At 36.7% G+C, this 57,671-nt stretch carries 35 protein-coding genes and 1 pseudogene (2 of these 36 cut by a window edge); 20 read left to right on the forward strand and 16 right to left on the reverse strand.

Annotated features, from left to right (window positions below; all coding sequences use genetic code 11):
* Both H344_RS0101435 and H344_RS0101440 read left to right on the forward strand, forming a co-directional pair.
* Nucleotides 1–2,321, forward strand: the 3' portion of a protein-coding gene (locus H344_RS0101435) for a TonB-dependent receptor (RefSeq protein ID WP_026808657.1). It extends 421 nt beyond the left edge of the window; 2,321 of the gene's 2,742 nt are visible here — the last part of the coding sequence; its start codon lies beyond the left edge, outside the window; it ends in the stop codon at nt 2,319–2,321.
* A 50-nt stretch (nt 2,322–2,371) separates the two neighbouring features.
* On the forward strand, nt 2,372–3,775 hold the full coding sequence (locus H344_RS0101440) for a DUF5689 domain-containing protein (protein WP_051254008.1): 1,404 nt from the start codon (nt 2,372–2,374) through the stop codon (nt 3,773–3,775).
* A 4-nt stretch (nt 3,776–3,779) separates the two neighbouring features.
* Here H344_RS0101440 and H344_RS0101445 read toward each other — a convergent pair whose 3' ends face one another.
* Together H344_RS0101445 and H344_RS20940 are read right to left on the reverse strand one after the other, a co-directional pair.
* A complete protein-coding gene (locus H344_RS0101445) occupies nt 3,780–4,187 on the reverse strand; it encodes a response regulator (protein WP_026808659.1) in 408 nt (135 codons plus the stop codon).
* Between the two features lie 22 nt (nt 4,188–4,209).
* Nucleotides 4,210–6,393 (reverse strand): PAS domain-containing sensor histidine kinase, encoded by a 2,184-nt coding sequence (locus tag H344_RS20940; protein ID WP_051254010.1) that lies wholly within the window; start codon nt 6,391–6,393, stop codon nt 4,210–4,212.
* 540 nt (nt 6,394–6,933) lie between these two features.
* On the opposite strand from H344_RS20940, the gene H344_RS0101455 reads away from it, so the two are divergent.
* Nucleotides 6,934–7,710: an amidohydrolase gene (locus tag H344_RS0101455; protein ID WP_026808661.1), complete on the forward strand. Its 777-nt coding sequence runs from the start codon at nt 6,934–6,936 to the stop codon at nt 7,708–7,710.
* On the opposite strand, the gene H344_RS0101460 is transcribed toward H344_RS0101455, so the two are convergent.
* Complete coding sequence (locus H344_RS0101460; protein ID WP_026808662.1) at nt 7,694–9,307, reverse strand: Ig-like domain-containing protein; 1,614 nt, start codon at nt 9,305–9,307, stop codon at nt 7,694–7,696. The genes H344_RS0101455 and H344_RS0101460 overlap by 17 nt on opposite strands.
* A gap of 51 nt (nt 9,308–9,358) precedes the next feature.
* Nucleotides 9,359–10,060: a ComF family protein gene (locus H344_RS0101465; protein WP_034255980.1), complete on the reverse strand. Its 702-nt coding sequence runs from the start codon at nt 10,058–10,060 to the stop codon at nt 9,359–9,361.
* A gap of 43 nt (nt 10,061–10,103) precedes the next feature.
* Between H344_RS0101465 and H344_RS0101470 the strand changes: the two genes are divergently transcribed.
* Nucleotides 10,104–11,000 (forward strand): hypothetical protein, encoded by an 897-nt coding sequence (locus H344_RS0101470; RefSeq protein ID WP_026808664.1) that lies wholly within the window; start codon nt 10,104–10,106, stop codon nt 10,998–11,000.
* 37 nt (nt 11,001–11,037) lie between these two features.
* Nucleotides 11,038–12,582 carry a glycine--tRNA ligase gene (locus tag H344_RS0101475; RefSeq protein ID WP_026808665.1) on the forward strand — a complete coding sequence of 515 codons (1,545 nt, stop codon included), beginning with the start codon at nt 11,038–11,040 and terminating at the stop codon, nt 12,580–12,582.
* Between the two features lie 186 nt (nt 12,583–12,768).
* On the opposite strand, the gene H344_RS0101480 is transcribed toward H344_RS0101475, so the two are convergent.
* On the reverse strand, nt 12,769–14,850 hold the full coding sequence (locus H344_RS0101480; RefSeq protein WP_026808666.1) for a TonB-dependent receptor family protein: 2,082 nt from the start codon (nt 14,848–14,850) through the stop codon (nt 12,769–12,771).
* Nucleotides 14,851–15,098: 248 nt separating this feature from the next.
* Between H344_RS0101480 and H344_RS0101490 the strand changes: the two genes are divergently transcribed.
* Together H344_RS0101490 and H344_RS0101495 are read left to right on the forward strand one after the other, a co-directional pair.
* Nucleotides 15,099–15,863 carry an exodeoxyribonuclease III gene (locus H344_RS0101490; protein WP_026808667.1) on the forward strand — a complete coding sequence of 255 codons (765 nt, stop codon included), beginning with the start codon at nt 15,099–15,101 and terminating at the stop codon, nt 15,861–15,863.
* 57 nt (nt 15,864–15,920) lie between these two features.
* Nucleotides 15,921–16,961: an aldo/keto reductase gene (locus tag H344_RS0101495; protein ID WP_026808668.1), complete on the forward strand. Its 1,041-nt coding sequence runs from the start codon at nt 15,921–15,923 to the stop codon at nt 16,959–16,961.
* A 106-nt stretch (nt 16,962–17,067) separates the two neighbouring features.
* On the opposite strand, the gene radA is transcribed toward H344_RS0101495, so the two are convergent.
* The 5 genes from radA to panC form a co-directional block, all read right to left on the reverse strand.
* Nucleotides 17,068–18,429, reverse strand: coding sequence for a DNA repair protein RadA (gene radA / locus H344_RS0101500; protein ID WP_026808669.1), 1,362 nt, complete (start codon nt 18,427–18,429; stop codon nt 17,068–17,070).
* A 261-nt stretch (nt 18,430–18,690) separates the two neighbouring features.
* Entirely contained in the window at nt 18,691–19,833 is a 1,143-nt protein-coding gene (locus H344_RS0101510) for an alpha/beta hydrolase (protein WP_026808670.1), read from the reverse strand.
* A gap of 21 nt (nt 19,834–19,854) precedes the next feature.
* Complete coding sequence (locus tag H344_RS0101515) at nt 19,855–20,820, reverse strand: lysylphosphatidylglycerol synthase transmembrane domain-containing protein (RefSeq protein ID WP_026808671.1); 966 nt, start codon at nt 20,818–20,820, stop codon at nt 19,855–19,857.
* Between the two features lie 2 nt (nt 20,821–20,822).
* Entirely contained in the window at nt 20,823–21,173 is a 351-nt protein-coding gene (gene panD / locus H344_RS0101520) for an aspartate 1-decarboxylase (protein ID WP_026808672.1), read from the reverse strand.
* A gap of 83 nt (nt 21,174–21,256) precedes the next feature.
* Nucleotides 21,257–22,099, reverse strand: a complete 843-nt coding sequence (panC, locus tag H344_RS0101525; protein WP_026808673.1) for a pantoate--beta-alanine ligase — start codon at nt 22,097–22,099, stop codon at nt 21,257–21,259.
* A gap of 103 nt (nt 22,100–22,202) precedes the next feature.
* On the opposite strand from panC, the gene H344_RS0101530 reads away from it, so the two are divergent.
* The 7 genes from H344_RS0101530 (at nt 22,203) to H344_RS0101560 (ending at nt 33,371) form a co-directional block, all read left to right on the forward strand.
* Nucleotides 22,203–23,012 (forward strand): glycogen/starch synthase, encoded by an 810-nt coding sequence (locus H344_RS0101530; protein WP_026808674.1) that lies wholly within the window; start codon nt 22,203–22,205, stop codon nt 23,010–23,012.
* Nucleotides 23,013–23,017: 5 nt separating this feature from the next.
* The gene (locus H344_RS0101535) at nt 23,018–24,718 is read left to right on the forward strand and encodes a DUF4270 domain-containing protein (RefSeq protein ID WP_026808675.1); all 1,701 of its coding nucleotides are present in this window, start codon (nt 23,018–23,020) and stop codon (nt 24,716–24,718) included.
* A 126-nt stretch (nt 24,719–24,844) separates the two neighbouring features.
* Complete coding sequence (glmS, locus tag H344_RS0101540; RefSeq protein ID WP_026808676.1) at nt 24,845–26,692, forward strand: glutamine--fructose-6-phosphate transaminase (isomerizing); 1,848 nt, start codon at nt 24,845–24,847, stop codon at nt 26,690–26,692.
* Between the two features lie 243 nt (nt 26,693–26,935).
* Nucleotides 26,936–29,683, forward strand: coding sequence for a TonB-dependent receptor (locus H344_RS0101545; protein ID WP_026808677.1), 2,748 nt, complete (start codon nt 26,936–26,938; stop codon nt 29,681–29,683).
* Nucleotides 29,684–29,700: 17 nt separating this feature from the next.
* Nucleotides 29,701–31,326: an SGNH/GDSL hydrolase family protein gene (locus H344_RS0101550; RefSeq protein WP_034256001.1), complete on the forward strand. Its 1,626-nt coding sequence runs from the start codon at nt 29,701–29,703 to the stop codon at nt 31,324–31,326.
* A gap of 190 nt (nt 31,327–31,516) precedes the next feature.
* Nucleotides 31,517–33,025, forward strand: coding sequence for a F0F1 ATP synthase subunit beta (gene atpD / locus H344_RS0101555; protein ID WP_026808679.1), 1,509 nt, complete (start codon nt 31,517–31,519; stop codon nt 33,023–33,025).
* Nucleotides 33,026–33,092: 67 nt separating this feature from the next.
* The gene (locus tag H344_RS0101560) at nt 33,093–33,371 is read left to right on the forward strand and encodes a FoF1 ATP synthase subunit delta/epsilon (protein ID WP_026808680.1); all 279 of its coding nucleotides are present in this window, start codon (nt 33,093–33,095) and stop codon (nt 33,369–33,371) included.
* 162 nt (nt 33,372–33,533) lie between these two features.
* Here H344_RS0101560 and H344_RS0101565 read toward each other — a convergent pair whose 3' ends face one another.
* The 3 genes from H344_RS0101565 to H344_RS19530 form a co-directional block, all read right to left on the reverse strand.
* A complete protein-coding gene (locus H344_RS0101565) occupies nt 33,534–34,514 on the reverse strand; it encodes a glycosyltransferase family 2 protein (protein ID WP_026808681.1) in 981 nt (326 codons plus the stop codon).
* A 365-nt stretch (nt 34,515–34,879) separates the two neighbouring features.
* Nucleotides 34,880–35,827 carry a hypothetical protein gene (locus tag H344_RS0101570; protein ID WP_026808682.1) on the reverse strand — a complete coding sequence of 316 codons (948 nt, stop codon included), beginning with the start codon at nt 35,825–35,827 and terminating at the stop codon, nt 34,880–34,882.
* Between the two features lie 186 nt (nt 35,828–36,013).
* Nucleotides 36,014–37,321 (reverse strand): erythromycin esterase family protein, encoded by a 1,308-nt coding sequence (locus H344_RS19530; protein ID WP_084148716.1) that lies wholly within the window; start codon nt 37,319–37,321, stop codon nt 36,014–36,016.
* Nucleotides 37,322–37,935: 614 nt separating this feature from the next.
* On the opposite strand from H344_RS19530, the gene H344_RS0101585 reads away from it, so the two are divergent.
* The 3 genes from H344_RS0101585 (at nt 37,936) to H344_RS19535 (ending at nt 46,567) form a co-directional block, all read left to right on the forward strand.
* On the forward strand, nt 37,936–41,133 hold the full coding sequence (locus H344_RS0101585) for a SusC/RagA family TonB-linked outer membrane protein (RefSeq protein ID WP_026808683.1): 3,198 nt from the start codon (nt 37,936–37,938) through the stop codon (nt 41,131–41,133).
* 20 nt (nt 41,134–41,153) lie between these two features.
* Nucleotides 41,154–43,010, forward strand: coding sequence for a RagB/SusD family nutrient uptake outer membrane protein (locus tag H344_RS0101590; RefSeq protein ID WP_026808684.1), 1,857 nt, complete (start codon nt 41,154–41,156; stop codon nt 43,008–43,010).
* A gap of 176 nt (nt 43,011–43,186) precedes the next feature.
* Nucleotides 43,187–46,567 (forward strand): VCBS repeat-containing protein, encoded by a 3,381-nt coding sequence (locus tag H344_RS19535; RefSeq protein WP_034255982.1) that lies wholly within the window; start codon nt 43,187–43,189, stop codon nt 46,565–46,567.
* A 317-nt stretch (nt 46,568–46,884) separates the two neighbouring features.
* On the opposite strand, the pseudogene H344_RS19540 reads toward H344_RS19535, so the two are convergent.
* From H344_RS19540 to H344_RS21625, 3 genes and pseudogenes are all read right to left on the reverse strand, one after another.
* Nucleotides 46,885–47,910, reverse strand: a pseudogene (locus H344_RS19540) (IS481 family transposase); the annotation flags it as partial.
* 97 nt (nt 47,911–48,007) lie between these two features.
* Nucleotides 48,008–50,422, reverse strand: coding sequence for an SIR2 family protein (locus H344_RS0101605; RefSeq protein ID WP_026808685.1), 2,415 nt, complete (start codon nt 50,420–50,422; stop codon nt 48,008–48,010).
* A gap of 720 nt (nt 50,423–51,142) precedes the next feature.
* A complete protein-coding gene (locus tag H344_RS21625; RefSeq protein WP_157378102.1) occupies nt 51,143–51,307 on the reverse strand; it encodes a hypothetical protein in 165 nt (54 codons plus the stop codon).
* 416 nt (nt 51,308–51,723) lie between these two features.
* On the opposite strand from H344_RS21625, the gene H344_RS0101620 reads away from it, so the two are divergent.
* The 3 genes from H344_RS0101620 to H344_RS20945 all read left to right on the forward strand — a co-directional run.
* Complete coding sequence (locus tag H344_RS0101620; protein WP_026808686.1) at nt 51,724–52,230, forward strand: hypothetical protein; 507 nt, start codon at nt 51,724–51,726, stop codon at nt 52,228–52,230.
* 514 nt (nt 52,231–52,744) lie between these two features.
* Entirely contained in the window at nt 52,745–55,291 is a 2,547-nt protein-coding gene (locus tag H344_RS0101630) for a phosphoenolpyruvate carboxylase (protein WP_026808688.1), read from the forward strand.
* A 350-nt stretch (nt 55,292–55,641) separates the two neighbouring features.
* On the forward strand, nt 55,642–57,671 hold the 5' portion of the coding sequence (locus tag H344_RS20945) for a PAS domain-containing protein (RefSeq protein WP_051254012.1). Its footprint extends 997 nt past the window's final position; only the first 2,030 of its 3,027 coding nucleotides appear in the window; it begins with the start codon at nt 55,642–55,644; the stop codon falls past the right edge of the window.

Here is a 57,671-nt window from a genome sequence, read left to right on the forward strand (position 1 = left end):
TTAACCGCGCTGCATTCGATTTTGGACAGGCGTTTTTTAGGGTCAGGGGATATGGGTCAGAAAATGGACAGGTGTTACTCAATGGTATCCCTATGAATAAAATGATAAACGGTAGGCCGCAATGGAATAATTGGGGTGGCTTAAATGATGTAACCCGGAATCAGGAATATACTCATGGACTTCAGCTGTCTGACCATACTTTTGGTGGTATTTTGGGAAGTACTAATATAAACACAAGGCCCTCTGGTTTTAGAAAGGGAACCCGTATTTCTAGCTCCGCCTCCAACAGAACCTATGCTGGGCGACTAATGGCCACCTATTCTTCTGGTAGGGGGCAAAATGGATTAAGTTATAGTGTATCTGCATCTAGACGTTGGGCCAAGGAAGGATATATAGACGGCACTCTTTATGATGCTTATTCCTTATTTGGAGCTGTAGAATATACGGTGGACCAAAATAATAGCTTGTTGTTTACAGGAATGATGACGCCAAACCGGAGAGGGAGATCTTCTGCAATTACAGAGGAGGTTTTTAATTTAAAGGGAGCAAAATATAATCCTTATTGGGGGATTCAAGACGATGAGATACGGAATGCTAGAGAGAGAAAGGTGGCAGAACCCATACTTATGCTAAATCATTTCTATAGCGCTGGTAAATGGGATGTTAATACCGGAATCTCTTATCAATTTGGTACTGATGCCAGAAGTAGGTTGGGGTATTACAATGCTCCCAATCCAGATCCGACTTATTATCGTTATTTACCAAGTTTTTATATAAATAGCCCTATAGGTGCCAATTTTGTGAGTGCTAATATGGCAAAAGATGGATTTTTAAAAAATCCACAGTTAAATTGGAATCGGTTGTATAAAGCAAATACGACCCCTACTATGGAGGGGAAATCTTCCTATTTACTATATGATGATACGTTAAAGGAAGTTCAGTTGAGTATTAATAGTGTTGCTAATTTCCGGATAAGTCCTTCTATGAAAATGGATTTTGGTGGTACTTTCCGCGATGTGGAATCTGATAATTATGCTCAAATAAAGGATTTATTAGGAGGTGATTTCCATGAAGATGTAAATCGTTTTTCCAATACATTAAACGATGTAGAGGGTAATGTATTGAAAGCTGAAGGCGATAAATTTAATTACTGGTATAAGATAAATTCCCAAGTTTTAAGTCTTTTCTCTCAGTTCAGTATAACAAGAAATAAATGGGAGGGATTTTTAGCAGGAAATTATTCTACTACCTCCTACCAAAGGGAGGGATTATATAGAAACGAACGTTATAATGAGAATTCTATGGGCAAAGGGGAGAAGGCAGAATTCTCCAATTTTGGTGCTAAGGGAGGGTATACTTATAAATTTAACGGTAGGCATTGGATATCCCTTTCTGGAGCTTACATAATGAAGGCACCTGTTTATCAGAATGTATTTATAAATCCTAGAGAGAACAATGATATAGTTCCTAACCTACAGTCCGAAAAGATAAATACTGTAGATATTAATTATTATCTGCGAATGCTAAAGTTAACTGGAAGGGTTACCGGATTTTATTCGCGTTTTCAAAACACCACAGACATTAATTTTTTCTATGTAGATGCAGGGGTGGGGAGCGATTTTGTACAAGAGGTAGTTAGTGACTTGGACAAATTGCATATGGGTGCGGAATTGGGGTTGGAATATCAAGTATCGTCCTCGGTAAACTTAACGGCTGTTGCTGCGGTAGGTAAATATCTTTATGCTAGCGATCCCATGGTTACCATAAACTTTGATACATCTGGAGCAGAGGATGAGATTATTGACCCATTAGGAATAAGTAATTTGGGAGTTTCCAAAATAAAGGGGCTTAAACTATCACAGGGACCACAACTGGCGTATGCCCTAGGAGTAGAATATAGAGACCCAAAATATTGGTGGATAGGCGCTACAACAAATTATTTAGGGAATAAATATGCAGGAATTTCGACCATCACAAGAACGGCAAGTTTTTATATCGATCCTGATACCGGGAGTCAATTTCCGAATGCTACAGAAGATAATGTGCAGAAATTGTTAAGGCAACAAGAATTGGACGATATCTATTTGTTAAATATTGTAGGAGGTAAATCTTGGTTGAAGGGAGGTAAGTATATCGGTGTTTTTGTAAGTGTGAATAATATTTTTGATTTGTCTTATCGGACCGGTGGGTATGAGCAAAGCAGAAATGGAAATTTTGGTCAGTTGCTCCAAGATAGTCTAAGTGGAAGTCCGTCGTTTGCCCCAAAATACTGGTATGGGTATGGGCGAACCTATTTTATCAATCTAGCCGTTAGCTTTTAGTGCTTATTGACGAAAAGTACACCTTATAATTATAAATCGAACTAAAGCAAATGTCCAACCAATCAATGAGCAATATGAACTCTTTAAAACATAAGGCACAGATTATAGTTTTTAGGAGTGCTGTGTTTGGGCTACTTATAATTATTGGATGCGTAAAAGATGTTGATTATAAGACTCCAGAAACTATCTGTTCTACTAATTTACTTGCAAATGCTAGTTATAAAGAAGTAAAGGATCTTTATATAGATCGTACCATACAGATACAACAAGATCTAGTTATTGAGGGGTATGTAATTTCATCCGATAAGAGCGGAAATTTTTTTGGAGTACTTTATTTTCAGGATAGCCCAACAGATCCATCACATGGTTTTCAAATAGAATTAGATGTTCGCGATACTCACTTGTTTTATCCTGTAGGCAGTAAAATTTTGATCGCCTTAAAAGGACTTTATTTGGGTAAAAGTAAAGGGGTGTATAAACTGGGAGGTCAGTTCACCTCTTTTGGCAATGTTTCTGTGGGAAGATTGCCTGCTTCGGTGGTAGATCAACATCTTTTTCTTAGCTGTGAGGAAGCTGTAACCATAGTGCCTCAAACTATTGATGTAGGAGACTTAAAAGAAAGCTATACCAGTACTTTAGTGCGTCTAGAAGGTCTAGAAATAAGAGAGGATCAAGTGGGACTGCCTTTCGCAAATGCCAAGGAAGCCACCAAAAGAAGTTTGGTAGATTGCTTAGATCAAGAATTGATATTGTTAAATAGCGGGTACGCAGATTTCCAGGCAGATAAATTACCTAATTTAAATGGGAGTATCAGTGGGGTATTAGTGAAAGAGAATAACACTTATTTATTAGCAGTACGAGAATTAGAGGATATTAACTTCACCGAGGAACGTTGTGCTGATGTGGTAAATGAATTTACGTCGACCAGAATATTTATTTCTGAGCTTGCCGATCCAAACAATAATCCGGAGGGACGTTTTGTAGAACTTTATAATGCCGATAGCCAACCGTTAATTTTAAATGGGTGGCGTTTGCTCCGATATACCAATGCTAATTTGGAAGTAAGCTCTACCATAGATCTCTCAGAATTTACGGTAGGAGGAGAAAGTACTTTAGTTATATCCCCTAATGCTGCCTCTTTTGAAGCTATTTATGGCTTTCCTCCAGATTTAGGGGTTGGTAAAAACAGTCCGGCAGATTCCAATGGAGATGATAATTTTCAATTAGTAGATCCCTTTGGAACAGTAATAGATAGTTTTGGAGTGATAGGGGAAGATGGTTCGGGTACCAATCATGAGTTTGAGGATGGAAAAGCAATTCGAAATCCTAATATTGTGCAAGCAAATCCTGAGTTTACTTTTGGTGAGTGGACTATTTATAACGATAGTGGAGAGAATGGAACTATAAATTTGCCACAGGATGCGCCTGAGGATTTTAGTCCTGGTATACGTTAGGAGTTTAGCTAGATTTGTAATCGGTCAAAAGTTGTATTAAATCATTAGATTCAACTGGTTTTACTATATAATTATTGACGATTTCATAGCTTTTTGCTCTTATTATATCTTCTGGATTCACCGAAGAACTGATGACAAAAATTGTAACATTGTCAGTATTGGCATTAGGTATTTTCATAAAATCCTCTAGGAATTCCCAACCATCCATTACGGGCATATTAAGGTCAAGAAAAATTACCGAAGGAATTTTTTCTCCAGCCTCAACCATGGCCTTCACCCCGTTAATAGCATCTTGCCCATTATTATATACAACAACCGTTTTAGAGAAATCTACCTTTTTCATAGTTCTCTTAATGCCATATACGGAAATTGGGTCGTCATCTATAATGCAGCTATTTTCAATCTTGCTCATACCGTCCATTCATTATATCTATTTAGTAGGTTTGTGGGGACCGTAAGGTAATTTTAAATGAAGTGCCTTCGCCTACTGTGCTTTCTGCAGTGATCGTTCCGCCCATGGCCTCTATTTGGTTTTTAGAGATAAACAGGCCAATGCCTTTAGAATCGTTATGCTTATGGAAAGTTTTGTACATGCCAAAGAGCTTTTTTCCATGTCTTTTTAAATCGATGCCCAATCCATTATCGGAAAATTCTATGATTATATGGTCATCATTCTGTAAGGTAGTTATATTAATCTTAGGTTGGCGATCAGGACTACTATATTTTATGCTATTGGTAAATAAATTTAATAATACACTGTCTATATATGCAGGAATAGCCAGTACCTCAATATCTTCTTTTACGTTAATCTCACAAAGCACATTCTTTTCCTTTAAAAGAACATTTATGTTGTTTCTTACGCTGGTTATGGCTTTTAATAAATTTATTTTATGAAGATTTTTCTTGGCGCCCAGGCTTATTTGTACCACTTCATTTAAATGACTCACAGTTTCATTTAGCCCTTCTGTAGCGGCTATTAACATATTTTCAATATTCTTCCTTTCCGCTTCATCCTCCTCCTCTGTAATGTATTGGGTTAGCATGGTTAAGTTAGAGGAATGGGAGCGTAGGTTGTGGGATACTATATGAGCAAAATTTGTTAAGCTATTGTTTTGATTTTTAGTGATGTTAAGTAGTTCGGTAGTTTTTTTGTCTGCTTCAATTCTTTCCGTAATATCTAATATTTGTGATATAAAATGGGATATGTCATTAGAAGGGGTTCTTACTGCGGTTACAGTTAGAATAACATGTACTATTTTACCGTTCTTGTGTATGTACCGTTTTTCTATCTGATAACTATTTTTTTTACCAGCTATAACTTCTTCCATATGTGCTAAGTCTTCATCTAAATCCTCGGGTAAGGTTATATCTTGAAAACTTAGTTTTAGTAATTCTTCTGGAGTATAACCAAGACTGTTAGATAGACTCTGATTTACTTCTAGCCAGGAGCCATCAGTTGATACTAAGGCCATTCCTACAGCAGAAGATTCAAAAGAGCCCCTGAAAGATTGTTGATTACTATCTAGTTTTAGTTGAGTGTTTATTAATTCTGTAATATCCCAATTGGTACCGACTAATTTTAAATTGTTTCCAGCGTCATCTTTATAAAGGGCGGCAAAGGCTTTAATATATCTTATGTTGCCATTTGGGTGAACCACTCTAAATTGTGTCTTATATGGATAGGACTCCTCTAGTGTTAATTTAAGTTCTTGTTGACATCTGCTAAGATCATCAGGGTGAATAAAATTTTCCCAAGTCTCATAGTGATTGTTAAAATCACTTTTTTTTATTCCATAAAGGGAAAACATCTGATCATTCCAATCTAAGGTGTTTTGTTGACAATTTAATTCCCAAATACCAACATTTGCAGCTGTAGTAGCTATGCGTAGTTTTTCTGTATTTTTTTCATCCTTCAGGGTTAATTTTTTAGTCTCGTCTATATCCTGAAAGAGACCATAAAGTCTTACACATTTGCCATTGATAAATTCTGGTGTTCCTTGGGCTCTAACCCAAATCTCCTTCCCTTTTGCGGTAATTATCTTCAACTCTGTGTCCCAAGGCTCTTCTTTATTAATGGCTAAATCTACAAGAGAGGTTATTTTATCTCGACTTTCTCCTTCTTTATAAAAATTGATACTTGTTTCTAGAGATGGGGAATAATCTTCTGGAACTTCATGGATTTCTTTAGTAATTCTAGACCAGTAAACGGATCCGGTGATTAAATCTAGTTCCCAGCCTCCCAATCTTGTAATGTTTTCTGCTGCTTTTAAGAGCTTACTTGTTTGTTTAAGTTTGGTAATGTTGCTAACCGTTATTATTAGGCCATTAGGATTACCCTCTTCATTGGTGTTCTGATTTATGCGCCATTGGTACCAATAACCCTTTCCAGAGGCATCTATGTGTTGTAGTTCTACTATAGATAGTTCTGGTTTTTCAAGGCAGCTTTCTAGGGTCTCAAGAAATATTTTTGGAGAATTAGGAACAACATCAAAAAATGATTTCCCAGTGATGTCTTTTTGTTTAATTCGTAACTCATCGAACCATAAGTCAGAAAATTTTGTGAAGACTAAATTTTCATCTAGTATAGCAATAGCAACTGGGGTCGCTTTAATTGACATGCTGTGGATGGGTTTTTTCAACAACCATATTTTTGCTAGGGTTAACTCTTAAAAGATACTAATTTTATTGCTATGGGGTATTGATTTTTACTAAATATTGTATGAAAAATGTAGAGTTAACTGATGTGATTTTAACAGAAAGTAATAGATAAATGGGTGGTAGGAGTGCTAACTTATTAAAATAGAGGTTAAAGCAAATATCAGTATTTTATACACTAAGTGAACTTTGTATGGGTTGACACTTAGGTTAATACGCATTCAATGTTTTTACTCATGGGTTTAAAAATCCATAGATGATATAAATTGAATTACCTTTATAACCGTTCCTGCTCTCTTATATTTTGTGACTATGTTATAAATATAGGTGGTTACATCTGGCTATCAAAACATTTTATTTAACTGAAAGAGGTAGCGGTAAGAACAAAACTTAAAAACAATGCACTTTTGTTTGAAAATGGAACTTTTAATAAACGCCGAGAGTTTTGAGGTATTTTGTCTGGGAATAATGCTAAATGTTGGCCTATAGTAAAAAAGTAATATATGAATAGTGAGCTAAAAGTTGCCTTGATTCAGTGTAACCTGGTTTGGGAAAATCCTCAGGCTAATAGGGATGAATTAGAAAGGAGAATCCATTCCATTTCTTCAGAGGTAGATATAATAATTCTTCCAGAGATGTTTACTACAGGTTTTACTATGACCCCAGGAAATATAGCAAAGGAAGAGGGGGAGAAAACCGTAGAATGGATGTATGCTATGGCAGAAAAGAAAAATGCTGCTTTGGTAGGTAGTATTGTCTTTGAAGAAGAGGGGTGTTACTATAACCGACTTTGGTTTGTAGCCCCTAATAATAAAATTTCTAGCTACAATAAGCGTCATACCTTTACCCTAGCAGGGGAAGATAAAGTTTATACCGCTGGTAAAAATAGAGTGTTGGTTAACTTTAGAGGGTTTACAATCTGCCCTTTAATTTGTTATGATCTTCGATTTCCGGTTTTTGCAAGGAACACTGTGGACTACGATGTACTAATCTATATAGCCAATTGGCCCGAAAAAAGAATTGTTGCATGGGATGCACTACTAAAGGCAAGGGCTATAGAGAACATGGCTTATGTAATAGGAGTTAATAGAACGGGAACCGATAATCTAGGAAATAATTATACGGGTCATTCTGCAGTGTATGATGTGTTGGGTGGTTCTCTAGCTTTTTCCAAAGCAAATACAGTTTTATATGCTACTTTAAATAAGGAGCATATAAAAACTGAGAGGGAAAAATTAAGATTTTTGGGTGATAGAGATCAATTTACTTTAGAAGAGTAAAAGTTTGTTCTAACTCCCAGTTAGCACGCACTTCTAATACCGTTGGGTAATAACTTACTTTCTCTGGTTGTCTGCCTTCAAGATAATTTCCAGTGTCCCATTTTTTGTTTCCATTACTATCGTGGATTACCCGGATAAGATATTTTGCAGGTGGAATATGTTTAAAATTGAATATCCTTGGTTCCTCTGCAAATTGCTCCATTTTTGTAACTCCCTTTTCATCGGTTAATTGTACAATTAATGGGAAGGATGTGTGGCCATCCAAAGTAAGGCTTAGATTGCCGAAATCTGCATAACTTTTAGTGGATAGTTTATAAGATAACGTATCGTTTTGCTTACCAAAAAAATCGGTTATCATTCCTGGCAGGAGGTCCAAAGTATAGTTTTCGTTTGGCTCTACTTCAAAATCAAAATCAATCTTATTGTTTAAAGTGTCTAAAGCAACCGAATGTTTAACAGCAGTAGAATCACTTCGCCATAAAGAGATTTTAGTACTGTCTAAGGTAGATATTGGCGTGTTGGCTCCTATAAAAAACGGATTACCAAACTCTAAGGAGCCTCGTTGGTTTGGTTGTAATACCAAAGTATCTGCAGCAAGTTTTCTTGTTTTAACTGTGAAGGTGTCCCTTATTTTTTCTACATCGTTGCTAACGGTAAATATTAGGGAATCTGCAGTGAAGGGAGTAATCCAATAATTAAGGCTGTCCTTATTGCGCTCTTTAATAATTTTTGTTTTAACGCTATCTGGTAGTTTTGTTAAGGTCTCTATTTTAATATTCTCTCCAGTTCCTTGGTAGCCAAAAATAATTTTATTTCTGGCAGCGAAATTAGGAACAGATACACTATAATCCGGAATCTCCTTAAACAGTGTTAAGAGATAAATAGAGTCTGTAGGTAGGGAAATAGTGTCCTTTAAGAAAGCTATTTTATCTGTTTTCTGATTAAATAGATTGTTCTTAGCCTCGTCTTTTAGAGCGAACATGGCATATTTTCCTTCTTTTAGGTTTTTTAGATGGAATATGGTAGTGCTGTCTAAGGTGTTGGTGATATAGTTTGGCGGTTGTTTGTAAATGGTAGAGTCGGTATAAGTGCTATCCAATTCGTATAGCATAACACTGATAAAATTATCTGCTTTTTTATTAAAGCCATCTACAACAACGCCAGATACGGTTAAAGAGTCTATATAATCTCCAGTGGAAAATACATAGGTTAAATAGCTGTTTGGGTTGCCTTCATTATTATCAACAATACTTTGACCAAAATTAAAAGTATAAGTGGTGTTCTCTTTAAGAGTATCCTTTAAAATAATTTCCACATATTTTCTAGGTGAGCCTAATGGCGTTATTAAAGGAGTGTACTTTAAGGGAGGCGAAACTATTAATTGTTTGTCTAGTTCGTTTAGCTTGATGTATTCGTCAAAATAGAGGCGTATTTTATCTCCTTTAAAATTAGTGGTCATATTAGCTGGCTCTGCCTTTATCAGCTTAGGTGGGGTAATGTCTTTATCTCCTCCGCTAGGTGCGCCACGACGTGCGCATTGGAGAAATGCAGATACCGATAAAGCTAGAAATAAAAAACCTAATATGCGTTGAATCATATGATATGTAAAAGTGCCACAAAGAAACAACTAATTTGTAGAAATGTAAAATTAAGGTACAATGGCCATCGATGCAATATATAATTTAATGCCAGGAGTATTAGAAAGGGCGGTTGCACAAGCTTCCATAGTAGCACCAGTGGTTATTACATCGTCTAATAGCAATACATTTTTATCTTTTAAAAGCTCATTGTTGGTTAACATATAAAGCGCTTTTTTGTTTTGCCATCGGAGCAACCTCGTTTTTTTAGTCTGCGTCCTTGTATTCGCTGTCTTTGTAAGAATATCTTCCGAAAATTTTGCATTAAGATGTGTTGCTACAGATTTGGCGAATAAAGTTACTTGATTATACCCCCTTCTTCTTCGTTTTTTGGGATGTATAGGAACTGGAATTACATAGTCTATATTTTTTAGATAGTTGTTGTTCTTTAAAATATGACCATACCACTGGCCTAAGAAGTATCCAATTTGTTCCTGGTTTTTGTATTTAAGATAATGGATTAAATTTTTTACTATCCCTTTATCCGTGTAAAATAGGAGCGCGCTAGCTTTTACAATTAAAATTCTGCCATAAAATATACGGTCAACAGGGTTTTCTACGTTAAAGTTATACTCGGTAAGTGGAAGCTGATTCCGACAAACAGTGCAAACATGCTCTTCTCCTCTAATTAACAAGGTGTTGCATCCAAAACATAACCTTGGTAGTAAGACGGAGGTAATATCATGGAGTATATTTGAAAGCTTATGAAACATACACCCAAATTACTATTAACCTACTTAATACGCATTACTTTAGATGGATAATCATGATAAAAAATTAAACTATAAGATAATTGTTGCAGTTTTGGTGGCTGGTATTATAGGGCTGCTTATAGCTTTTTATTATAGTTATGCTCAGAACAAAAGTGATATAAGTTATCTGCGTCAAGAAAGGGAATTGTTGGTTAGAGATATCACCCTGGTAAAAGCAGATGTAGACCGACTCTCTGCTCTTAATGAGGTGAACGAGATAGAGTTGGAAGATTCTAAGTATCGTGTGCAGCAGTTGTTAGACTCTGTGGGTAAGTTAAATTTTTCTATAGAAAAACTAAGGGAGTATGGAACGGAGCTAAAAGGATTAGAAGCTAAAAACGATAGTCTTAGGCTTAGGAATAATTTTCTTAAGTACAATGTAATGGTGATGGAGACTAAGTACGAAGAATCTATAAAGTTAGTAGAAAAATTAAAGGGGAGGAGTAGTTCCTTGGCAGAAAAAGAGGCGCTTTTAAAGAAAAAGAACCAAGAGCTTAGTCTAGAGTTAAAAACAAAGAACTACCTTAAATTAGTGAATTCTGAAGGTAGTGGGTTTCGCCTACGTGGAGGAAAGTATGTTAGAACAAACAAAGCTAATACTGTTTCTAGACTAAGAGGATGTGTTACTATAATTGGAAATCCCAATGCCAAAAGTGAGGAGCGAGTAATATACTATCAATTCCTTGGGCCAAATATGGAAGTTATAGGGGATAATGCTAATACTATTGTGGTAAACGGAAATGTTTATAGTAAGAGGGTGCAGCTTGTTTTTATGGGGGAGAAATTTAACGTTTGTGATGCTGTTGCTATTCCAGAAGGCTCGTTGCAATCTGGTACCTATACGCTAAATGTGTTTGAAGATGAGAAATTACTAGCGTCTTCGGAATTTCATTTGAAATAAATTACCCAATTATAGGGTAATATCCTATTTTTGTCTCATGGCAAAACAAGAAGACGATTTTAGAAAGGTTATTTCACATGCTAAGGAATACGGGTATGTATTTCAGTCTAGTGAAATCTACGATGGGCTTAGTGCAGTCTATGACTATGCCCAGAACGGAGCAGAGTTAAAAAAGAATATTAAGGAGTATTGGTGGAAAGCCATGGTCCAGATGAATGATAATATTGTGGGACTAGATTCTGCAATCTTTATGCACCCAACAGTGTGGAAAGCTTCTGGACACGTAGATGCTTTTAACGACCCCTTAATAGATAATAAAGATTCCAAAAAAAGATACCGCGCAGACGTTCTAGTAGAAGAGCATGCGGCGAAAATAGAGGCGAAAATTGAAAAAGAAGTGGCCAAGGCGCAAAAGCGTTTTGGAGATGCATTTGATAAGGATCAATTTTTGGCAACTAGTCCTAGGGTTGTAAAATATCAAGAAGAAATTGATACTATTTTAAAAAGACTAGGGTCTTCTTTGGAAAAAGAAGATTTGGCAGATGTGAAATCACTTATTGAAGAATTAGGAATTGCTTGCCCATTATCCGGATCTAAGAACTGGACAGATGTAAAGCAATTTAACCTAATGTTTGCAACCAAATTAGGTGCTTCTGCAGAAAGTGCAACGGATCTATACCTTAGGCCCGAAACAGCGCAGGGAATTTTCACTAACTTTTTAAATGTTCAGAAAACTAGTAGGATGAAAATTCCTTTTGGGATTGCTCAAATAGGAAAGGCATTTAGGAATGAGATTGTAGCAAGACAGTTTATTTTCCGTCAGCGCGAATTTGAGCAGATGGAATTACAGTTTTTTATTAAGCCTGGAACACAGCTAGATTGGTATGAAACTTGGAAAGAGAAAAGAATGAAATGGCATTTGTCTCTAGGGATGGGTCAGGACAACTACAGATTCCATGACCATGAGCAATTGTCGCATTATGCAGATGCTGCTACTGATATTCAGTTTAAGTTTCCTTTTGGATTTAAAGAATTGGAAGGGATACACTCTCGTACCGATTTTGACTTGTCTAATCATGAGAAGTTTTCGGGAAAGAAATTGCAGTATTTTGATCCAGAATTAAATAAGAGTTATGTGCCTTACGTGTTGGAAACTTCTATTGGTGTAGATAGGATGTTTTTAGCCGTATTCGCCAATTCCTTAGTAGAGGAGGAATTAGAAAATGGATCAACTAGAACTGTATTAAAATTACCGGCGGTATTAGCTCCTAATAAGGCGGCAGTTTTCCCATTGGTGAGAAAAGATGGCCTTCCAGAATTAGCTAAGGAGATATTAGAAGACCTTAAATGGGATTTTAATGTGATTTATGACGATAAGGATGCCGTGGGGCGTCGTTATAGAAGGCAAGATGCTAATGGTACTCCTTTCTGTATAACTGTGGATCATCAGTCTTTAGAAGATCAAACAGTTACCATACGCCATAGAGATACTATGGAGCAGCAACGCGTTGCTATTGCCGACGTTAAAAGAATTATCCACGAAGAAGTGGATATGAAAAGCTGGTTGAAGAGGATAGAATAAGGGAAAACAACACCCTGCATTTTAATAAATAAAAAAGCCCCCATTGGAATTTAATTCTAATGGGGGTTTTTGTTTTTATCTGTGGTTAAAGAACTTTGAAGGCTCCTCTTTGTATCAATGTATTATACACATTAATCCATATATAGCTGTTTGTGGATCGTTATTAAAGGCCGAATCAAATTTTCCCTATAAGGAATATCTTATCTGTAAGCTTCCGTAAAAATTTCTGCCATCTCCAGGATAGTAATATCGTGGCTCCGAGCCACCAAATCCTGTGGTGTTTATGAGTACAGATCTTGCGTAATTGGTATCGAAGATATTGTTTAGGCCTAATGAAACATCCATATATACTCTTTTAGCTAATTGGTTTCTATAGCCAATTTTACTATTGAATATATTGAAGGATTCACTGGAGAGTGAGTTTGCATCCGTCAGTGGAATTTCACCAACATATTGGTGGGTAGTATTCCAATAAAGTCGCTGAGATAAATTGGCTTGTATCCCAGAATTAAGTCGGTGTGCTGGAACTCCCGTTAAAGGATTTCCAGAATAATCATTGCCTTCGTCAATAAAGGATACAAATTGGTGTTTGCTATAGGTATAGCTTATAAATGGAGATAATGTTAAGTCCGTGCCTATTTTCCAATTATACTCCATTTCTAATTCAACGCCTTGGTGTTTTGTTTTTCCTGCATTTTTCCCAACATATTGGTCTTCTCCTACTCGCTGTGCTACCAATAGGTTTTTAACATCCATTCTATAAAGCGCTAAATTAACCTTCATTTTTTCATCTAGTAGATGCCATTGGGTTCCAACTTCGTAATTTATGCCTGTTTCCTGAGAAATATCGGGATTAATCACTCCGTCTGGGGTTAAGGTTTCCTCTAAGCTAGGATTAGAAAATCCTCTACTTATATTAGCATACACCTTGGTATCGTCTGAAATAACATAGTTTAAGTTTAAACTAGGCAGTAAAATAGGTTTAAAATCCCTTTTTGCGCTCATGTTTTCACTCCCCTCATTAAACTGATCCCTAAAATCGTAATGGGTTTTATTAATGCTCATGCCTATTTGTGCCGAAAACGCCTCTGTTAAAGGGAATAGAAGGTTGCCAAAGGCATTAAACTGTCGTCTAAACTCCTTGTTATTAGCAAAGAGATCTCCCTTTTTACTTCCTTGACCATTATTGTCTTTATACAGGTTTTCAAACTCACTCCAATTATATTCATCCTTGTATAGTTCAGCGCCAAAACTATAAGCGACCTTGGTTTGGCTTAAGTCAAATTTTCCAGTGAATTTTGTCCTAAACCCAAATCCGTGAGTGTATTCGTCCAATATACCAAAAGGTCTTGGCTCGTAATGATCTAGGTAGTTGTAAAAAATACTAGTCGAATTTTTTAACTTTTCAGAAAAAGAATGATTTAAAGTAAGTCCTACTAAACTATAGTTATTAGCTTCGTGCCCTTTAGCTGCTTTCCAGGTAAAGGCAGCTTGTTTTGGGTTTTCTTTAAAGTCGGTTAAACCTAAGGAGCTAGGAATCTGAGCAGTATAATCTACATGATTTACAAGTAGTCCAATAACTGTTTTAGGGCTTAATTGGTAGTTTAAATCCAAGAGAACTCCATCTTGTTCAAAGTGATTGTTTTCCCTATAGCCGTCTCTTTCCATATGTCCATAATGCAAGCTAAGGGAAAGTTTGTCTTCCTGCAATGTAAATAATAGGTTGTTCTTTAGTAGGTTATAAGATCCTACTGTTAGATTATTTCTAAAATAGGAAGACCCTATGGCGGGTTGTTTGGAGTTTAGTAAGATGGCTCCGCCCAAATTGGCACCAAAGTTAGTTCCTTTAGGGCCTTTAATAATATCTATATGGCTAAGGTTTTCTAAATCGAAGGATTCTATTGTTGAAAATCCCGACCCATTGGTAATAGGGATGTTGTTGTAATACAATCGTAATTTATCTGTGCCATATAACGTTCTAGCGCCTATTCCCCTTACGGTGATTCTGTTGGTATTTAGAGCGCCCGACAATATATATACTCCTGAAACTTGATTAATAGAAGTCACTAAATCAATGGGGCTGTAATTTTTAAATACTTTACTACCAATTATTTGTGTTGGAACAATTCCGTTATCGGCAGATGATTTTAGTGCTTCTAGTAGAATTACTTCATCTAATTCCGTTATACTATCCTTCGAGACGGGGTCTTGGGCTACAGAAAAGTTGAAAGTTAAAAGCGAAATAAGAAATATGAGAGGGGATTTCATGGGTTCAATTTTTAAAAAAGCAAACTTAAGGAATATTCTACGATTTCAATTTAAATGCAGTGATTAGGACAATGTTTATAGGCTATTGAAATTTGTGTATAGAATCTATCTCTTTTGCTTTTTTCTGTTAGGGAAACATTGTCTATTTTTAGCCCTATTTTTTAGGGTTTTTTCTAGAAAAGAGAAAGGAATTACGCACTTAACTTTTGGAGGTTTAATAAATGTTGAGTGAAAACTAAATTTTAGAGATGAAAATTGTTTCATATAATGTAAATGGAATTCGGGCGGCCCTTAAAAAGGGCTTTTTGGAGTGGTTGCTAAGTGTAAATCCAGATGTTATCTGTTTACAGGAGATTAAGGCCAATAAAGAGCAATTAGATCTATCCATATTTGAAGCTGCAGGATACCCTTACCACTTTTGGTATAGTGCACAGAAAAAAGGATATAGTGGTGTGGCTATCCTCTCTAAAAGAAAGCCCAATCATGTGGAGTTTGGTACTGGAATTGAGTACATGGATTTTGAAGGTCGAAATATTAGGGCTGATTTTGATGGTGTTTCCGTAATGAGCCTATATCTGCCCTCTGGAACCAATATTGCTAGATTAGATCATAAATTGCAGTATATGGCAGATTTCCAAGAGTATGTAGATGAGTTGAAGCAATCTAAGCCCAATCTAATTATCTGTGGAGATTACAATATATGTCATAAGGCTATTGATATCCATGATCCGGTTAGAAATAAAAATGTTTCTGGTTTTTTACCTGTAGAAAGGGAATGGCTAGAACAATTTTTAAATAGGGGATTTATAGATAGCTTTAGGCACTTTAATAAAGAGCCAGATAACTACACTTGGTGGAGTTATAGGGCCAATTCTAGAGCCAATAATAAAGGGTGGAGATTAGATTACGGTCTGGTAAGTGCACCTTTGGAAGACCGCTTAAAGCGATCTGTAATTTTATCTCAAGCGGTGCATAGTGATCACTGTCCTATTTTGGTGGAATTGGAGCAATAAACGCTTTTTCTGATTTTTTATTTAATTTTTTAAACTACAACATTTCAAATCAATAAAATGATCTATACTAATCTTCCTCACACGGATATTGAAGTCAGTAAAATATGTCTTGGGACAATGACTTGGGGAAATCAGAATACGGAAGCAGAAGGCCATGAGCAAATGGACTATGCTTTAGAACAAGGAGTAAATTTCTTTGATACGGCTGAATTATATCCAATTCCGGCTGCTGCAGAACGTTATGCGCATACCGAAAAAATTATAGGGACTTGGTTTAAAAAGAACCGAAATAGGGATAAGGTGATTTTAGCCTCTAAAATTGCAGGAAGGTCTCCAGCTACTAGTTTTATAAGAACTACCGGTTTTAATAGAGATTCTATCACCGAGGCTGTTGAAGGAAGTCTTAAGCGTTTGCAAACAGATTATATAGATTTGTATCAATTGCATTGGCCAGACCGAGCTACTAATTACTTTGGGAAGAGAGGGTATGTGCCAGAGGCTACAGATTTTTGGGAGGATAATTTCCATCAAATTTTGGAAACCCTACGCGATTTAATCAGGGAAGGAAAGATTAGACATTTTGGAGTGTCTAATGAGACTCCATGGGGTGCAATGCGTTATCTAGAAGAGAGTAAGGTGCATGTTACCTTGCCTAGAATAAGCACTATCCAAAATCCATATAGTCTTCTAAATAGAACCTATGAAGTAGGAATGGCAGAAATATCTCATCGGGAAAACTTGGGGCTGTTGGCCTATTCGCCTTTAGGTTTTGGAGTGTTGAGTGGAAAATATCTAGGAGGTAAAAAGCCAGAAAATGGTAGGGTTACAATTTTTCCTAATTATAATAGATATAGTGGGGAAACCGCAGTGAAAGCTACTGAGTTATACCATAAATTGGCAGAAGAAACTAACCTGTCCCTAGCGCAAATGTCGCTAGCCTATGTAAATTCTAGGCCTTTTGTAACCAGTAATATTATTGGAGCTACTAATTTGGAGCAATTAAAAGAAAATATAGAAAGTATAGATGTGGTTCTAAGTGATGAGGTGTTTAGTGGTATAGAAGCCATTCACAATGCTATTCCTAACCCTGCTCCGTAAATTATAAAAGCATGTATTTTTTAAAAATCGGATTTTGGCAGTTGACACTTATTCTATTGGTTGTTCTAATAATTCTAGTGCTAACACGGATATTTAATTCAAAAAACTAAGAAAATACTTGATTGGCAAGGTCTTCGATTTTGCCAATCAATACCACTCGTATTTTTGTTTTTTGAAGAGTTATTTTGTTGTTTTTAGAAGCGTAAATTGTGGTGAAGCCTAATTTTTCTGCCTCTAAAATTCGTTGATCTATTCGTTGTACAGGGCGTATTTCTCCAGCTAACCCTACTTCTGCAGCAAAACAAATTCCCTTTTCTATGGAGATGTCTTCATTGCTAGAAAGGATTGCTGCAACAACAGCTAGGTCTATAGCGGGATCATCAACAGATATCCCTCCGGTAATGTTTAAGAACACGTCTTTTGCACCCAATTTAAAGCCAGCTCGTTTTTCTAATACGGCTAAGAGCATATTTAAGCGCTTAGCATTGTAACCAGTAGTAGAACGTTGTGGGGTTCCGTAGACCGCTGTACTGACCAAAGCTTGTATTTCTATCATTAAAGGACGCATGCCTTCTATGGTAGATGCAATTGCCGTGCCACTTAATCCTTCATCGTTTTTGGAAATTAAAATTTCAGATGGATTGTTCACTTCACGGAGTCCGCTTCCATGCATTTCATAAATACCCAGCTCTGCTGTAGAGCCAAATCTATTTTTAAGGGAACGTAGTATCCGATAAACATAATTCCTATCTCCTTCAAATTGGAGTACAGTATCTACCATATGCTCCAAAATCTTAGGTCCCGCAATGGTGCCATCCTTGGTGATGTGGCCAATTAAAATTACGGGGGTATTGGTCTCTTTAGCAAACTTAATAAGTTCTGCCGTACACTCCCGGATTTGTGAGATGCTTCCGGCGGCAGATTCTATATAATCGGTATGCAGGGTCTGTATAGAATCTATAACCACAATATCTGGTTCCGTGGCTTCTATCTGCTTAAAAATATTTTGAGTTTTGGTCTCAGTCAATATAAAGCAGGTTTCATTATCGGAATTAATCCGATCTGCACGCATTTTAATTTGTTTCTGGCTTTCTTCTCCCGATACGTAGAGTGTTTTGTAGGGGAGTCTAAGTGCAATCTGTAGTATTAGGGTGCTTTTACCAACTCCCGGTTCCCCGCCTAAAAGAATAAGGGACCCAGGGACTATTCCGCCACCTAATACACGGTTAAACTCTTGGTTAAACGAATCTAATCGGAGTTCTTTCTCTGTGTTTATTTCGTTTATCCGTAATGGTTTTGCTACTCTTTTAGAACTAGGAGAGTCGCTCTTCCATGCCACTTTCACCTCCTTTTGAACAACTTCCTCTACAAGGGTGTTCCATTCTTTGCAGGCGCTACATTGACCCGCCCATTTGGCAAACTGTGTTCCGCAATTTTGACAAAAAAATGTTGTTTTGGTCTTAGCCATTTTCCTCTTTATGGTTTGCGCTAAGGTACTAAAAGGATTCAGAAAAAATGTTTGGGTTTTATAAAGAGATGACCCGCTTAAGTAATTATAAAGTGCTTTTGTTTATGGGTATGAGCATTCTTATCCTTCTTTCTAGGATAATAAAAAAAACGGATTTTTCAAATAAAGGATAAAAATGCTCTTTGCTTCGACTTTATAATCAGTCTAATGTATTTATTCTGACAGGTATAGGTTAGGCTCTAACTGAATCAATGAAAATGATTAATACCCGAAATCTGCTTTTAGCGCTCTAATTTTCTCTAGTGCCATATCTTTGGTGAGAAAATCAATCTCAGACATAGCAAAAGACTTTTCAAAAGTCCGAAGTGCTTTTTTGGGTTCTCCTAATTGCTCGTAATACTCGGCTTCAAAATAAAATCCTAACATGGTTTCTGGATACTCCTTTTTACAAAGGGCAGATAAAGGTTTTAACGACTCAAAGTCTCCTTTTTTTCTAGAGGCGGCATAGATGGCCATAATATCGTTTAAGCTAGTGGTATTGTTAAATCCAAATAGCTCTGAGATATAGTTCTGTTTGTCTTCTAAATATTTAAACACAGGCTCGTTTGAGGTAAGTATCTTTTCTCTGTATTCTTTTGGGCTGATGGGTTTAAACATTCCGAATATATTATCGAATGCTTTCCCAATACCATAGGTAGCAACTGAAATATGATCTGCATTAGGATATTCATCAAAGAAATAATATAGATTTTCGGAGTCTATTTCTTGTAAGGACTTATTAAGAGCTAGGATGTCGCTGGCATTTTCTTCCTGCTCTCCCTCTAGTATCAATTGGTAGAAAATCTTTTTGTTCATTGCTGCTAGTCGGTCTGGAATCCTAGTGGTCATTTCTGGAGCCAATGTGGGCGATATGCTTACGTAGGCATTGAAGAGGGATTCTTCTTTATAGAGATAGAAGTTTCCAAAGTTGGCCGTAATATCATACCCAACAAACATTTTAAAAGGTGTTGTGTTGTATTTACTTTCTATATAGGGGATAAGTTCCATTCCTAAGAATTCGAAAAAGAGTTTTCCTCTTTCTGAAGGTAATCCGTCGTAAGGTTCAAAAGCGCAGTCTTGATAGCGTAAATTGTAGTTAGATTGGTTAACTCCTATAACAATGGCTTCTGGCATGCCGTGGAACTTGCTATAAAATTTAGCGTTAGCTACTACTTGATCAAAAAGATATTCGGCATCTAATACCAGGATTAAAGTATATTTTTCCTTCTTGTCATAAGTTTCTGGTATATAGTACGATACGTCCCTTTTTTCTTGAAGTTTAATAGATTCGAATACCTCTAGAGTAGCTTGTGCGTTGGTTCCCATGCCAAGCAAGAGCGCAATCAAGGTTAAAATGCGTAACATAGTTTGTTTTTGGTTTGGTGGTTATCTATTTCTATTCCATAACGGTAAAATTAGAAAAGATATTGCCCCGAAAACAACAATCATTAAAGTTTGTGAGATCCACATAATCCATCCAAACGCGTCGCCAGAAACGGAACTAATTCCAAAAATTGCCAATGCACTACTTACGGCAATAGGGTAGATTCCAATTCCGCCATTGGTGGCAGACATAGCAAAAGCACCTGCGACAAAGGCAACTAACAGTTGACTTAAAGTGAGGTCTACTGTTTCTACAACGGTAAATTTTATTACCCAAAACATTGCAACATATGCCGTCCATATAAAAAGGGTGTGGAAAACAAATGCCCATTTTTTTTGCATCTTAAATATGCTTAAGATGCCTCCTAGGAGCCCTCTAAGGATTCTTTTTATTTTTAAGACCCAAGGGTGCTTAGATTTTTTAATAAATAAGTATAATAAGGGGAAAGCGATAGCTCCACAGATGAGTATGGTTATAAGTAAAGTGATGTTTAGGCCTCTTTCTTTTAAAAAGGCCCAGATAATATCGGTTTGTAAAAAAAACGCAAGTCCAACCACCAAAAGAAGCATTATTAAATCTATCACTCTTTCGGTTACTATAGTTCCAAATCCTTTTTCAAAAGGAACGTTCTCATAGGTAGTTAATGCAGTAGCTCTTAACAGTTCCCCGGATCTCGGGATTCCTAGATTGGTGAAATAGGCGGTGAGAATAATTAGAATGTTGTTAATCAAACTTGGTTTGTAGCCTAGAGGCTGTAAGAGGTAATTCCACCTAATTGCCCTGGAGATATGGGTCATTATTCCTAATAAAATGGAAACGCCCACCCAAAAAAGGTCGGCGTTTTTAATGTAGTATAGAATTTGCCTCCGCTCCTCCACTGTGGTGGAGAAATAAGAGTACCAAATTAAGAATATTCCCAAGGCAATTGGGAGTATTGATTTTAAGGCTTTCTTAGTGGAGGGTTTCAATGTTAGGTTAAAAGATTGGTCTCTTCGTTAGGGAAAACCAAAGAAGGGTTAAAGGTTTTTGCAACTTCATATTCCATTTGTGCGTAGGTGATTAGTATTAAAACGTCTCCTACAGCCACTTTTCTAGCTGCTGCTCCATTAAGGGTTATTTCACCACTACCTCTTGTTCCTGGAATGGCGTATGTTTCTAGACGCTCTCCATTATTGTTGTTAACAATTTGCACCTTTTCTCCTCTAATGATATTAGCGGCATCCATTAGGTCTTCATCAATGGTAATGCTACCTATATAATTTAGGTCGGCTCCAGTTACTTTTACCCGGTGTATTTTAGATTTTACTACTTCTATTAGCATAGGACAAAGTTAATCAAATTAGGTTTTATATTAAGATTTTCAGGATAATCGTCTCAAAAGCATTGGTTTACCCATTCTGTCTTTTATAGGGCTATGTTGTCTATAAGTCTTACATCTCCTGCGTATACTGCTACAAATGCTCGGTATTTAGTGCTTTTGTCTATTGTGTCTACAGCTTGCAACTTAGCTTCGTCAACAATTTTAATGTATTCTAAATCTAAGCTAGGGTGTTTACTAAATTCTTCTTTAGCCCAATGTATTACATACCCTACACTTTTTGTGCCAATTTTTTCTTTTGCAGATTTTAGAGTTTTATAGATGAAGGCAGCTTCTTTTCTGAGGCTCTCAGACAGTCTTTCGTTTCTAGAGCTCATGGCGAGTCCGCTTGGTTCCCTAACAATTGGGCAACCAATTATGGTTACGGGTAAATTTTTAATTTCTACTAACTTTCTAATGATTTGAAGTTGCTGAAAGTCCTTTTCCCCAAAATAAGCCCGCGTAGGGTTGGTAAGGGTAAGCAATTTTTCAACGATTGTGCCTACTCCATTAAAGTGCCCTTCTCTAAACTCCCCTTCCATTACATTTTCTAAACCTTCAAAATCATAAGATTGGGAGCTTATATTTCCTGAATAAATTTCATTTGCATTCGGGGCAAAAATAATAAGATTGTCTGAAACCGATTTTAAAAGTGAAATATCCTCATTTAAGGTATTTGGATATTTGGCAAGGTCCTCTTTATTATCGAACTGAGTAGGGTTTACAAAAATGCTTACAATGGTAAAGTCATTCTCTTTTACCGCTTGCTCTATTAGGGAGAGATGCCCTAAGTGTAGGGCGCCCATGGTAGGAACTAGGCCTATAGTTTTGGATTTATCCAAAGATTCTAAAAGTGAATTTAGTTCCTTAATTGTGTTTATTAACTGCATCCGAATTGCTTAAAAGTTAGCAAACTTACTATAATTACTGCTAATCTGCATAATTTTTGTAATTTTGCAGCTGCGTTTGCACCAGAAATAAAATATTGTTTGTATGAATGGTAAAAAGATATTGTTTGTATCTTCTGAGTTAGTACCCTATCTGCCGGAGAATGAAGTTTCCTTAATGTCCTATGAAACACCTAGAATGGTTAACAGTAATGGCGGCCAGATTAGGATATTTATGCCCAGGTTTGGAAACATTAATGAGAGAAGACATCAATTACATGAAGTTATAAGACTATCGGGGATGAACTTAGTGATCAATGATATGGATATGCCATTGATTATAAAAGTGGCTTCTATCCCTAGAGAACGTATTCAGGTTTATTTTATAGATAATGATGAATACTTTAAAAGAAAGGCTACGTTTACTGATGAAGACGGGAAATCTTTTCCTGATAATGACGAAAGAGCAATTTTCTTTGCAAAAGGGGTAGTAGAAACAGTTAAGAAATTAAATTGGTCTCCAGATATTATTCATGTGCATGGATGGATGGCATCTTTGTTGCCATTGTATCTTAAGAAGTTCTATGCAGATGAGCCGTTGTTTGGTGAAAGTAAAATTGTAATGTCTGTTTACGGTGAGGGCTTTGAAGGGTCGCTAGATGCTAGTCTGGTAGATAAAATAGCTTTTGACGGTATTGAAGAAGAGAGTGTTAAAGGCCTAAAAGATCCTACGTATAATAATTTGTTAAAAGTTGCAGTGGATAATTCTGATGCTATTATATTAGCTGCAGATGATCTTCCAAAAGATTTGGCAGACCATATATCCAACCTTAATAAACCTGTATTGCCGTATGTTGCTTTGCATGAGTTTGAAGAAGCGTACATGAACTTTTATAACACCGAAGTATTAAAATAATCTAAATGAATTTAAGGAAAGGATTAACCTTATCAGCGGTATTGGGTCTGCTGCTTTCAGCAACTTTTATATCGTGTGAAGAGGATATTACCACGCTAGGTAGCGGAGTGGTAGGCGATGAACCGTTTACTGCTAACAAAGCGGTATTCGATGTTTTTGCATATAACAAAAAGGTAGGAGCGGTAAGGACTAATAGAATTCCTGTTTATCAGATAGGTAATTATAATGACCCAATTTATGGGGCAACTGAAGCAACTATCACTACCCAAGTACAGCTTTCATCTGCCAATCCGGTTTTTGGAAAGTACTCGGCTCAAGTAGAAGCAAATGCCGATACTGATGGTAGTAACCTTACTGTTAAGGAGAATGAAACAGTGAAAGAGGTGTATCTATATATTCCTTATTTGGTAAGTCCTTATTCTGAAAGGGATGGAGAAGAGGCAAAAGATAGTCTTGCAGATGGTACTCCTCCTAATAGGCAACCAAGAGTATTTGATTTAGATAGTATTTTTGGGAATAGAGACGTGCCTTTTAGGTTTAAGGTAGAGCGATCCACTTATTTTTTAAGAGATTTAGACCCGAATAGTGGATTTGAGGAAGCACAGCCTTATTATTCTAATCAACAATTTTCACCAGATTTTGTTTCTGATGTATTGTTTGATGGGGAAGTCCAAATTTCCAATGAGGATAGTCTAGAGTTTGTAGAGGATGATCCCGCTACAGAAGATGTAGATGAGTCTGAAGAGGAGCCAAAAAGAACACCTCCGGGGATAAAGGTGCCTTTAGATAAAGCATTTTTTCAAGCAAATATCTTAGATAAGGAGGGTAGTCAGGAGTTATTCAGTCAGGCTAACTTCGTGGAGTTTTTCAGAGGAATCCACATGTCTATTCCAGATGATATATTGTTATTATTAGATCTTACTCAGGGATATATTACTATTACTTATGAGTATGATAGTGTTACCAGCTCATCAGACGATACTATAATAAAGGAGGAAAAGGATTTTCTATTGTCTCTAATCAGTAGGAATGCTCAAAGTGGTGGTGTCATTGGAAACGCTATAAATACTTTTAATAATGCTGCCTACCCATCTGAAATATTAGATGCTATGGATACTGGAAACAATGCTTCCAAGTTATACATTAAGGGAGGTGCAGGGAGTTATGCGCAGATTAAGCTTTTTGATGAGGTTGATGGCTCAGAGGTTATCAATCAAATAAAAGACAATAATTGGATAATTAATGAGGCTAACCTTGTGTTTTATGTGGATAGGAGTACACTAGATGCTGTTCCAAATGCAATTGAACCCTCTGTTTTATATCTCTATAAAGAAAATGGGAGTCCTGTATACAATCCGTTTTTGGAGAGTCAGGATGACATGGCTAGTGGTAATATTACCAACTATGATGGTAAACTCTATCAAGAGGATAATAAGGGCGATCGATATAAAATTAGGATTACCAATTTAATCAATGATATTGTTGTAAGAGACTCTGCGAATGCTGCACTTAATCTTACAGTTACTTCAGATATAAGGATGACTACAGCTAGGAAAGCGTTAATGGCGGATGATAGTGAAGAGAGGGTGCCGTTGATGTCTATTATAAATCCTTTTGGAACTGTATTGATTGGTAGTGAAAATGTGCCTAACGGACAAGAAAACAGAAAATTACAACTAGAAATATTTTATACTAAAGCTAATTAGGGCAAAAAAAGTACCACTTAGAGTATTTTTTTGGTTAATTATCGGAAAATCTAAAGGTTTACTGTAACAAGCGATTATATTTGTTACAGTGAACCTTTTTTATGTAAATAACTAAACCAAAAAAATATGTGTGGAATTGTAGGGTATATAGGGTATAGAGATGCATATCCGATTATAGTAAAAGGACTTCAACGTCTAGAGTATAGGGGTTATGATAGCGCAGGAATTGCACTCTTTGATGGAGAAGAAATTAATTTGTCGAAAACAAAGGGGAAGGTAGACGACCTTAAAAAGAAGGCTGAAGGCTCCATTTCTTTAAAAGGGAATTTAGGTATTGGCCATACTAGATGGGCAACACATGGGGCTCCAAATGATGTAAACTCTCACCCTCACTATTCTAATTCTGGCGATCTGGTTATAATCCATAATGGGATTATAGAAAACTATGATGCTATAAAAAAGGAGCTTATTAATAGGGGGTATGTCTTTTCATCTGATACTGATACCGAGGTACTGGTAAATCTTATTGAAGAAGTAAAGAGAAAGGAAAATGTAAAACTAGGTCATGCGGTTCAGATAGCCCTTAATCAGGTTGTTGGTGCATATGCTATTGCGGTAATAGATAAGCAGAAGCCAGATGAGATTGTGGTAGCTAAATTGGGAAGCCCTTTAGCGATTGGAATAGGAGAGAAGGAATTTTTCGTTGCCTCTGATGCCTCTCCTTTCATTGAATATACCAATAATGCGGTGTATTTGGAGGATGAAGAAATGGCTATTATCCGATTGGGAAAAGAAATAAAACTGCGAAAAATTAAGGACAACTCCATAGCTTATCCTTCTATACAAGAGTTACAGTTAAACTTAGAGGAGATAGAAAAAGGCGGGTTTGAGCATTTTATGTTGAAGGAGATTTATGAGCAACCCCGAGCTATTTTGGATACTTATAGAGGTAGGCTCCTAGCAAAGGAGGGGCTAATAAGAATGGCAGGTATTGATGAGAACCTGGAAAAATTCTTAAATGCCAATAGGATTATAATAGTAGCCTGTGGTACCTCATGGCACGCCGGCTTAGTGGCCGAATATATTTTTGAGGATTTGGCACGGATACCAGTGGAGGTAGAATATGCGTCTGAATTTAGGTATAGAAATCCCGTAGTTACGGAGAACGATGTCCTTATTGCTATTTCTCAATCGGGAGAAACTGCAGATACCTTGGCAGCAATTAAGCTTGCCAAAGAAAAAGGAGCGTTTGTTTTCGGTGTCTGTAATGTTGTAGGATCTTCTATTGCTAGGGAAACAGATGCAGGGGCTTATACTCATGCGGGTCCTGAAATTGGAGTGGCTTCTACAAAAGCTTTTACAACTCAGATTACCGTTTTAACACTGTTGGCTTTAAAATTGGCAAAGGCAAAAGGGGTCTTTAATAACACTCGCTTCCATGAATATTTAACAGAATTAGAGCAAATACCCGCGAAAGTAGAAGAGGTTTTGCTTACCAATCCCTTGGTAGAAATTATCGCTGATGTCTACAAAGACTCCCCCAATTGTCTTTATCTTGGGAGGGGTTATAACTTCCCTGTAGCATTGGAAGGGGCGCTTAAACTTAAAGAAATTAGCTATATTCATGCAGAAGGGTATCCTGCTGCCGAGATGAAGCATGGGCCAATAGCCTTGATAGATGAGCATATGCCAGTAGTGGTAATTGCTACAAGTAAAGGGCATTACGAGAAAATTGTTAGTAATATTCAAGAGATAAAGTCTAGGAAAGGAAAGATTATTGCAGTGGTAACAAAAGGTGATGTGCAGGTAAGGGAGTTGGCAGATCATGTGATTGAGGTTCCCGAAACTTTGGAGAATCTTACTCCCTTGTTAACTACTATCCCATTGCAATTATTGTCTTATCATATTGCGGTAATGAGAGGGTGTAATGTAGATCAGCCACGTAATTTGGCAAAATCTGTTACGGTAGAATAATAATTGTATTATAAATAGGTATTTAATCCATAGGGCATAGTGTAAAAAACCACAATGTTTTATGGATTTTTGTTTGTGCAATGATTCTTTTTGGAGATTAGTGATTTTAGCTGTCCTTTTTTTAAGAAATAATTACTATGCATGCATAATTTAATTGAAATTCTTAGAGTTGGTTTAAAAATATATGTATATTGGCTAAATACATATTGACGTATTTTAATGATAATTTAACCTAAAAACCTTATGAGAACTACCCTTCTATTATTCTTTTTACTGTTTGGAGTGTTCGCTTATTCCCAAACAAGTATAAGTGGAACAGTGGTGGACCAGAATAATGCTCCCGTGCCCGGGACTAACCTAGTAATTATAGGAAAGGCAATAGGCACGGTGACCGATTTTGATGGTAAATTTACTTTGAACACCAGTGAAGAGCCTCCGTTCACACTTAATGTTACTAGTATCGGTTTTGTGCCGACTACGGTAAGTATAACTCAAACTAATCAGACTGTAACCATAGTCTTAAACGAAGAGCAAACGCGTTTGGATGAGGTGGTTATTTCTGCCTCTAGAACTCCAGAGCGTATTTTTGAATCCCCCGTTACCGTAGAGCGGTTTGGATTAAAAGAAATAAAAAATACGGCTTCCGCTGATTTCTATGACGGATTAGAAAATTTAAAAGGTGTAGATATTAACACTAACAGTCTTACTTTTAAATCTATTAACACTAGGGGGTTTGCATCCTTTGCGAACACCCGTTTTATGCAGTTGGTAGACGGGATGGACAACTCCACTCCTGCGCTTAACTTCCCTATTGGTAACCTAGTGGGGATGGGTGAGACCGATGTGCAAAGTGTAGAATTACTTCCCGGAGCATCTTCTGCTCTATATGGTGCGAATGCCTTTAATGGTATTCTTTTTATGAGAAGTAAAAGTCCGTTCGACTATTCAGGAATAAGCGCCTATGCCAAAAGGGGGATTACCTCACAAGATGCTTCAGGGGACAATGCTTATACCGATTTTGGAATCCGTGCGGCGCTAAAGTTTAGTGAGAAATTCGCAGGGAAGGTTAATTTCTCTTCTTTGCGAGGTGTAGATTGGGCTGCTGTTGACTACTCTGGAAAACCTGGAACAGGGGCTACTAGAGCTAGTTTAGATTATGATGGTTATAATATATATGGTGATGAGGTGTCAACCAATATCCGGGCAGCTTCTGGAGGTCTTGGGATTATTCCAGACGTTGTAGTAAGTAGGACGGGTTATGAAGAGCGCGATTTAACCGATTATAAAGCCGAAAGTGTTAAGGCAGATTGGGGTCTTTATTATAGGCCATGGGGGAATGATTTTGAAATTGCCTATGTAGGTAAAATTGGTAAAGGAGCAACTATATACCAGGGAACCAACCGATATAACCTCAATAATTTTACACAGCAACAGCATAAGTTAGAGGTAAAGAACGATAACTTCTTTCTTAGGGGATATGTGGTTGCCGATAAAGCTGGAGATTCTTATGATATGGTTTTTACCGGTATCAACATCAACAGGGCATGGAAATCTGATGAACAATGGTTTAGTGACTATATAAATACGTATGCTGGCGCAACTTTAACTGGAGCTACAGATGAGGAGGCGCATGCTGCTGCGAGGGCGAAAGCAGAAACGGGAAGGTTAATCCCGGGAACACCGGAGTTTCAATCTACTTTTAATAAGGTTATTAAGGATCCAGATTTCAGTAAGGGTTCTCAATTTAGAGATGCTTCTAAATACTATCATGCAGATGCCAATTACAATTTTTCTCATTTATGGGATGCTGTAGATGTGCAAGTGGGAGGATCTTATAGAAAGTATGATCTAAACTCGTTTGGAACAATCTACACGGATTATGATGGAAGCATTAAATATTCCGAATTTGGTATTTATACTCAGTTGCAAAAGCAAATTGACTTAAGTGAAGCTGTTATTTTAAAATTGACAGGGTCTGCCCGTTATGACAAATCTGAGTATTTTGATGGATTCTTGTCTCCACGTATTTCAGCTGGCTTTACCATTAACCGTGATCACAATATTAGGGCTTCCGTACAGACAGGATTTAGGAATCCAACTACCCAAGATCTATTTATTGGATTGGATGCTGGTAGGGCAATCTTAGTGGGATCTGCTCCTGCTAACTTAGATAGGTATTCTAGAACGTATAACGTAAGTGCCTCTGGTCAATTATTGGGTCAGCCAGCAACGGTAACTCAGACTGGAGGAGCAGCCTATAATAACTCTTATCTAGCAGCTTCTGTTCAGGAGTTTGCAGCGACTGAAAATCCCGCTGTCTTAGAGATAGGAAATTCGGATTTGGTAACCCCAGAAAAAGTGAGTTCTGCTGAGATAGGGTATAGAGGGAAGCTGAAAAACACTGTTGTAGATATGAGTGTTTATTACAGCACTTATAAAGATTTTATCTCTGGAGAGAATGTTATAGCTCCGTTTTACGGTGAGGTTGGCGACAATGGGCTGTCTGTAGCTGCTATTGCAAATGGGGACTATAAAGTGTATCAAACCTATACCAATTCGGATGCTAACGTTAATTCTTATGGGGGGTCTATAGGGATTTCTACCAAGATTTTGGGGAATTTTGATTTAGGAGGTAGTTATACTTTTACCCAGCAAGATTTTGATCAAGAAGCTTTTCCAGATTTTAGGACCAACTTTAATACGCCCGAACATAAGGTGAAGGCTAATTTTGGAAATACGGACCTTTTCAAGAATTTCGGATTTAATGTGGCGTGGAGATGGAATGACACCTATTATTGGCAGGCAACTTTTGGCGATGGTCAGATCCCTTCTTACCATACGTTGGATGCGCAGATTAACTTTAGTGTTCCTAGTATAAAGTCTACCTTTAAAGCAGGGGCGTCTAATGTTTTAGGTGATGAGTATTTTACAGCAATTGGTACAGGCCATATAGGGTCTATGTATTATGTGTCTTGGACAATTAATAACTAACAAATATGAATTCTACAATGAAAAATATAAAATATATACTATTGTCCGCCATCCTAATCGGGTTTACCGCTTGCAGTGATGACGACAGCAACGACGAGGTTATGGTGCCTGTCCCTGAGCTCACTACTGGGGAACTAGATTTATCTACTTATGTGGCCGTTGGTGCTAGCTTTACGGCGGGTTATTCTGATAATGCCTTATTTAAAGCAGCACAGGAAAAATCATTTCCAAAGATTCTATCAGAGCAATTTGGTCAAGGTGGAGGCGGGGATTTTACCCAACCATTAGCTAACGATAATTTTGGTGGCTTGGCGGTAGCAGGAAATAGAATTATTGATCCAAGGCTTGTCTTTGGAGGAGCAGGGCCTGTAGCTATAGAGTCTTTAATAGGTCCAATTACTGTAACTACGGATATTGCGATTAACAACCCAACAGGTCCATTCAATAATTTAGGGGTGCCAGGAGCAAAAAGCTTTCATTTTTTAGCTCCAGGCTATGGTAACCTTGCTAACTTCCCAGCTGCTGCGAATCCCTATTTTGTGAGGATGACCGGAACAACACCAAATGCTTCAGTATTGGAACTTGCAATGGCACAAAATCCTACCTTTTTTACACTTTCAGAAATTGGTGGTAATGATGTTTTGGGATATGCACTTTCTGGAGGGGAGAGCAATACTGATGCAGCTAGTTACAACCCTATTACGCCTACTTCGGTATTTGATGCATCCTTTGCTGCATTGGTAGATGGTCTTACCGCTAATGGTGCTAAAGGTGTGGTTACTAATGTGCCTTATATAACCTCATTGCCTCATTTTACAACTGTTCCACATAATCCTCTAGATCCTACAAATCCCGATTTCGGTCCGCAAATACCTTTATTAAATTCTATTTTTGGAGCTATAAACCAGATTTATGAGGGGGTAGGACAGCCTAACCGTAAAGTGGTATTTTCTGAAACCGCTGCTAGTGCAGTAGTTATTAGAGATGAGACCCTTGCTGATATTTCTGCTCAAATTACAGGAGCATTATTGGCTAGTCCAACTTTTCCTGCATTTATTGCACAGTTTGGGTTACCGGCGCAGGCTGCTCCGCTAGTTGCTAATTTATTGGGAACCACTTATGGACAAACTAGACAGGCTACGGCAGAAGACTTATTGGTGTTAAAAAGTAGTAGTATAATAGGTAAAGTAAATTCGGAGTCAGTAGCTTTTTTAATGGGGCAGGGGCTTTCACAGGAACTGGCAGGACAATTTTCTATAGAAGGAATAACATTACCATTGGTAGACAAATGGGTAGTCCTTCCTAGTGAACAAGAAGAGATAAAGGCAGCAACCGATGCTTATAATGCTACCATACAATCCGTAGCTGATGCTAAAGGGCTTGCTATGGTAGATTTCAAGGGTATTTTGCAAAAAGCAGCAACCCAAGGAATTTCAGAAGGTGATTTTATATTTACTACCGCATTGGTGCGTGGTGGACTAGTTGGGTTAGACGGCATTCATTTAACTTCTAGGGGTTATGCAGTCATGGCCAATAAATTTTTAGAAGCTATGGATGCAAAATATGGTTCTAATTTTATAGAGGCGCAAGTAAAAGCAGATGTGGGAGTGTACCCTACAAACTACAGTCCAATGTTACAATAGATTAGGAAAAACAATCGTTTAAAAACACCTTCTTTACGGAGGTGTTTTTTTATATGTAAAAAACGTTCTAATCCCCCTTCTTTGTTTAATTAAAAAAATATATCTTTGCAGCGCGAAAAAATGACATGGTAGTTTTTGATGGCCTAAACGTTTTTCGAATTAATAATTTACAACATTAAATACATAAGTAATGTCTAAAGTTACAGGTAAAGTTTCCCAAATCATCGGCCCGGTTGTGGATGTAGAATTTCAATCTGGAGCAGACCTTCCAAAAATATATGATTCTTTGGAAATCCAAAATGAAGATGGATCAATATTAGTATTGGAAGTGCAATCCCATGTTGGGGAAAGTACCGTACGGACAATTTCTATGGACTCTACGGATGGTTTAAGTAGAGGTGTTGAGGTTAAAGCAACAGGTAGTGCTATTCAAATGCCAATAGGTGACGAAGTTTACGGTCGTCTTTTCAATGTAATCGGTGATGCTATCGATGGTCTTGGAGATTTGCCTAAAGCGGGTGAAGATGGTCTTCCTATCCATAGGGATGCTCCTAAGTTTGAGGATCTTTCTACTTCTACCGAAGTATTATTTACTGGTATTAAAGTAATCGACCTTATTGAGCCTTATGCAAAAGGTGGTAAGATTGGTTTATTTGGAGGTGCTGGAGTTGGTAAGACGGTATTGATTCAGGAATTGATTAACAACATTGCAAAAGGACACGGTGGACTTTCTGTATTTGCAGGAGTAGGAGAGCGTACTCGTGAGGGGAACGACTTATTACGTGAGATGTTGGAGTCTGGAATTATAAGATACGGAGATGATTTCCTTCACTCTATGGAAGAAGGCGGATGGGATCTTACCAAAGTAGATAAAGAAGCAATGAAAGAGTCCAAAGCAACTTTCGTTTTTGGACAGATGAACGAACCTCCTGGAGCACGTGCACGTGTAGCTCTTTCTGGATTGACTATAGCGGAATATTTCCGTGACGGTGCTGGGGAAGCACAAGGGAAAGACGTTTTATTCTTCGTAGATAATATTTTCCGTTTCACCCAAGCAGGTTCAGAGGTATCAGCACTATTAGGTCGTATGCCATCTGCGGTAGGTTACCAACCAACTTTGGCAACAGAGATGGGGGCTATGCAGGAGCGTATTACATCAACAAAAAGAGGATCTATTACATCTGTACAGGCGGTTTACGTTCCTGCGGATGACTTAACGGATCCAGCACCAGCAACAACGTTTGCTCACTTAGATGCTACTACGGTATTGTCTCGTAAGATTGCAGAGTTAGGTATTTACCCAGCGGTAGATCCATTGGATTCTACTTCTAGGATCTTAACAGCAGATATCTTAGGTAATGATCACTACGCTTGTGCTCAGAGAGTAAAAGAGTTGTTGCAACGATATAAAGAATTACAAGACATTATTGCCATCTTAGGGATGGAAGAATTGTCTGAAGAAGATAAATTGGCAGTAGGTAGAGCAAGACGTGTTCAGCGTTTCTTATCACAGCCTTTCCACGTGGCAGAACAATTTACCGGTATCCCAGGGGTATTAGTTGATATTAAAGAAACCATAAAAGGGTTTAATATGATTATGGATGGTGAATTAGATCACCTACCAGAATCTGCCTTTAACCTAAAAGGAACTATTGAAGAGGCTATAGAAGCAGGAGAAAAAATGCTTGCCGAGGCGTAAACTAGTGGACAGTAGGCAGTTGGTAGACAACTTAATACTCAATACTCAATACTCAATACTATAAAATATGTATTTAGAAATTGTATCCCCAGAGGCTACGTTATTTACTGGAGAAGTTACAGCGGTAACAGTACCTGGTGTAAAAGGTGAGTTTCAAATGTTGAATAATCACGCACCTATTATTTCTCTTCTAGAAGAGGGTAATGTAAAGATTAAAGGTAATGTGACTGTTGATAAGAACTATGAAAGCAAGTTCACAAAGGATGCCAACGGTGATACCGTTCTGCATATTACCAGTGGTACCGTAGAAATGAAGAATAATAGAATAATTATTTTGGCAGATTAATTTTAATCCAATAATAATTATAGAACATAAAAAAGCCATGCAAACTGCATGGCTTTTTTATGTTTAATGATTTGCTACATCACGGGTATATAATTTTAGCTTAATTATTTAATATCCATTAGAGGGGGGGATAGTGCTGTATTATTAACGATTTTGGGGTATCTACCTATTTATCCTGGAGACTATAAACTCAATTTTTTGAGACGGTAAGGTAGGTATATCTTTATTTTGAGCAATTACCTGTTTATGTTTTAAAGAGTCAGCTACACTGATGCCTTTTAGTAGTAATAGGGTATATTTTCTGTTTTTACTGCTAAAAATTCCTTTTATTCCACATTGTAGTATTTGAAACAAATAAAATATGGCATACACTAACCAAGGAAGGTGTTTTTTAATAGTATAGAATTGTGAGATTTTTAATTCTTTACTAATTAGGAAAGATGGTGCAGTGCTTTTTCCTTGCAAATGTACATGCTGATATTGTGGTAAAAGATATACTTGCTTTTTTAGTTGCTTTTCTATCCTATACGATAAATCCTTTTCTTCGTAGTACAAAAACAAATTTGTGTCGAATCCGCCAACTGCATCAAAATCGGAAGCTTTTGTAACAAATAAAGAGCCTTGAAATGAGCCAACCCGCATAGCCTCAGTGTAATTTATTTTTCTATTGGGGTATTTTTTAGGAGCTAGCGTATTTAAAAAAGCATCTCCAAAAATTTCACTCCATAAATCTATTTTATAATGAAATGGCTTATGATGTTGGTTGTTTTCATCTATAGAGTTACACCCTACAATACTTACTTGTTCATTATCTTCTAAAAACCGTAACATTGGAGATAAGCAATCTTCAATAAAAATAACATCGCTATTTACAAATACATAATAGGGTGTGGTAGCGTGTTGAACGCCAAACATATTACCACCTCCAAATCCCAAATTAATTCTACTTCTTACAAGCTTTACCTTGGGATAAAGTAGGTTTATTTGATGATTAAGATGTTTATAATCGGATGCCTTACTAGCATTGTCAACAAGAATCACTTCAAATAATTCTTCGCTATAAAATGAACAGAATGACTCTAGACATTGCAGCGTTAAGTTGGCAGTATTGTAGTTGATAATGATAACAGAGGCTTTTGGCATATCCTAAATTTTTGGGCAAAAATAACAATCTTTACACAGTAGTAGCCGACTATATTTGGAAACTAAGTTTAAAAACTTTGATTTTTAGATTAGTAGAACTCTAGCTATAATACCATATATTTTGCCTTGCGCCCTTATGAAATAGCTTTTCTTTTATTTAGGACTCACTTATAATAGGATTTATTGGCGTTAAGAAACAGAGGGCGAAGATGGAGGTGAGATAATGGGAAGTTTAAGGATAATGGGAGTTATAAATAATGTAAGCAGTCGCAAATTTTAATGGATGCCTTTAGTACTCGTGTTATGGGTGTTTTTAAAGGGTCAATAAGAACTTGTAGCATTCTTTTTTAAGGATGGAGTGGAAGCTATATTAATGGTAAGCTTAATATATCCTTCACCCATTTCTTTGCGGTGTACTGATGGTAGAGGTCATTGTCTATTTTTTGATAGGGAGTACTTAGAAACTCCTCTTGAATATGTAGGTTCTGAATATCTATTACATGAATGTTGTTAGGATTGTAGAAAGGATATTTTTTTATGTCATTATTATTGGTAATCAATTTCTTTTCATTGCCAATCGCTTCAAAGACTCTAAAACTTAGGCCTTTTTGTTCTGGGCGTTGTATGTCTACAAAAGTGGTTACCTTTTTTAGGTGTATATCTATTTCCTGAATATCTATTTTGGAATGTATTACCTTAAATAAGGAGGTTTTAAGAGGTTTTTTTGAGAATAGGATAAATTGTGCGGGTATGCCATTTCGGTGGCAGTATTCTGCTAGTTTCTTCAATTTGGGGTATCTAACGTCCTTGGAGGATATATTAAATAGGCTAGGGGAACTTTCAGAGTTTCTAAACCGCTCCGAAGGAATAAAATTGGTGATAAATTTAAAATTATATTTTTCGCAGTCGGCGGGTTCGTAACTGAAAACTTCATCGAAGAAATGAGTGTATTGTTTTTGAATGGGCATTTTTTTTAGGCCATCAAATAAGTAAACAATATAATCATTAGTAATACTCTTTAGATGTTGGTGGGTATCTTTATTGAGGTATTGTGGATGGGTAATCAAAATCTTGTCGTAAGTTAAGGAAGCTGTGAATTCTTTAATAGTATTTTCTCTATGTTTCTTTTTAATGGAATTGCCATTGATTTTTCTAAGAAAGGAAATAGTGCGTTGACCAAAGCTTTTGTATTTAAACATTAGAGGAGACTTACCATAATAGAGGATATCCACATCATGCCCCAAGTCTTCCAACGCTAGTTTTGGGACATTCATATACCCCATAATATGGTTAGAGATAAGAAGTATTTTCATCTTAGTGGACTTGGTTATAGGGTGGTTTTGTAATGTTTGGTTTGTTGGTTAATGGGGCGGTAATAAGACTTGCCGGAGTAGGGAAGTTACGAAAACCTTATCTTTTTGACTAAATATCTCTAAACCAATATGCAGAAATACAGTTGGTTGTATTGTTTAGGGTTGCTGCTAAATAGGATCGAGGGATTACCTTCTTAATGCGTGCACCGCAGTAGTTTTTTTAAAAAAGATCAATGCATCATAACGCATAGGCACTATGGTAGGTACAAACTGCCTTTGGTCCCATTTTGGGTTATACACTACTCCTACCGCTCTATTCCCAGTTACTTTTAAGTTTTTTTCCTTGCGGTCTTCTTGGTCAAAAATTAAATACATTTTTTCCAGGCCAAGGGTATTTAATTGATATTCTATACTGTTGGGTACTGCGGGAGGAATAGTCATTTCCTGCATTTTAGCACCCCAACTGGATCCTGCAATAACTTTCCCCTCATAAGTGGTAAAACCGATTAAAAACACCTTCTCGTTTCCAAGGTCTGCGCGACTTAGTTGTCCTATGTTTTTCTCGCCAGATCTTCTCATATTAGTATATTCTGCATCCCCAATATGAGTATTATGAGCCCATATTATACCTTTTGAGTGTTCCCCGTATAGGGTTAGCAGCTCATTAACGGTTCCATGCATATGATGAACTCTTGAATTCCATGAAACATTGCCTGATGAAGCCACACTTTCTCTATAAAACTCTTCAGCATTATGAACAACTACTGCATTCTGAAGTAGATAAAAATAGGTGTCCTTGGAAAGCTCTGGAAAGTTTTCAGGATGATTTCTTATATACTCCACAACATTTTTAGTAGCCAAGGTGCATGCATTTTTTCCTGCTTCTACTGCACGGGCATACGTCCAACTATCTCCTTTGTGGGGCGCAAAGCAATTATATTGTTCTTTTACGTATTTATAAGCAATTTTATTGGTCTCTTTTAGGAGGTCTAATACTACTTTTTTGGAGTTCCACTCATCGTACACATCCATACCATAAAAGCCAACTTTTTTATCTTGTGGTAATTGGTCATTGTGTTTTCTGAGCCACTCTGCTAGTGCCACCACTTCTTCATTGGCCCACATCCAGGTAGGCCACCTATTAAGTTGTAATAAAACCTCTTTTGCTGAGTTGGCGGCACCGTCCAAGTTTTTTACATAACGATTAAGATGGTATAAGCTAGCAAAATCGCCTTCTACGGCAATAAAGCTAAACCCCTGTTCTGCTATTAACCTGCGACTAATTTTATCGCGCCACAGGTAATATTCGTGAGTACCATGGCTGGCCTCGCCTAATAAGACTAATTCCTTGTTGGCAGCAGCTAAAATTAGTTGGTCTAAACTGGCGTCTCCATCAAGGGAGATTGCTTTTTTTGCAAGCAGCTGCGCATTACACGATACAAAGCTAAAAAACAACAAGATTTTAAAAAGGAACTTCATTTCTAGTACATTCATAGGTAAATGAATGTAACCATTATTAAGGTGGTTGTCAAGTTATGAAGGTCGCGAAGGTGCAAGGTTTTGTTTGTGCCCGTGTACAGGCTAATCTTGGGGTCGTACAACACTCTTTCGGAGTTTTACCCCGACAGAAACCTTTACAATAGATATTTGAAAAGGCTTTACAGTAGTACCGGTATTGTCTAAAATAGGAAAAGAAAGCCTTTTTGTCATCTCATCTTGGGATTTAATTTTTTTAATCTTCTATAGCGTTTAATCAAGGTCTGTTAGGATGATTAGTACTCCATAAATTGAACCACATCTACCACTAAAAATTTATTGTTATTACATTATCATATCCATATTATGATAAATTTTAAGCGTAATTCTTACGTTTATTTTTAAAGAAATTAATTGATTTAGTCAGAATTTCAGGAGTTTGTTTACTTATTTATTTTAAGTATTGGCAGTTTAATATACTGTAAGTAAGGTGTTTATGATGTAATTTTCTTAATAATTAACAGGATTTTTACACTTTGTTAGAATATGGTGATGGATTGTAAATTTTAAGTTAATTTTAGTACATTTAGCAATTAATTAACTAATTAACCAATTCGACTAACTAAATTATTATGAAGAACAAACTTTCTTTTAAAAAGAAAAGTGTAATCTCAAATGTCTGGTGTTTGGGGTTATTTTTTCTCTTATGTGGTTTTTCGGTGACAACAGCTTTTGGTCAACAAATAACTGTAAGTGGAACCGTTACTGCTGCTTCGGATAAAATGCCATTGCCAGGTGTTTCTATTGTAGATGTTAACGAGCCTACTAATGGTGTTGTCACTGATTTTGATGGGAATTATCAAATAACTTTATCTAATAGTGATACAAGCTTAAGATTCAGTTATATTGGTTTCAAGGCTGTGGAAGTACCCGTAAACAGTCAACAGGAGCTAAATGTTGAGATGAATGAAGATGTCGCTAGTTTAGATGAGGTGGTTGTTGTGGGCTATGGAACACAAAAGAGAGCTACTGTAACTGGATCTGTTTCATCTGTAAAAGGAGAAGAACTAGTGAAGTCTCCATCAGTAAACCTTTCTAATACCTTATCTGGTAGGGTGGCAGGATTGTTTGTTCAACAATCTGGTGCAGAGCCAGGTTTTGACAATGCAGCTATAAGGATTAGAGGAACTAATACTTATAACAATACAGGTGCATTGGTTGTTGTAGATGGTATTCCAGATAGGGATGGTGGATTAAGTAGAATAAATCCCGCGGATATTGAAAACATTTCTGTCCTTAAGGATGCTTCGGCGGCTATATATGGTGCGAGAGCGGCGAATGGGGTAATTTTAATTACCACTAAGCGAGGTAAGAGTGGGAAACCTCAAATTACTTATTCTTCTAATCAAGGTTGGGCAAAGCCAACTATGACTCCAGAATTGGCAAATGCTCCACAATACGCCGAACTGAGAAATGAATTGGAAATATATAATCTTCCGGTAAATGAATGGGCGGGTGCTACTGCAGGGTTTAACTCTTCTGGTACATATACTAGACCAGATGGATCTACCAGAAACGCAATTTATTCCCCAGAGGATATTGCGCTTTTTGCTAATGGTGAAGATCCGTGGGGACACCCAAATACAGATTGGTTTGACGAAACTTTTAAAAGGGGAGCGTCCCAAGAGAAACACACTATGCAAATGACAGGTGGGAGTGATAATTTTAACTACTTCACATCTTTAGGATACTTAAAGCAGGATGCCTATTATAAGAATTCAGCTACTGGTTATGAACAATACGATATCAGAGTAAATTTAGATGCTAAAATTACCGAAGGCATTAAACTTAGCCTAGGAGTATTGGGAAGAGAAGAATACAGACATTATCCTACTGAAAGTGCAGGAGCTATTTTTAGAATGCTTACTCGTGGGCGGCCAACCGAACCTGCTTTTTGGCCTAACGGTCTGCCGGGTCCAGATATTGAAAATGGACAAAATCCAGTTGTTATTACAACTAGTGAAACAGGATATGATAGAGAAAAGCGTGATTACTTTCAATCTAATGCTACCTTGGATATTGAAGTTCCATGGGTGAAAGGCTTGGCCGTTCAAACAACCGCAGCCATTGATAAAAGTTTTGCAAATAGAAAGGTATGGAGAACCCCGTGGTACTTATATACTTGGGACGGTAATTCTTTGGGAGGCGATGGTCTACCAGATTTAGTGAAAGGTAAGAGAGGTCCAGCGGAGCCAAACTTAACGCAATATTCTAGTAACACGCTAAACATTTTGTTAAGTGCTAATGCTACTTATAAGCGAACTATAGGGGATCATAACTTCTTAGTTTTAGCAGGGGTTAGTAAGGAAACTACAGAATATGAAGGGTTTAATGCCTATAGAAGATTTTTTATTTCGCCGGTAATTGATGATCTTTTTGCTGGGGGAGATTTACAAAAAGATAATGGAGGTTCTTCTGATAAAGCATCTCGATTGAACTACTTTGGTCGTGTTTCTTATGATTTCAAAGAAAAATACCTAATGGAATTCTTGTGGAGATATGATGGTTCGTACTTGTTCCCTGAGGAAACAAGATATGGGTTCTTCCCTGGTTTTTCTGCAGGGTGGGTAGTTACTAAAGAGAATTTTATAGCTGATAACTTAAATAATGAGTCTTTTCTTAATTTCTTGAAATTAAGGGGGTCATGGGGGCAATTAGGTAATGATAAATTTAATGATGCAGATTTTCCTTCCAATCAATATTTAGCTACTTACGGTTTTGGAAGTTATGTTATAAATAATGCTGAGGTGACTACTATCAGTGAGTCTAAAGTTCCAAACCCAGCTATCACTTGGGAGGTTGCAACAAATATAAATGTTGGTTTAGATGCCAGATTTTTACAAAATAAATTCAATCTTGAATTTGATTGGTTTTTAAATAAAAGAACGGATATTTTAACTACTCCGTCAGCATCACTACCAGCACTTTCTGGAATTACGCCCCCAAGGCAAAATTTTGGAGAGGTAGAGAATAAAGGATTCGACTTTATATTAGGGTATAACGGTTATGCAGGTGATTTTTCTTATAGCATAAGTCTTAATGGGGGATATGCTAAGAATAAAATTATCTTTAATGATGAAGCGGAAGGTTCGCCAGAATGGCAACGCGCAACAGGAAGGTCAATTCGCTCAAACTTAGTTTATGGATATGATGGAGTTTTTGCTACCCAAGAAGAAATTGATGCAGAAACTTTGGATTATACCGCACTTGTTAATAATCTTAGACCTGGAGACATGAAAATATTGGATTACGATGGTGATGGTAAAATTACTCCAGATGACAGATTTAGGACTGATAAGAATTCTAACCCTACATTTCAGGGAGGTATTAACTTAACTGCAAATTATAAGAACTTCGATTTTAGTTTGCTTTTTCAAGGAGCTACAGGAGGTGAGGTATTTTTAAACTTTAACGAATCTGGGACTATAGGAAACTATCCATTAAGTATTTATAATAATAGATGGACAGTTAATAACCCTAGCAGTTCGCATCCGAGAATTACTAATCGTGCTGATCAGTACTATAGTAACGGGAATACGTATTGGAGACAAAACACCGATTATATGAGGTTAAAGAATATAGAACTGGGTTATAGCTTTCCGGAAGATATTATTGGTAAGATTGGTTTGGAACAATTTAGATTTTATATCAATGGATCAAATCTCTTTACTATTACAGATTCTTTGTTTGATCCCGAGGGGACTAGTGCAAATGGAAGAGATTACCCTAATTCAACAATTCTTAGCGCAGGATTTTCTGTAAGATTTTAAAATATATGAAAGCTAAAACTATGAAACAGAGAAAAATAATATACGCATTGGCAATATCGGCATTTGCTTTTCTGGCAAGTTGTAACGATGACTTTGTTAATATCACCCCATTAAGTGAAGTATCCGAGGAAAGTGTATGGACAGATGAAGGGTTGGCTGCAGCAGCAGTTACAGGGGTGTATAATGGACTAGGAGCCGGTGGATTTGATGAGCAAATGTTGGCTTCGCTTTCAGATGAAGCAATTTTCACCCATACAGGTCGTGGGATAAATACAGTAAACGAATCGCGTGCTAACTCTAATGATACGGGCTGGATAAATAATACTCATGAATGGAGTAATATGTATCGCTATATCAGAGCTGCAAATATTGCAATTAAAAATTTAAATGAAGGAGGCTTAGAGAACACTGAATTAAGAGAGCGTTTGCTAGGAGAAGCATTGTATCTTAGAGCATACTATTACCATCAATTAGTTCGTTTTTATGGTGGAGTGCCATTGTCTGATGAGCCTTTTACATTAGATTCTGATTTTAATATTCCAAGGAATACCTTTGAGGAGTCCGTTAACTTTATAGTGGCCGATTGTGATGCAGCCTTTGAATTGTTGGATGGGAAAAATATGGAATCCGGTAGAGCGAATGCTGCTACTGCACTAGCACTTAAATCACGTATTTTAGTGTATGCAGCAAGTGATTTATATGACAATTCTACGGCATCTGCTAATTCTTCCTTAATTGCAGGGTATTCTAATCCAGAATTGATTGGATATACTTCTGGCAGTCAACAAGAAAGATGGACAAGAGCTAGGAATGCTGCAAAAGCAGCATTGGATTACTCTAATGCAGGATATAAATTGGGTCTTTCTGCTCCGGTTTCGTTAGAAGAAGGGGAGCAAAACTATCTAAATATTTCATTGGCACGTAATGGAGGTGAAGCTGATATTATCTGGGAAAGACAGTATGTAGAATCAACCGGTCCTGGTAGGCAAATTGGACTTTTTAATGGGCCAAATGGTTATCATAACTGGGCTGGAAATACGCCAATTCAAAATTTAATTGATGCTTATGCTATGAGTGATGGGTCTGAATTTGATTGGGATGATCCAGATCATAGTAGTATGCCATATGAAAACAGGGAGCCTAGGTTCTATGCTTCAATCTTATATGATGGTGCAGACTGGAAACCGAGACCAGCTGATGCGGCAGATAGAGATCCAGCAAATCAAATACAAACTGGACAGTATGATATTATAGGAACTGATGGTAATGTAACTACCCATTTTGGTTTAGATACAAGACAAGGGCCTATTGAAGATTGGAATGGTACTAGAACTGGATATTATTTTAAGAAGTTTATAGAGCCAGATCCTGCATTCGTAGATCAAACTGATTTTCAAACTATTCCTTGGCCATTCTTTAGGCAAACTGAGTTAGTGTTGAATTATGTAGAAGCAGTTTTAGAAGCAGATGGGGATGAGGCTGAAGCAAAAGCATGGTTAGATAAAATACGTTTCCGGGTTGGATTGCCAGCGGTTACAGAGTCTGGCGAAGACCTAAAGGAATTATATAGAAACGAAAGGAGATTAGAGTTGGCCTTTGAGGAACATAGATACCATGATGCTAGGCGTTGGATGATTGCGCCTACTACATTAGGGGCTCCAGCAGGAATAATTCAAATTACAGGAACTTTAAAACCGGGTGCACAGGTTACTAAGTACAAATATGACCCTGATAATTACAATTATTCGTATGTTCCAGGGATTGTGGATCCTGGGTTTGAAAATAGATTATGGTTAGATAAATCTTATTTTAGACCTATAAATAATAACGAATTGAAATCTAATACTAGTTTGGTTCAAAACCCGGGCTATGAATAGAATAACCTAATATCGTAAAAAGACCCAATAGCTATAAAATGAAGTTGGGTCTTTTTTTATATCCATAAATTCAGCTAATTTACGTCATTGTAACTATCCATTAAGCTGCGTTAAATTAAACAGTAACGAATGGAGGTTTTATTAAGTTTTAATAAGGAGTGTTTAAACAGTTTTTAATGAAGAATTTTACAATACCTATCATATTATTTGCAATGCTCGTTAGCAGTTGTGGTGAAGAGTATAATTTGTCCGGTTTGAATTCCGAAGAGGAATCTATTTTTACCAAACTTAGTATGGCAGAGACCGGAATAGACTTTTCTAATGATCTCGATGAGGACATGAGATTCAATGGGTTGCAATATGAGTATTATTATAATGGTAGTGGCTTAGCTGTAGCTGACTTTAATAATGATGGGTTAAAGGACCTATTTTTTGTGTCTACCCTAAAGCAACACAAGCTATTTTTGAATAGAGGAGATCTTCAATTTGAAGATGTTTCTGATATGACGGGGATTTTGTATCGGCAGAAGTTTTCTGGTGGGATTACTATTGTAGATATAAATAATGACGGTTGGATGGATATTTATATTTCTAATTCCGGCAAATTTAACGATCCTGAGAAAAGAAAGAACGAGTTGTATATTAATATGGGTGCAGATAATAAAAGTGGCATTCCCACATTTACAGAGCAGAGCGTCAAATATGGCTTGGATCTCTCTGATTGTTCTACACAGGCTGTGTTCTTTGATTATGATAATGATGGTGACTTAGATTTATTTCTTTTAAACCATTCGCCAACTCCATACCCAACAGGGGTTTCTTTAGCAGAATTGATGACTATGGATGGTGGTGTGGCTAATGATAGATTACTAAGAAATGATAATAATTTCTTTACAGATGTTAGTAAAGAGGCTGGTATAGCTCAAAATCGGTTGGAGTACGGTTTAGGTGTGGCAGTTGGAGATGTAAATAATGATGGATGGCCAGACATTTACATTTCTAATGATTATTCTGGAAAGGATCATTTGTACATTAATAATGGTGATGGTACATTTTCTGATAGAATTCATGATGCTATGAACCATATCTCATTCTTTGCTATGGGTAATGATATTGCAGACATCAATAATGATGGTTGGTTAGATATTATGACTGTAGATATGATGGGTGATAATAGCTATGATCAGAAGACAAGTATGAGTGGTATGAATCCAAAAAGCTTTCATGAATCGGTAGATATTGGGTTGCATCATCAATACATGTATAATACGCTACAATTAAATTCTGGGTTTTTAGAGGATAATGTTCCCGTCTTTTCAGATATCGCGCAGTTAACTGGTACTTCAAGTACCGACTGGAGTTGGGGTCCCTTATTTTTTGATATGGATAATGATGGGCACAAAGACCTTTTTGTGTCCAATGGAATAAAACGTGATTTTAGAAATAACGATTTTGTAAATTATGTTAACAAGAAGCAGGATTCCATTTTCAAGGCCAAATCTTTCGACCCTAAAAAATATATTACCGATGTCTTGGATAAGATGCCAAGTAGAAAGAAAGAAAATTATTTTTATAGAAATAGAGGGAATCTGGATTTTGTCAATATGAATAGAGCATGGGGTGATGGTAGTGTTACAAGTTCTAATGGAGCAGTATATGCAGATTTGGATAATGATGGCGATTTAGAAATTATAGTGAATAATTCAGATGATAAGGCTTATATTCTTAAGAATAATTCTAGGGAGTTAGGGCTAGGTCGTTATATTGCTTTTAAACTAAATGGCCCTTCAAGTAATATAGATGGGATTGGGACAAGAGTTATTGTTACCACAGAAGAAGGAAGCCAAGTGCAAGAGCTGTATTTTACTAGAGGATTTATGTCTGCAATGGGCCGTCAGCTTCATTTTGGTTTGGGTGCAGCAAAAGAGGTTAAAGTAGAAGTTATATGGCCAGATAATAAACGACAGCTGATTAAGAATGTTAAGGCAGATCAATTGTTAACATTGAACTATAGTGATGCTAAGAAAGTTCCTTCTAGTACCGATTTACCGCTAAATATTTTCGAGTTGAGTGAAATAACGGGAATTGATTATCATCATGTTGAAAATGATTTTGATGATTTTGAAAGGGAGAGTTTGCTTCCTCATAAAATGTCTGACGAAGGACCGGCTATTGCAGTTGGTGATATAAATGGGGATGGTTTAGATGATATTCATATAGGAGGTGCACTTGGTAGCCCTGGGATTATTTATATACAGCAGAAAGATGGAAGCTTTATAGAAACTAATAAGGAGCTAATGATGAAGGATTCTGTGTATGAAGACGTGGCTTCTTTGTTCATAGATGTGGATGGAGATAATGATTTGGACTTATATGTGGTAAGCGGTGGAAACGAAAATGATGAAGGGTCTCCACTTTTATTGGATAGGATTTATATAAATAATGGGAGTGGGCAATTTCAATATGACCCCAATGCCCTACCTAAAATTGCTATTAGTGGTTCTATTGTTAAAGCGGTAGATTATGATAATGATGGAGATTTAGATCTCTTCATCGGTGGTAGACAGGTTCCAGGAGAGTATCCAAAGGCTCCTAAGAGCTATTTATTACAAAATAATAGCGAGAATGGTAAAGTTGTTTTCAGTGAGGTTAAAGATGTCTTTGGAGAAGTAAACCCAAATTTAGGAATGGTAACGGATGCATTATGGGTAGATCTGAATAAGGATGGTAATATGGATTTAGTGGTAACCGGAGAATGGATGCCTATACGTGTTTTTGAAAATGATGGTAAGGGTGCTTTCATAGAAAAAACTGAAGAATATGGATTTAATGAGACCAATGGGTGGTGGTATAGTTTAGCTGCTTACGATTTTGATAACGACGGCGACTTAGATATAGTTGCTGGGAACCTCGGATTAAACTATAAATATAAAGCAGAGAAAGACGCTCCTTTTGAAGTTTATGGAAGTGATTTTGATGAATCTGGCACTAATGATATTGTTTTAGGATTCTATGACGATGAGAAATTAGTTCCTGTAAGAGGGAGGCAATGTTCTTCTGAGCAGATGCCTTTCATTAAAAAGAAATTCCCAACATATGATTCGTTTGGTAAAGCAACAATCGATGATATTTTTGATGAAAATCAATTGGAAAATTCTACCCATTTAAAAGCGTACACTTTTGCTACTTCTTATTTTGAAAATAAGGGAGGTCATTTTGAAATACGTAAACTAGACAATCTAGCACAATTATCATCTGTTAATCAAATCTTAGTGGATGATTTCAATGGAAATGGGCATAAAGATTTAGTGATGGTGGGTAATTTATATGGGTCAGAAGTGGAGACACCAAGAAATGATGCCTCTTATGGAATGTATCTAGAAGGTGACGGTAAAGGAAATTTCAAAGCTATACCTACCTGGGAAAGTGGCTTAATGGTAAAGGGTGATGTAAAAAATGCTAGAACTATTATGGTAAATGGAAAGAGGCATATAATTTTAGCGAAGAATGATGATCGAGTGGAAGTGGTAGGTGTCAAATCATTAGCGAGAAATTAATTAATATTTATAATTATTGCTTGGACCACTTCATTTGACGATTTTTAAAGAAACTCATCTTGGGAATCACTAAGAATAAGTCCATGAATGGACCCGAAAAAGGATGGGGAATGTGTAATAGCTACGATTTCGTCTGACAGTTAAGAGTTTTTTTAGGCATTTTGACTCTTGGAATAATTTTGGTTTAGGGGCTCGTTTGGAGCCCCTTGACCATTCCAGTCGTCGGACAGGTTATTCCTGACAGGTTGATCTCCACCAGAGCCTGTTTCCGCTTTACCTGCCTCTAATAAAGGTACAATTTTATCGGATTGTAAATCCAACATTTTTTCATCAGCCAAATATTTGCTGTCCAGTAGGGTCTGCATCGGTGTTTTTCCAAAACAGTGCTTTCCTGTGTGGGTTCTTTCATTATTGTAATACTGCAACCAGCCATCCAGATCTACCTGTATTTCTTCAATGGAAGAATAGATTTTCTTTCTAAATGCTACTGCGTAAAACTCATCTTGGATGGTTCTGTGGAACCGCTCACAGATTCCGTTGGTCTGTGGGCTTTTAGCCTTGGTCCTTGTATGGTCGATATCTTCAATGGCCATGTAAAGTTGGTATTCATGGTGTTCTCTGTTGCCACAGTATTCGGTCCCTCTATCTGTTAATATCCTTAGTAGTCTCAGGTCCTGTTCTTCATAGAAAGGTAGTACCCGGTCATTTAGCATATCCGCAGCCACCAGTGCGTTTTTGCGGTCGTAGAGTTTAGCATGGGCCACCTTGCAATACGTATCAATAAAGGTTTGTTGGTAGATTCTTCCAACCCCTTTGATGGTTCCCACATAATAGGTGTCCTGGGCTCCCAGGTAGCCAGGATGGTGCGTTTCTATCTCCCCATGTGCTTTCTTCTCTTCCTTGGCCTTTTCTAGAGCAGTAAGCTGGGATTCTGTGAGGACCAATCCATCTTGCGCCATTCTGGCTTCCAAATATTTCAGCCTCTTTCTAAAAGTCTCCAGATCGTTGCGAAGCCAAACACATCGCACACCCGCTGGTGAAATGAAGATACCTTTCTTTTTAAGCTCGTTGGAAGCACGGAGTTGTCCATAGGCAGGAAATTCAAAAGCGATTTGCACTACAGCTTTTTCCACTTCTTCCTCAATTCGATTCTTGAGGTTTGGCTTCCTTCTATTGAGTTCTCGAAGTGCTAACTCACCTCCTTGGTCATAGAGCTCTTTGAAACGATAAAAGCTATCTCTGCTATAACCAAAAAGTTTACAAGCCTGGGATACGTTGCCCAATTGTTCTGCTAACTGTAATAAACCTACCTTAGATTTAATTACCTTTGTTTCTGTATTCATTCTGACAGTTTTAAGGATTAATATTTGTTGTTTTCACTCTTTAAATATAATTCTTAACTGTCAGATTTTATCGTGGTTACTTCACTTTAGTGAAAAGTTAATGCTTTTTTACTTGTTTTTTACCACAGTACTTCTTAACCTTCCACGGAGTTCCGTTTGATTTAACATATAAACCTAAGGATAGCCACCACCGGATTTTTGCTTGGTCTTTGTAATTAATGGATTTATCTTCTATGAACTGGATTCTTAAGCCCTTCTTTACACAGTACAATTTCAATGAATCGTGTAAGTCATAGTACGTGTTTTCATTCTTTAGCTCCCTGAATTTCTTCCATTGGTCAGGTATGTAGATCACAACGCAATCTATGTCAGTGCTCTTCAATGCCAACTTATCAATTTTGCTTTTCAGGTAATCATAAAATTGAATGGCGGAAAAACTGCTTACGTCATTATTGGGGATTGTAATCACAAATTCACTTTGAATAGTGTTAGGAATGATGAGATGCTTCTTAAAAACACTGTCAAATCCCGGGAATTCCTTCAAATACTCCTTTTCCCATATTGGACTGATTGTATTCAGTAGTGAATCTAAATGAGCTTTGATTTTTTCAAATCCAAAGTCAGGGGAAATAATAGCCAAGTTGACATTCGCAGTGCCATTGTTACTTTGGCCAAAGCTTTCTTCTAACGGGCCTAAAATTTTTAAGCCATTTATCGGGTGAATTGATTGCTTTGCCTCATCCTGATAATGAAAATAAATAGAAGGCTCATTAAGTCTCGTAAAGCCATTAAAGCAATAAAACTTATCGTTTACTTTTTTGGCTGCTGTTGAGTAATATTCTTCGAGCTTGATTTCAAAATCACCGTGCTTAAAATTCAAGTATTCATTTTTCTTCTTCAATTGGGTAAACCACCAGTGCATTTTTTGCCCATACTTGTTATTGTAGCGATTTGAAATAATAGTGTTTGAAAGATATTGAACAACATTTCTGGGAGGTTCACCACCTGCTGTTGTCTGTATATGAACTGTTGGGCAGAATAATAGATATAGCTCTTTATTGACGAACTCAATTTTAAACTCAAATGCCTCAAAAACAGCTATGTTTTGATGGATATTAAAATTGCGGTTTCGTTTTTTAATATCTGCAATTTCGCTATCACTCAGTGTATTTTCGGAGGAATAGAATTTTCTGATATTTCTGCCTTTTGCGTAAACGGACAATCCAAAATCATTGACCAAAGTTTTTTCAACCAACTCATATAGCATCCCTAAATAAAAGGAATCAGAATGATAATAGATATGCTCCGGTATGTCAGCAATTTTTAAGTCATCAGTTATATGGCTTGTTAGTGTTTCCTTAATTTCCTGCTCAACACCAAAAATCATCAGTGTGTCATTCTTGGTAAATGACGCAACTATGTTGGTACTACCAATTACTTGCCGTAATTTTTTCCATTTTCCTACCCCAGTTAAAGTGGTTTTCGTAGTAAAAGCGGTTTTAGGAAAGCTCTTTGCCTTTATTGCATTTAAAAGAATTGGCAAGGTTGCAGAGGGATTCTGACTTAATCTAAAAGCTTGTCTTTGTTCAAATCGTTCAGAAGCAATAGTATCAATTTGTGTATTTGCCAATTCACAGGTTCTATAAATCTCATGTAGAAAGTAGTCAAAGCTATCAATTTCTAAAAAGCCTGAACGTTTGTTTTGTTCTTGAGCTTTCTCAATTAATGCTTCTAACTCATTTGTCGGTTGTACTCCCTTTGGTATACACCAAATTAAACCTTTCGGAAAAGCATTGGGTTTCTCTAATGCTTTTTCCAATGTGGTCATTACTGATTTATCACTTCCCGAATACCCAACAACCAGCAAGCCTTTCTGGGTAGAAGCGTTTAATAATTTTGTATGTAAGCTTGCTTCTAACTCTTGAAGTTCTTCATCAGTATTTTGGAGCGGGTCATATCGGAAATCCCCATGAAGTTTTACAACTGTCGGAATATCCGAGTTGAATTGTTGAACGGAGCTTGCGTTATCAGGGGAAACAATTTGGCAACTTCTATAATTCAGGGCTGTAATTGCCTTTTCGATCAAGTCGTCAAAATTTGTAGTCCAGACCACATTGAATTTTTGTCGCTCTACCAGTGCTGATAAACAGAGAAAGCCAATGGACGGTTTTTTATCACGAACCAAATCTGTCAAAAACTCTTTTCTGACAAGTGAGTCGGGGTAGCATTCCTTGAAATAGTGTGAGTAGGGGTTTGCTATGTTGCTGTCGCCTCTTTGTTCAAAGTAATTTTGAATAATTTGTTTGTTAGCTTCAATTTTAAGGTCAGTAAACTTTTTGCCATTTATTATTTTCTTACTGCTAAGTATTTCTCTCTTAAAATGCCAAACTAAGTCACCTCCTGACGGGATACCAGAATTGACAGATGCGCCTGAACCTAAAAACAAATCGAATGATTGGTCTGAAAGTACCTTGAAACTTCTTATAAATGTATCTCTGTCTATTTTTCTCATAAATTGAAGGCTACAATTTCATTCTTTTTTGATTAGAGCAAATTTTCACCGCATGAAGCACAACGCCCGAGCTATGAGTAGTGTGGGAGCAAACTTGCGCTTAACTTCCGGCATTCACCTAGCAAAAGCTTTTTGTTTTGGTTTATCTTTTATTATCAGAGCAAAATCGAAAAGATTTTGCGACCACCTAAATATAGACAAAACTTTGATTTGAAGGCCAGGGCCCGCATTACTTATAGGTTTTGTTGCCAAATCGTTTTTCTTTTTGCGTCCGAGTAAAATCTAGCGTTCTACTTGCGTATTGAGTGCGTCTGAGTAAGAAAGCCTTGCGTACTACTCCGTACCCCTCCGAATCGAGCTAAAATCCATTTGCGTATGAGTGAGAAGTCACACCTCCATCCGAGTTTTGGCGCCCGGAACTATGAATCAAGGACAAGCTTGTCTACTTGCCTAAAATGTTTGGCAACGTTGTTGTAAGGTAACTTGTGATTATATATCTCACTTTTTATGCTTACTAATCTAGGAAAATTTTAGCAGATTAGGAATTTAGCGTTATGGATACAGGGTATTGATTGTCAATCAGAAAAGTAAACGTGATGTATGTTCCAAAAAAAGCTAGAGAAAGAAGGGGTGAAGAGGAGGTATGTGATGTTAATAACACCTAAAAAAAAGGAGCCATCCTGTATATAAAAACCATACATTACGGCTCCTCACTAAGCATTAACCGCCAACGTAGGTGCTCTTATTATTATTTTTAAGGTCTATGTGTTTTATAACTTTATAAACTATCATCCCAAGGACAATCACAAGACAAAAGGCAATAGAGATAAGGGGGTACTTATCCATTAAACTCATTACAGGCTCAATAATTTCAATAGCATTCATGATAATAAATCTGTTTTAATTTGGGCTTAACATTGCTTTGTTAGCTAATAGGTATACTTAAGATTGGATTAGTCGCCCCAGGTTGCTTTTAAAACTCCTAAATAACGTTAAGATTACCTTAAAATTTGTTAACGAGAAATTGTCCGCACCTCCTAGTCTTATTGGGATTAAGAAGTTTTTTTGGTAATGTGTTGGTTAACAATTTATTGGTGGTAGAGTGGAAGTAACTTGATACTTATACCGGTTTGCAAATACTATTTTTGTCAATAGGCATTTTCTAGTAAAAAAGCAGAAATTGGGATTCTACCACCTTTTCTTTCTGTTTTACAACAAAAATAGTGCGCTATAGGATGAAGATTTTAGTTTTGATAGGAATCAATATATACTTCTACCAACCAATATTTAAACCAACAAACATGAAAAATAGTATCGCAGTTTTCTTATTTTGCTTAATAGGAATGGGCCTTTATGGGCAGCGTGGAATGAAAATAGGAATTCATGGAGGCTTGCCTTTAAACGACTTTGAAGAAGAAGCGAGTATAATGTTGGGTTTAGATGCAGGCTATAGATTTGCTCTAGGTGAGGTGGTAGATTTTGGGGTGATGACAGGATATATACATGCTTTTCCAGAAAAATATCATCTGGATTATGGAGAAAACCTTCCTAGTATACAGTTTGTTCCTTTGGCCGGGTCTGTAAGAATATGGGCATCTAATTCTTTTTCTGTTGGAGGTGATATTGGTAAGGCTATTGGAATAAACGAGGGGAATAAAGGCGGATTCTATTATAGGCCGGCCATAGGATATTTAATGGGAGCCCAGACCGAAGTGAACATCTCCTATACGGGAATATCACTGGAAGAGAAGTCTTGGAATACCCTAAGCTTTGGTATTGTGTACACCATAGATTTTAAAAAGTATTAAATTCCTAGGATCCTTGTTTTAAACGTTACTATTCTATCTACAACCCAGTTGGTATTTTGTGGTAGTCTTTCTTTTATTTAAGGGGGTTATCTAATTTGTCCAATCATATACATTCTCCTCTTAGCAAGTTGGAAATAAACTATATAGGATACTATCTAGAACAAAATTGTGAGTTCGTTTTTTGATCTTCCAGGTACATTTTTTTTAAGCAATCTATTATCAATACATAAAAAAATAGCCTGATTCGCGAGAATCAGGCTATTTTTAGAGAACACTATAAACACTAAAAAAATTGCATAAACAATTATTGGTATAAATATATTATTAGAATGCTGTTTTTTAAAATTAATGTTGTGAAAGAGGTAATTTTTGTAGTTTCCCTTGTTAAATTTGTGGTTTGGGTAACATTTGGTTACATTTTGTAAAAATATTACGATATTTATTTTTTGAAACAAATTAGGCCATAATTAAACAATTGTGCGCTGCTTTAAATTTATAATACCTAAATAAATATATGCATCAATCGGAAAGATTAGAGGAGTTTAAAAAATCAGTTTACAACAAGTTCAATATTTATAATAGTCTGTTTCTAAATTTACCCTATCAAAATATTGAGAATGTAGGAATGCTGATTCCTTTATTGCTTAATCATGCGGATCAGGGGTTAAAATCCGGAAAGAATCCAGAAGAAATTTTGGATCTATTTTTTCGGGATTATGCCAAAATCGACTCCGAAAGGGACAGGATCGATTTTATGTTTCGCATCATTCAGTATGTAGAGCGGCAAGTAGTATTGTACGATAGTGTAGAGGATGCAGCGTTTCCTAAACTGCAAAAGCATAGTAATTCCCTGACAATCCGAGATTATTTTCAGTTGGTAGATAAGAATAAAAAATGGGAGAAAGTATCCGATAAACTATCTACTTTCAGTGCCCGTATTGTGCTTACTGCACACCCAACTCAGTTTTATACCCCGGCGGTATTAGATATTATTGGTAATCTTAGAAATTTAATCTTAGAAGATAAGGTTAATGAAATAGATTTGGTACTACAGCAACTAGGACTTACATCCTTAATAAATGCCAAAAAACCTACCCCTTTAGATGAGGCAAAAAATATTATCTATTTCCTTAGAGATGTTTATTATAAGGCTATTGGTGACCTGTACGCCTATATAAAGGATAATGTTGGAGATGTAGAGTTTAACAACCATAATATAATGAAGTTGGGCTTCTGGCCAGGTGGTGATAGGGATGGTAACCCTTATGTAACTTCTGGTATTACTAAGGATGTTGCAGATGAGCTACGAATAACTTTAATGAAATGCTATTACGGAGATTTAAAAAACCTGCAGCAGAAACTTACTTTTAGGGACTTACAAGACGAACTTAGCATTTTAAGGTCAGGATTGTATAAGACTATGTTTGATGCTGATAATTATCTTGGATATGAAGATATACTGGGCCCATTACAAAAGGTAAGAACTATCTTGGTTGATAAATACCACAGTCTTTACCTAAAGGATCTAGATCATATGATAGACAAAGTGAAAATCTTTAAGACTCACTTTGCAACTTTAGATATCAGACAAGACCATAGTGTTCACTATAAAGTAATAGAAGAAATCCTAAGGGTTAATGGATATATCCAAGAGAATTTAGAGGAATTAACCAAGGAAGAGTTGATAGATGTTCTTTTAACTAAGGATATAGACCTGCAAAACCAAACGCTTGAATTAGATATAGCGCAGGAAACCATTCAGAATATACTTCAATTAAGAAATATTCAAGAAAAGAATGGAGAGGAAGGCTGTAACCGATATATTATCAGTAATTCTGAAGATATCTTTTCTGTTCTCTTTGTATTTGGACTATTTAGATGGTGTGGTTGGGATGAGAAGAAGTTAACCTTCGATATTATTCCGCTTTTTGAGACCATGGTAGGGATGGAGAACTCTAGTGGTACCATGGAAGAATTATTTAATATCCCTATGTATAGAGCGCATTTAGAGAATAGGGAGTTAAAACAAACTATAATGCTAGGCTTCTCTGATGGTACCAAAGATGGTGGATATGTTAAAGCCAACTGGGAGATCTTTAAAACCAAAGAGCGATTGTCTACCATTTGTGATGAGCGTAATATTAAAGCCATATTTTTTGATGGTAGAGGAGGACCACCAGCTAGGGGAGGTGGAAAAACACACCGTTTTTACGCTGCGCAAACCAAAGACATTGCCAATAACGAGATTCAGCTTACGATACAGGGACAGACTATTACTAGTACCTATGGTACAAAGGAACAGTTTATCCATAACTCAGAGCAGTTGTTGACCGCTGGACTTTCTAATAACCTTTTTGGAAAGGAGAATGTTATCTCTTCGGATTCTAGAGAGCTTTTAGAACAGCTATCAGATCTTAGCTTTAAAAAGTACGATGCGCTAAAGAATCACGATAAGTTTATTCCTTATCTAGAGAATAAAAGTACGCTTAAGTACTACCAAAAAGCTAATATTGGTAGTAGGCCAGGGAAAAGAGGACATAAAAAGAAGTTAGAACTTTCAGATTTAAGGGCCATCTCTTTTGTAGGATCTTGGAGTCAGCTAAAACAAAACGTACCAGGTTATTTTGGAATCGGTACCGCTATTAAAACCCTAAAAGAGCAAGGGAGATTAGAAGACTTAAAACAATTATTCCAAGAAGTGCCTCTTTTTAAAGCCTTGATGATGAATAGTATGATGTCCTTGGCAAAATGCTATTTTGAACTGACGAGCTATATGAAAAATGATGAGGAATATGGCGAGTTTTGGACTATCCTCTATGAAGAATATTTGCTTTCTAAGGAAATGCTACTGCTTATTTCCGACTCAAAAATTCTGATGGAGAAAGAACCTATTTCTAGGGAGTCGGTTAAAATTAGGGAGAATATTGTATTGCCATTATTGGTAATTCAACAGTACGCCCTACAGAAAATGAGCAAGACCACAGAGTTTAATGACTTGTACGAAAAGATTGTAATAAGATCTTTATATGGAAATATTAATGCAAGTAGGAATTCTGCATAATAATTAGTTTAATTAGTTAACAAAGGTGTATTTACACCAAGGCTCCAGAACAATACTCTGGAGCCTTTTTTATTTCGCTACATTGGAGTAAATAAAAGAAGATTGTGGAAGTAAGTCTTATCGCGTTTATCAGCGTTCTAGGGAGAATCGGTATTTTTTTTGGTGTAGTATTACAACTAGAAACGCTATCAGTTTTACAATTTATAGTATTAAATAACTAGATGCAATAATGCAAAAAGTGTAGTACAACCCCTGTAGGTGGCAGATGATATAATATTGATTATCTTAAGGATCAATTTTGGTTAAAAATAAATATATTTATAATCTTAGGTATTATATACACGGCATGTATGAGTGGTTTACAACAGGAGTTTGAAGCTTGGATAAAAAACGAGTCCCCGTTTTTTAATTTAATGGGGCAAGATGTGCTTGATGGATTGTGGTATTGGGACCTTAATCAACCTAGTAATGGCGTTTTAAACGATAAGTTTTGGAACCTTCTTGGGTATGATTCTAGTTCCTTAGACCGGGAAACTGTGGATTGGCTCTCTTTAATAGACCAACAAAACCTTCAACTCATAATAGCGGCCTATAATAATCACCTTACTAACCCTAAACAACACCCTTTTAATGTAGAAGTAAGATGCAGGCATAGAAAAGGCTATCTATTGGCAATAAACTTAAAAGGGGCTATTTCTTATGATGAAATAGGTAATCCACATCGATTGATGGGTGTCGCAATTCAATTAGATAAAAACTTTGATGGTACTAAGCAATTCCCCTTTACAAAAGAACAATATATTGATGTTATTGAAGGGATAAAACTGGGTATTTGGAGTGGGAACATTAATACTGGTGAGGCATACTGTAATGATATATGGGCAGAGATGATAGGCTATACGGTGGCCGAGTTACAACCATTGACCACCGAAGTGTTCTATAGTCTTGTGCATCCCGAGGATAAGGAACAACTAGTTTTAAGTATAGATAACCTCATAAAAAATGAAGGGATATACGAAGTAGAGTTTCGAATGCGACATAAAAAAGGGCACTGGGTTTGGATTTTTTGTCGTGGGGAAATAACTGCTCATGACGATCAAGGCAATCCAGAAATTGTATCGGGAATGCATTATGATATAACCGACAAAAAGGTCAATGAGCAACTCCTACTAAAATACAAAGACCTGTTAGAGCGCTCTAATGAAGCCGCAAAAATTGGGCATTGGGAAATTGATCTTCAAAAAGAGAGTGTTTTTTGGAGTAAGGTGACTAAAGAAATTTATGACGTTTCCCGCGATTTTATTCCAGCCATAGAACTTGGCTTACAATTTATTGTTGAAGGAGAAAACAGGGATAGAATTGTAAGGCTTATGGAAAAAGCAGTGCAAAGTCCCATGGAATTTAAAGAGCAGATACAGATAAAATCTTCTAATGGAGTTGTTAAATGGATTCGGCTAATTGGTTTATCACAATTTAGGAATGGACAATGTACTAGGCTATATGGTCTTGTACAAGATGTGGATGATATAGAGAATGTACAGCTGCAAGTTAAATTAAGGGAGGAGGAGTTTAGGCAAACCTTTAATCACTCTGCCATGGGAATGGCTTTTATAAGCGTTACAAACCAACTGTTACAGGCAAATCCTGGCTTTTGTAAAATGTTTGGTTATACCGAGGCAGAACTCCAAAAATTAGACTTCCTAGAGGTTTCTCATTCTGAGGATTTTGAGTTAAATAAAGAGGCTATTAATGATGTCTTCACTGGTAAGCGTCCTTATTTTCGATATGATTATAGGTATTCTAAAAAGGATGGATCAATAATATGGACTAATTCGTTAATATCTGCAATACATAATGAAGAAGGGGAGATTATTCATTTTGTTTTACAGGTACTAGATATAACAAAACGTAAATTAAATGAATTGTCATTGCAGTATAAAGCAGATCTGATAAGGCGAATTAATGATGTGGCCAACATCGGTATTTGGGAGGTAGATATTGCTGCAGGTACTTCACATTGGAGTCCCATGATAATAGAAATGGCTGGAGTAGCAGAAGATTACACCCCCACTTTAGAAGATGTATATTCCTTTTTTAAGGAAGGGGAGCATCGTAAGACTATAAAAAGATCTATAGAACTGGCTATAGCGGAAGGAAAAGGCTTTAATCATGTGCTCCAAGTAAGGAGTACTACAGGGCGAGTATTTTGGTCTAGAACCATAGGAATTACCGATTTTGTAGATGGTGAGTGTAAGAGGTTTTATGGTTTTTTTCAGGATATAGATAAAGAAACAGTAGCCGCAAAAGAACTAGCAATTAAAGAAGAAGAGCTAAGGCTCACTTTTGAACATGCCCACACCGGAATGTGCATTTTAGATTT

It is taken from the genome of Arenibacter latericius DSM 15913, assembly GCF_000424985.1.
GTDB classification, from domain to species: domain Bacteria; phylum Bacteroidota; class Bacteroidia; order Flavobacteriales; family Flavobacteriaceae; genus Arenibacter; species Arenibacter latericius.

Coding starts and splice junctions, on each gene's coding strand:
- H344_RS0101590 (WP_026808684.1), top strand. CDS start 41,154: ATGAAACAGAGAAAAATAATATACGCATTGGCAATATCGGCATTTGCT.
- H344_RS0101440 (WP_051254008.1), top strand. CDS start 2,372: ATGTCCAACCAATCAATGAGCAATATGAACTCTTTAAAACATAAGGCA.
- H344_RS0101570 (WP_026808682.1), bottom strand. CDS start 35,827: ATGAAAATACTTCTTATCTCTAACCATATTATGGGGTATATGAATGTC.
- H344_RS0101445 (WP_026808659.1), bottom strand. CDS start 4,187: ATGAGCAAGATTGAAAATAGCTGCATTATAGATGACGACCCAATTTCC.
- H344_RS0101545 (WP_026808677.1), top strand. CDS start 26,936: ATGAGAACTACCCTTCTATTATTCTTTTTACTGTTTGGAGTGTTCGCT.
- H344_RS0101455 (WP_026808661.1), top strand. CDS start 6,934: ATGAATAGTGAGCTAAAAGTTGCCTTGATTCAGTGTAACCTGGTTTGG.
- panD (WP_026808672.1), bottom strand. CDS start 21,173: ATGCTAATAGAAGTAGTAAAATCTAAAATACACCGGGTAAAAGTAACT.
- H344_RS20940 (WP_051254010.1), bottom strand. CDS start 6,393: ATGTCAATTAAAGCGACCCCAGTTGCTATTGCTATACTAGATGAAAAT.
- H344_RS19535 (WP_034255982.1), top strand. CDS start 43,187: ATGAAGAATTTTACAATACCTATCATATTATTTGCAATGCTCGTTAGC.
- H344_RS19530 (WP_084148716.1), bottom strand. CDS start 37,321: ATGAATGTACTAGAAATGAAGTTCCTTTTTAAAATCTTGTTGTTTTTT.
- H344_RS0101560 (WP_026808680.1), top strand. CDS start 33,093: ATGTATTTAGAAATTGTATCCCCAGAGGCTACGTTATTTACTGGAGAA.
- H344_RS0101470 (WP_026808664.1), top strand. CDS start 10,104: ATGGATAATCATGATAAAAAATTAAACTATAAGATAATTGTTGCAGTT.
- H344_RS0101585 (WP_026808683.1), top strand. CDS start 37,936: ATGAAGAACAAACTTTCTTTTAAAAAGAAAAGTGTAATCTCAAATGTC.
- H344_RS0101490 (WP_026808667.1), top strand. CDS start 15,099: ATGAAAATTGTTTCATATAATGTAAATGGAATTCGGGCGGCCCTTAAA.
- H344_RS0101480 (WP_026808666.1), bottom strand. CDS start 14,850: ATGAAATCCCCTCTCATATTTCTTATTTCGCTTTTAACTTTCAACTTT.
- H344_RS0101605 (WP_026808685.1), bottom strand. CDS start 50,422: ATGAGAAAAATAGACAGAGATACATTTATAAGAAGTTTCAAGGTACTT.
- H344_RS0101475 (WP_026808665.1), top strand. CDS start 11,038: ATGGCAAAACAAGAAGACGATTTTAGAAAGGTTATTTCACATGCTAAG.
- H344_RS0101630 (WP_026808688.1), top strand. CDS start 52,745: ATGCATCAATCGGAAAGATTAGAGGAGTTTAAAAAATCAGTTTACAAC.
- H344_RS0101565 (WP_026808681.1), bottom strand. CDS start 34,514: ATGCCAAAAGCCTCTGTTATCATTATCAACTACAATACTGCCAACTTA.
- H344_RS0101465 (WP_034255980.1), bottom strand. CDS start 10,060: ATGTTTCATAAGCTTTCAAATATACTCCATGATATTACCTCCGTCTTA.
- H344_RS0101460 (WP_026808662.1), bottom strand. CDS start 9,307: ATGATTCAACGCATATTAGGTTTTTTATTTCTAGCTTTATCGGTATCT.
- H344_RS0101530 (WP_026808674.1), top strand. CDS start 22,203: ATGAATGGTAAAAAGATATTGTTTGTATCTTCTGAGTTAGTACCCTAT.
- H344_RS0101620 (WP_026808686.1), top strand. CDS start 51,724: ATGAAAAATAGTATCGCAGTTTTCTTATTTTGCTTAATAGGAATGGGC.
- H344_RS0101535 (WP_026808675.1), top strand. CDS start 23,018: ATGAATTTAAGGAAAGGATTAACCTTATCAGCGGTATTGGGTCTGCTG.
- atpD (WP_026808679.1), top strand. CDS start 31,517: ATGTCTAAAGTTACAGGTAAAGTTTCCCAAATCATCGGCCCGGTTGTG.
- radA (WP_026808669.1), bottom strand. CDS start 18,429: ATGGCTAAGACCAAAACAACATTTTTTTGTCAAAATTGCGGAACACAG.
- glmS (WP_026808676.1), top strand. CDS start 24,845: ATGTGTGGAATTGTAGGGTATATAGGGTATAGAGATGCATATCCGATT.
- H344_RS21625 (WP_157378102.1), bottom strand. CDS start 51,307: ATGAATGCTATTGAAATTATTGAGCCTGTAATGAGTTTAATGGATAAG.
- panC (WP_026808673.1), bottom strand. CDS start 22,099: ATGCAGTTAATAAACACAATTAAGGAACTAAATTCACTTTTAGAATCT.
- H344_RS0101510 (WP_026808670.1), bottom strand. CDS start 19,833: ATGTTACGCATTTTAACCTTGATTGCGCTCTTGCTTGGCATGGGAACC.
- H344_RS0101550 (WP_034256001.1), top strand. CDS start 29,701: ATGAAAAATATAAAATATATACTATTGTCCGCCATCCTAATCGGGTTT.
- H344_RS0101495 (WP_026808668.1), top strand. CDS start 15,921: ATGATCTATACTAATCTTCCTCACACGGATATTGAAGTCAGTAAAATA.